The organism is Paracandidimonas lactea (assembly GCF_021653995.1).
GTDB classification, from domain to species: Bacteria; Pseudomonadota; Gammaproteobacteria; order Burkholderiales; family Burkholderiaceae_B; genus Allopusillimonas; species Allopusillimonas lactea.
Genome location: NZ_JAJJOZ010000004.1, coordinates 95,006 through 152,676, shown reverse-complemented (window position 1 = coordinate 152,676; position 57,671 = coordinate 95,006). Strand labels below are relative to the sequence as shown.

Annotated in this window: 45 protein-coding genes (1 of these 45 cut by a window edge); 26 read left to right on the top strand and 19 right to left on the bottom strand. The window is 61.7% G+C overall.

The genetic code is table 11. From position 1 onward, the window contains the following. Both LOL23_RS09580 and LOL23_RS09575 read left to right on the top strand, forming a co-directional pair. A protein-coding gene (locus tag LOL23_RS09580; RefSeq protein WP_237173519.1) for an ABC transporter ATP-binding protein crosses the window boundary here: on the top strand, positions 1-1,607 show its 3' portion. Its footprint begins 112 nt before the window's first position; only the last 1,607 of its 1,719 coding nucleotides appear in the window; its start codon lies off the left edge, out of view; the stop codon is at positions 1,605-1,607. Between the two features lie 37 nt (positions 1,608-1,644). After that, the gene (locus LOL23_RS09575; protein ID WP_160979762.1) at positions 1,645-2,106 is read left to right on the top strand and encodes a DUF1178 family protein; all 462 of its coding nucleotides are present in this window, start codon (positions 1,645-1,647) and stop codon (positions 2,104-2,106) included. Between the two features lie 100 nt (positions 2,107-2,206). Here the strand turns inward: LOL23_RS09575 and efp are convergent, their stop codons facing one another. From efp to LOL23_RS09540, 7 genes are all read right to left on the bottom strand, one after another. After that, on the bottom strand, positions 2,207-2,764 hold the full coding sequence (efp, locus tag LOL23_RS09570) for an elongation factor P (protein ID WP_160979763.1): 558 nt from the start codon (positions 2,762-2,764) through the stop codon (positions 2,207-2,209). Between the two features lie 138 nt (positions 2,765-2,902). Beyond that, positions 2,903-4,033, bottom strand: a complete 1,131-nt coding sequence (gene earP, locus LOL23_RS09565) for an elongation factor P maturation arginine rhamnosyltransferase EarP (protein WP_160979766.1) — start codon at positions 4,031-4,033, stop codon at positions 2,903-2,905. A 23-nt stretch (positions 4,034-4,056) separates the two neighbouring features. Further along, a complete protein-coding gene (locus LOL23_RS09560; RefSeq protein ID WP_160979768.1) occupies positions 4,057-5,259 on the bottom strand; it encodes a DUF2863 family protein in 1,203 nt (400 codons plus the stop codon). Positions 5,260-5,442: 183 nt separating this feature from the next. Next, complete coding sequence (gene acnB, locus LOL23_RS09555) at positions 5,443-8,028, bottom strand: bifunctional aconitate hydratase 2/2-methylisocitrate dehydratase (RefSeq protein WP_160979770.1); 2,586 nt, start codon at positions 8,026-8,028, stop codon at positions 5,443-5,445. Between the two features lie 229 nt (positions 8,029-8,257). Beyond that, positions 8,258-8,536, bottom strand: a complete 279-nt coding sequence (locus LOL23_RS09550) for a GNAT family N-acetyltransferase (RefSeq protein ID WP_160979772.1) — start codon at positions 8,534-8,536, stop codon at positions 8,258-8,260. Positions 8,537-8,594: 58 nt separating this feature from the next. Continuing rightward, positions 8,595-8,993, bottom strand: a complete 399-nt coding sequence (locus LOL23_RS09545) for a hypothetical protein (protein ID WP_160979774.1) — start codon at positions 8,991-8,993, stop codon at positions 8,595-8,597. Between the two features lie 57 nt (positions 8,994-9,050). Beyond that, positions 9,051-9,233: a 4-oxalocrotonate tautomerase gene (locus tag LOL23_RS09540; RefSeq protein WP_160979776.1), complete on the bottom strand. Its 183-nt coding sequence runs from the start codon at positions 9,231-9,233 to the stop codon at positions 9,051-9,053. Between the two features lie 308 nt (positions 9,234-9,541). On the opposite strand from LOL23_RS09540, the gene LOL23_RS09535 reads away from it, so the two are divergent. Then, complete coding sequence (locus tag LOL23_RS09535) at positions 9,542-10,531, top strand: Bug family tripartite tricarboxylate transporter substrate binding protein (RefSeq protein WP_160979778.1); 990 nt, start codon at positions 9,542-9,544, stop codon at positions 10,529-10,531. A 226-nt stretch (positions 10,532-10,757) separates the two neighbouring features. Here the strand turns inward: LOL23_RS09535 and LOL23_RS09530 are convergent, their stop codons facing one another. The 6 genes from LOL23_RS09530 to prpB all read right to left on the bottom strand — a co-directional run bounded on the left by LOL23_RS09530 (position 10,758) and on the right by prpB (position 20,351). Next, the gene (locus tag LOL23_RS09530; protein WP_160980021.1) at positions 10,758-12,212 is read right to left on the bottom strand and encodes a sulfatase family protein; all 1,455 of its coding nucleotides are present in this window, start codon (positions 12,210-12,212) and stop codon (positions 10,758-10,760) included. A gap of 262 nt (positions 12,213-12,474) precedes the next feature. Beyond that, positions 12,475-13,926 carry a bifunctional 2-methylcitrate dehydratase/aconitate hydratase gene (locus LOL23_RS09525; protein WP_160979780.1) on the bottom strand — a complete coding sequence of 484 codons (1,452 nt, stop codon included), beginning with the start codon at positions 13,924-13,926 and terminating at the stop codon, positions 12,475-12,477. Between the two features lie 164 nt (positions 13,927-14,090). Next, positions 14,091-15,281, bottom strand: coding sequence for a 2-methylaconitate cis-trans isomerase PrpF (gene prpF / locus LOL23_RS09520; protein ID WP_160979782.1), 1,191 nt, complete (start codon positions 15,279-15,281; stop codon positions 14,091-14,093). Between the two features lie 17 nt (positions 15,282-15,298). After that, on the bottom strand, positions 15,299-17,917 hold the full coding sequence (gene acnD, locus LOL23_RS09515) for a Fe/S-dependent 2-methylisocitrate dehydratase AcnD (protein ID WP_237173518.1): 2,619 nt from the start codon (positions 17,915-17,917) through the stop codon (positions 15,299-15,301). Positions 17,918-18,026: 109 nt separating this feature from the next. Further along, a complete protein-coding gene (prpC, locus tag LOL23_RS09510) occupies positions 18,027-19,259 on the bottom strand; it encodes a bifunctional 2-methylcitrate synthase/citrate synthase (RefSeq protein WP_160979786.1) in 1,233 nt (410 codons plus the stop codon). A 183-nt stretch (positions 19,260-19,442) separates the two neighbouring features. After that, positions 19,443-20,351, bottom strand: a complete 909-nt coding sequence (gene prpB / locus LOL23_RS09505) for a methylisocitrate lyase (RefSeq protein WP_237173517.1) — start codon at positions 20,349-20,351, stop codon at positions 19,443-19,445. Positions 20,352-20,765: 414 nt separating this feature from the next. Here prpB and prpR point away from each other — a divergent pair, with 414 nt between their 5' ends. Then, positions 20,766-22,847, top strand: a complete 2,082-nt coding sequence (gene prpR, locus LOL23_RS09500) for a propionate catabolism operon regulatory protein PrpR (RefSeq protein WP_160979790.1) — start codon at positions 20,766-20,768, stop codon at positions 22,845-22,847. 169 nt (positions 22,848-23,016) lie between these two features. Here prpR and LOL23_RS09495 read toward each other — a convergent pair whose 3' ends face one another. Next, positions 23,017-24,006, bottom strand: coding sequence for a malate dehydrogenase (locus LOL23_RS09495; protein ID WP_160979792.1), 990 nt, complete (start codon positions 24,004-24,006; stop codon positions 23,017-23,019). Between the two features lie 239 nt (positions 24,007-24,245). On the opposite strand from LOL23_RS09495, the gene LOL23_RS09490 reads away from it, so the two are divergent. The 7 genes from LOL23_RS09490 (at position 24,246) to gltA (ending at position 30,019) form a co-directional block, all read left to right on the top strand. Further along, positions 24,246-25,016 (top strand): GntR family transcriptional regulator, encoded by a 771-nt coding sequence (locus LOL23_RS09490; RefSeq protein WP_160979794.1) that lies wholly within the window; start codon positions 24,246-24,248, stop codon positions 25,014-25,016. Positions 25,017-25,117: 101 nt separating this feature from the next. After that, a complete protein-coding gene (sdhC, locus tag LOL23_RS09485) occupies positions 25,118-25,531 on the top strand; it encodes a succinate dehydrogenase, cytochrome b556 subunit (RefSeq protein WP_160979796.1) in 414 nt (137 codons plus the stop codon). Continuing rightward, the gene (sdhD, locus tag LOL23_RS09480) at positions 25,531-25,911 is read left to right on the top strand and encodes a succinate dehydrogenase, hydrophobic membrane anchor protein (RefSeq protein ID WP_160979798.1); all 381 of its coding nucleotides are present in this window, start codon (positions 25,531-25,533) and stop codon (positions 25,909-25,911) included. Before sdhC ends, sdhD begins: the two co-directional genes overlap by 1 nt. Before the next feature lie 3 nt (positions 25,912-25,914). After that, complete coding sequence (sdhA, locus tag LOL23_RS09475) at positions 25,915-27,690, top strand: succinate dehydrogenase flavoprotein subunit (protein WP_160979800.1); 1,776 nt, start codon at positions 25,915-25,917, stop codon at positions 27,688-27,690. Positions 27,691-27,703: 13 nt separating this feature from the next. Then, positions 27,704-28,420 carry a succinate dehydrogenase iron-sulfur subunit gene (locus LOL23_RS09470; RefSeq protein ID WP_160979802.1) on the top strand — a complete coding sequence of 239 codons (717 nt, stop codon included), beginning with the start codon at positions 27,704-27,706 and terminating at the stop codon, positions 28,418-28,420. Between the two features lie 15 nt (positions 28,421-28,435). Then, positions 28,436-28,696 (top strand): FAD assembly factor SdhE, encoded by a 261-nt coding sequence (locus tag LOL23_RS09465; RefSeq protein WP_160979804.1) that lies wholly within the window; start codon positions 28,436-28,438, stop codon positions 28,694-28,696. Positions 28,697-28,714: 18 nt separating this feature from the next. Next, positions 28,715-30,019, top strand: coding sequence for a citrate synthase (gene gltA, locus LOL23_RS09460; protein WP_160979806.1), 1,305 nt, complete (start codon positions 28,715-28,717; stop codon positions 30,017-30,019). A 175-nt stretch (positions 30,020-30,194) separates the two neighbouring features. On the opposite strand, the gene LOL23_RS09455 is transcribed toward gltA, so the two are convergent. Further along, positions 30,195-32,492: an NADP-dependent malic enzyme gene (locus tag LOL23_RS09455; protein ID WP_160979808.1), complete on the bottom strand. Its 2,298-nt coding sequence runs from the start codon at positions 32,490-32,492 to the stop codon at positions 30,195-30,197. A gap of 499 nt (positions 32,493-32,991) precedes the next feature. Between LOL23_RS09455 and LOL23_RS09450 the strand changes: the two genes are divergently transcribed. The 5 genes from LOL23_RS09450 (at position 32,992) to LOL23_RS09430 (ending at position 41,300) form a co-directional block, all read left to right on the top strand. Further along, positions 32,992-35,862: a 2-oxoglutarate dehydrogenase E1 component gene (locus tag LOL23_RS09450; protein ID WP_160979810.1), complete on the top strand. Its 2,871-nt coding sequence runs from the start codon at positions 32,992-32,994 to the stop codon at positions 35,860-35,862. A 36-nt stretch (positions 35,863-35,898) separates the two neighbouring features. Continuing rightward, on the top strand, positions 35,899-37,101 hold the full coding sequence (gene odhB, locus LOL23_RS09445) for a 2-oxoglutarate dehydrogenase complex dihydrolipoyllysine-residue succinyltransferase (protein ID WP_160979812.1): 1,203 nt from the start codon (positions 35,899-35,901) through the stop codon (positions 37,099-37,101). 180 nt (positions 37,102-37,281) lie between these two features. Further along, a complete protein-coding gene (lpdA, locus tag LOL23_RS09440) occupies positions 37,282-38,709 on the top strand; it encodes a dihydrolipoyl dehydrogenase (protein ID WP_160979814.1) in 1,428 nt (475 codons plus the stop codon). An 81-nt stretch (positions 38,710-38,790) separates the two neighbouring features. Beyond that, positions 38,791-39,882 carry a cell division protein ZapE gene (zapE, locus tag LOL23_RS09435; protein WP_160979815.1) on the top strand — a complete coding sequence of 364 codons (1,092 nt, stop codon included), beginning with the start codon at positions 38,791-38,793 and terminating at the stop codon, positions 39,880-39,882. A gap of 80 nt (positions 39,883-39,962) precedes the next feature. Continuing rightward, entirely contained in the window at positions 39,963-41,300 is a 1,338-nt protein-coding gene (locus tag LOL23_RS09430; RefSeq protein ID WP_160979817.1) for a tryptophan--tRNA ligase, read from the top strand. Positions 41,301-41,432: 132 nt separating this feature from the next. On the opposite strand, the gene LOL23_RS09425 is transcribed toward LOL23_RS09430, so the two are convergent. Beyond that, the gene (locus tag LOL23_RS09425) at positions 41,433-41,963 is read right to left on the bottom strand and encodes a hypothetical protein (protein ID WP_237173516.1); all 531 of its coding nucleotides are present in this window, start codon (positions 41,961-41,963) and stop codon (positions 41,433-41,435) included. Between the two features lie 3 nt (positions 41,964-41,966). Continuing rightward, on the bottom strand, positions 41,967-44,330 hold the full coding sequence (locus LOL23_RS09420; protein WP_160979819.1) for a Tex family protein: 2,364 nt from the start codon (positions 44,328-44,330) through the stop codon (positions 41,967-41,969). Positions 44,331-44,466: 136 nt separating this feature from the next. On the opposite strand from LOL23_RS09420, the gene yoaA reads away from it, so the two are divergent. After that, positions 44,467-46,644 (top strand): DNA repair helicase YoaA, encoded by a 2,178-nt coding sequence (yoaA, locus tag LOL23_RS09415; protein ID WP_237173515.1) that lies wholly within the window; start codon positions 44,467-44,469, stop codon positions 46,642-46,644. A 119-nt stretch (positions 46,645-46,763) separates the two neighbouring features. Here yoaA and LOL23_RS09410 read toward each other — a convergent pair whose 3' ends face one another. Next, complete coding sequence (locus tag LOL23_RS09410; protein ID WP_237173544.1) at positions 46,764-47,558, bottom strand: outer membrane protein assembly factor BamD; 795 nt, start codon at positions 47,556-47,558, stop codon at positions 46,764-46,766. 104 nt (positions 47,559-47,662) lie between these two features. Between LOL23_RS09410 and LOL23_RS09405 the strand changes: the two genes are divergently transcribed. The 9 genes from LOL23_RS09405 (at position 47,663) to LOL23_RS09365 (ending at position 56,103) form a co-directional block, all read left to right on the top strand. After that, complete coding sequence (locus LOL23_RS09405) at positions 47,663-48,625, top strand: RluA family pseudouridine synthase (protein WP_160979823.1); 963 nt, start codon at positions 47,663-47,665, stop codon at positions 48,623-48,625. After that, positions 48,613-49,404, top strand: a complete 792-nt coding sequence (gene pgeF, locus LOL23_RS09400; protein WP_160979824.1) for a peptidoglycan editing factor PgeF — start codon at positions 48,613-48,615, stop codon at positions 49,402-49,404. Before LOL23_RS09405 ends, pgeF begins: the two co-directional genes overlap by 13 nt. 110 nt (positions 49,405-49,514) lie before the next feature. After that, a complete protein-coding gene (locus tag LOL23_RS09395; protein ID WP_160979826.1) occupies positions 49,515-51,134 on the top strand; it encodes a PHA/PHB synthase family protein in 1,620 nt (539 codons plus the stop codon). Between the two features lie 153 nt (positions 51,135-51,287). Continuing rightward, positions 51,288-52,025 carry an acetoacetyl-CoA reductase gene (phbB, locus tag LOL23_RS09390; protein ID WP_160979828.1) on the top strand — a complete coding sequence of 246 codons (738 nt, stop codon included), beginning with the start codon at positions 51,288-51,290 and terminating at the stop codon, positions 52,023-52,025. A gap of 142 nt (positions 52,026-52,167) precedes the next feature. Further along, positions 52,168-52,731: a polyhydroxyalkanoate synthesis repressor PhaR gene (gene phaR / locus LOL23_RS09385; RefSeq protein WP_160979830.1), complete on the top strand. Its 564-nt coding sequence runs from the start codon at positions 52,168-52,170 to the stop codon at positions 52,729-52,731. A 175-nt stretch (positions 52,732-52,906) separates the two neighbouring features. After that, on the top strand, positions 52,907-53,443 hold the full coding sequence (locus LOL23_RS09380) for an iron transporter (RefSeq protein WP_160979832.1): 537 nt from the start codon (positions 52,907-52,909) through the stop codon (positions 53,441-53,443). 11 nt (positions 53,444-53,454) lie between these two features. Next, positions 53,455-53,808 (top strand): cupredoxin domain-containing protein, encoded by a 354-nt coding sequence (locus tag LOL23_RS09375; protein ID WP_439652085.1) that lies wholly within the window; start codon positions 53,455-53,457, stop codon positions 53,806-53,808. Positions 53,809-53,819: 11 nt separating this feature from the next. After that, positions 53,820-54,677 (top strand): FTR1 family iron permease, encoded by an 858-nt coding sequence (locus LOL23_RS09370; RefSeq protein WP_237173514.1) that lies wholly within the window; start codon positions 53,820-53,822, stop codon positions 54,675-54,677. 4 nt (positions 54,678-54,681) lie between these two features. Continuing rightward, positions 54,682-56,103, top strand: a complete 1,422-nt coding sequence (locus LOL23_RS09365; protein ID WP_160979838.1) for a 4Fe-4S binding protein — start codon at positions 54,682-54,684, stop codon at positions 56,101-56,103. Between the two features lie 65 nt (positions 56,104-56,168). Here the strand turns inward: LOL23_RS09365 and LOL23_RS09360 are convergent, their stop codons facing one another. Next, entirely contained in the window at positions 56,169-57,344 is a 1,176-nt protein-coding gene (locus LOL23_RS09360; protein ID WP_160979840.1) for a GNAT family N-acetyltransferase, read from the bottom strand. Between the last annotated feature and the right edge of the window lie 327 nt (positions 57,345-57,671).

The following is a 57,671-nucleotide window of genomic DNA, read 5'->3' as shown; positions in this document are numbered from 1 at the left end:
ACGAGGCCGTCAAGGCTCTCAGCCTGACCATCGCGCGCGGCGAAACCTTTGCCCTGGTAGGAGAATCGGGCTGTGGAAAAAGCATGACGGCGCTGGCCTTGCTGCGGCTGCTGCCCGAGGCGGGCCGCATTGTTGCCGGCCGGATCATGCTGGGCGGTACAGAGCTGAACGGCCTGCCCGAGCAGGGCATGCGCGCTGTTCGCGGCGGCGCGATCGGTATGATTTTCCAGGAGCCCGCCACCAGCCTGAACCCGGTGATGACGGTGGGCGAACAGTTGTACGAGACTTTGCGCGCACATACCCGTCATCGCGGCCAGGCGCTGAAGGAGCGTGCCGCGTGGTGGCTCCAGCGGGTTGGTATTCCCGATGCCGTCCGACGCCTGAATGATTACCCTTTCCAGTTTTCGGGCGGGCAGAAGCAGCGCATCATGATCGCCATTGCGCTGGCGGCTGAACCCAGGCTGCTGGTTGCCGACGAGCCTACCACCGCGCTGGACGTTACGGTGCAGGCGCAAATTCTGCAGCTGCTGGCCGACATCCAGCGGGAGATGGGCCTGGCCATTTTGCTGATCACTCACGACCTGGCCGTGGTCAAGCACGTTGCCGACCACGTGGCCCTGATGCGTCACGGTGAAATCGTTGAAACCGTGGATGCCGCCACCTTTTTCCGTGCGCCGCGTCATCCATACGCGCGCGAGCTGCTGGCGGCTATTCCCACGTTCGAGAAACGCGGCCAGCCGCTCTCAGCCAGTGCCAGCCAGCAAGCGGCCGTAACGCCGGATGCAAGCGCCCCCACTGTACCAACGGCTGGTGGCTTATTGTTGTCGGTACGCGGCCTTACTGTTGCTTATGCCCGGCGCGGGCCCTTCTGGCGCCACCGACCCGAGCCGGTGCGCATCGTCAAAGGCGTTGATTTTGATCTGGCGGCGGGTGAAACGCTGGCGCTGCTGGGTGAGTCAGGCTGCGGCAAGACAACCATTGCCAAGGCGATGCTGCGTTTGCTCGATAAACAGGCGCAGGTGGGCGGCGAAGTGTTCTTCAAGGGCGATAACGTGCTGACCGCGCGCCGACGTGGCATGAAGGTGCTGCGCAAGTCCATGCAGATTGTGTTCCAGGATCCTTATGCGTCGCTGGATCCGCGCATGATGGTCGGCGAGATCTTGGACGAAGGCCTCGCGGCCTTGCATCCCGAGCGCTCGCGTACGCAGCGCGGCAATCAAGTACGCCGGTTGCTGGACAAAGTCGGTTTGCCGCGCGATACCGTAGGCCGCTATCCGCACGAGTTCTCGGGCGGGCAGCGCCAGCGCATTGCCATTGCACGCGCGCTCGCAGTGCAGCCAGCGGTGCTGATCTGCGATGAGCCTACGTCGGCGCTGGACGTCTCAGTGCAGGCGCAGATACTGGATTTGCTGCAGAATCTGCAGGTCGAGCTGAAAATCGCCTATTTGTTCATCACGCACAACTTCGGGGTAGTGGAATACTTGGCAGATCGGATTGCCATCATGCACGCGGGTACAATAGTGGAACAGGGTGCTGCGCAGGATGTACTGAAACAGCCGGTGCACCCCGAAACCCGCCGCCTGCTGGCCGCCGTTCCGCGTCTGTAGGGCTTGAACGCGAAGCGTGCGCCCTCATATTACCCTTATGGCACTTAAAGTTTACGATCTCGAGTGCGAACACGGCCACGTATTCGAAGGCTGGTTCGGCTCGGAAGACAACTACGAATCGCAGCGCGCGCGCGGGCTGCTGGCTTGTCCCGTCTGCGGCAGCCAGCAAGTCAGTAAAAAGCTGTCCGCGCCACGGCTCAATGTCGGGCATGCCAGGTCGGGCGGTAGCGCCGCGCCCCAGGCCGCCGCAGAGCAGCCCCAGGCTGCGCACGTGGCGCAGATCCAGGCTGAAGTCATGCGGCGCATCCGCGAAATCGTGCGTGCAACCGAAAACGTGGGCGACCGCTTCGCCCAGGAAGCCCGTCGCATGCATGAAGGCGAAGCCGAAGAGCGCGCTATACGAGGCACTGCCACGCCGTCAGAGCGCGAAGCGTTGGCCGCCGACGGCATTGCAGTCATGCCTATTCCGGATTTCCTCGACGACGACCGGCTGCAATAGCCGGGTATATGAAATAAAAAAGCCGGGGCGCATGTGAAGCGCCCCGGTTTTTTTTGGATGCTGCGGCGGCGTACCCCGTTTGGTGGGGAGCCGTACGCCGTTACATGACACGGCTGCGGTATTCGCCCGTGCGCGTGTCGATTTCGATCTTGTCGCCGATGTTGCAGAACAACGGGACAGCGACTTCCATGCCGGTGTTGGTTTTGGCAGGCTTGAGTACCTTGCCCGAGGTGTCGCCCTTGACAGCCGGTTCGGTGTAGGTGATTTCGCGTACAACGATGGTGGGCAGTTCGACGGAGATGGCGCGGCCATCGTAAAACACGACTTCGACCTGCATGCCTTCTTCGAGGTAGCTCAGGGCGTCGCCCATGCTCTCGGCCTCGACTTCATACTGGTTGTACTCGGCGTCCATGAAGACATACATGGGATCGGCAAAGTAGGAATATGTGCATTCTTTCTTGTCGAGCACCACGACTTCGAACTTTTCGTCGGCCTTGTAGACGGACTCGCTGCCCGACCCCGACAGCAGGTTCTTGAACTTGAGCTTGACCACGGCCGAGTTGCGGCCCGATTTGTTGTATTCGGCCTTTTGCACGACGAGCGGGTCGCTGCCGACCATGACAACGTTGCCGACACGTAATTCTTGTGCGGTTTTCATGAAATATAAAACTCCGGTATGGATGCTCCGCCAAGAGGGGGGTGTGGGCCGGAGCAGACTTGCAAAGCGTGGTATTTTAACGCGTTCGACAGATTTTCGCTTATCGGACGGCTAGTTGCGGTTCAAAAATGATGTTCGTCAAGGGGAGCGCACGGTGGCTTGGCGTTGCGTGGAGACGAAATCCACCAGAGTGGTGGCCAGGTCGGTACGCCCGGCCAATGTGGTGCACCAGCCAGCCATGGCCGAGGACCACTGCGCCAACGGCGCCGGCGCCAGCAGCGGTGCGAGTGCGGCGTACAGACTGGTTTCATCGCTGGTGTTCCAGGCCCGCATGGCCTGTTTCACTGCATCGTTCAAGGGGGAGCAAGCCAGCCAGGCGTCCAGCTTGAGCAGGTGGGCCTCATCTTGTTGTCGGTAGATGTGCCAGAGCAGCGGGCGGCCAGCCCAGAGCCCGCGTACCAGTGAGTCCTCTCCGCGCACGCAGTTCAGGTCGCTGCTCCATAGAAGCCGGTCGAAACCGCGCTGATCGATGAAGGGGATGTCGCGTACCCGCACAGCGCCATGCGTACCCCGCGGCAAGCCTGGGCAAACGCCGGTTGGCACCAGCACAATACTTGGCACGGCGCGGCTTGCCAAGGCCTTCAGCAGCGCCCGTGCCGGCGCATCTGGGTAGCAGAACAGCATCACCTGCCGCGCACGGCCTTCCAGCAGCGCTTCTACATCAGTACTTGCGAGCCCCAGGGCGTTGAGCAGCGCGGCACGCTCGCTTGGCCGTGTCAGCCAGCGGTCGCGTTCCTGCAGCAGGCCGGGCTCGCGCGGCAAGCCGCCGGTTCCAGGCACGAAGCCGGGAAAAAAGAACGCTTTGCGGATGCCGCTGGGCTGCAGGGAGGGCAGGGCGTGGCAGCCGCGTACCCAGTCTTCGGCGCTGAGGTATTCGAGGTTGACCCAATCACTGCCGCGTTGGGCCATGGCGTGGATGAATTCGGCCGGTGGATCGCAGGCGAAGGCCTCGATCACGACGTCATGAGGCGGCGGTAGATCGGCGCTCGAATGCCAGTGCCGGATTTCCACACCCGCCGCGTGTTGGATGGGCGCGCCTGTATCCACCCCAGGTTGGATACGAGCGAAGCTGTGCAAGTTATCCACCCAGAGTCGCACAGCGCCGACCCGGGCCATGGCGGCAAGCTGGCGCGCGAGGCGCCAGCACACGCCGATATCGCCGTAGTTGTCGATGACCCGGCAGAAGATATCGAAGGTCAGGGCAGACATCCCTAAGGTGGAACCCCTGCGCGTCAGTGGAAGTGGATGGGCGTCATGTCTGCCTCTTCTGGCAGCTCGGGGTGCATCATTTCGCCCAGCGCATTCGGAAACAGTGGCGCACCGCAGTCGTCGCAGAATTCGATCGGATACAGGCCGGGCAGACGGCGCACGTCGCCCACGCCTTGCTCCTTGAGCAGCGCGGCAATTTCGTCGGGCACATCGATCTCACCCGATTCCATGCCGTCCGCCACCGCCTCTTCGCGGCTGAGCACCGGCCAGACACAGCCATAGATGACATCGTTATTTTGTCGCGTGGAGAAGCCGACCCGGTATTCCTCGATCGCGCTTTCGCCGCAACCCGCGATGACTGCGCGCAATTCAGCACCGGTAAGGTGCACGGCTGCCTGGAGCCAGGTAATGGCGGCCTTGAGCGCCAGCGGCCGGATGCGGCGGTCGGCTTCGCGGCTATTGATGTAATACGCATCAGGCTGCAGGAACTCGACCTGGCAACCCGTGAACAATGGGGAGATAACCGTGCTTGCCGCGTCGATCCAGGCATTGCGCACCAGGTCTCTGCCGGCCTGCCCGTCTTCGGCCTGAGGCGTCTGCCAGCGGAACAGTGCCTCGCCCTTGGGCACGGCAATGGCCCCGACGACGAAGCGAGCATCGGCCAGCAGGGTGTCGGGCTCGGTAGGCGAGTGAAGAGTACAGGTTTCGGCGGGTACGCCCAACGCCTGCTGCGCCAGCCGCTGCGTCCATTGCCGGGTTTCCTGGAAGGTTTGCGGCATTTGGTCGAAGCCCACCAGCGCGGGCAGCAGCGCGACTTTAGCAGCGGGCGCTGCGATGTACGCCTTGACGTGAGCAAGCAGCTGCGCGTTTTGATCGGCGGTCAGTGCTATGCCAGGCATCTTGTAGCGTGTCCAGGCCACCAGCGGAGCAGAAAACAGCAGGACGTCGTACTCGACGCCCTCGACCTGGATCTGCGTGGATTCGGATAGGGTCTCGGCCTGCTCGATCAGGATCTCGTAGGCGTTGGAGTCGGTGGCCGACAGGTGATCCAGCGCAGCTTCGATGTATTTATTCTTCTTGCCCAGCAGCAGCTTGTTCAGCTGGACGCCCAGGAGGTTTTCCCAATAGGCGTCTTCGAGGCGACTGCCCGAGCGGGCAAGCGCCGCGGCCAGGGCCAGCAGGCGTTGGGTATCGCGGGAAAAGCGAGAGGGCGAAGGTGCGGACATATGCAACGGCAAGCGTGAAAGTAATCAATAAGCTAGTGTACCCCCTGTACCCGGGAAAAAGCGCACGGGCGAGGCCGCAGCCTCGCCCGTGCGCGATTCTCCCGCACTGCGGCGAGCCCAGCAGGCGCGCCTTGACGGGGGAAGGGCCGGCACAGACCTCGCGGACCGGGCCGGATCACCGCGTCAGATGCCTACCGTGTCGGCAATCTCGCGGAACTCTTCGATCTGGTCGAAGTTCATGTAGCGATAGATCTGGCTGCTGTTCTCTGCCAGTACGCCCATGTCGGCCATGTATTCCTCGCGCGTGGGGATGCGGCCCAGGCGCGAGCACACTGCGGCCAGCTCCGCCGAACCCAGAAAGACGTTGGAATTCTTGCCCAGGCGGTTCGGGAAGTTGCGCGTGCTGGTGGACATGACTGTGGCGCCTTCTCGCACCTGGGCCTGGTTGCCCATGCACAGCGAGCAGCCCGGCATTTCCATGCGCGCGCCAGCGGTGCCCAACGTGTTGTAATGGCCTTCTTCGGTGAGTTGGTGCTGGTCCATCTTGGTGGGCGGCGCCACCCACAGCTTGGTAGGGATGTCGCGCTTGCCTTCGAGCAGCTTGGACGCCGCGCGGAAGTGGCCGATGTTGGTCATGCAGCTGCCGATGAAGACTTCATCGATCTTGGTGCCGGCGACGTCGGACAGCGTCTTGACGTCGTCGGGATCGTTCGGGCAGGCCACGATGGGCTCGGCGATGTCGGCCAGGTTGATTTCGATCACGGCGGCGTATTCGGCGTCGGCGTCGGGTTCGAGCAGTTGCGGGTCGGCCAGCCAGGCCTCCATGGCTTTGATGCGGCGGCCCAGCGAGCGCTCGTCCTCATAGCCGTTGGCGATCATCCACTTGAGCAGCGTGATGTTGCTGGTGATGTACTCGATGATGGGCGCTTTGTTCAGGCGCACCGTGCAGCCAGCGGCGGAGCGTTCGGCCGAGGCATCGGAAAGTTCGAAGGCCTGTTCGATCTTGAGGTCGGGCAGACCTTCGATTTCGAGGATACGGCCCGAGAAGATGTTCTTCTTGCCCTGCTTTTCGACTGTCAGCAAACCCTGTTTGATGGCATACAGCGGGATGGCATTGACCAGGTCGCGCAGCGTGACGCCAGGCTGAAGTTCACCCTTGAAGCGCACCAGCACCGATTCGGGCATGTCGAGTGGCATGACGCCAGTGGCGGCGGCAAAGGCGACCAGGCCTGAGCCGGCGGGGAAGCTGATGCCGATGGGGAAGCGGGTGTGCGAGTCGCCGCCGGTACCGACGGTATCGGGCAGCAGCATGCGATTGAGCCACGAGTGGATGATGCCGTCGCCGGGGCGCAGGGCGATGCCGCCGCGCGTGCTGATGAAGTTGGGCAGCTCGTGGTGCGTTTTGACGTCTACGGGCTTGGGATAGGCGGCGGTGTGGCAGAACGATTGCATGACCAGGTCGGCCGAGAAGCCCAGGCAGGCCAGGTCTTTCAGCTCGTCGCGCGTCATGGGGCCGGTGGTGTCCTGGCTGCCGACAGACGTCATGCGAGGTTCGCAGTAGGTGCCGGGGCGCACTCCCTTGCCTTCGGGCAGGCCGCATGCACGACCGACCATCTTCTGGGCCAGCGTATAACCCTTGCCGGTGTCTGCCGGGTCGTGTGGAAGGCGGAACAGCGTGGAGGGGGGCAGGCCCAGGGCCTCACGCGCCTTGGCGGTGAGGCCGCGGCCAATGATCAGCGGAATACGGCCGCCCGCGCGGGCTTCGTCGAGCAGCACGTCGGATTTGAGCGAAAACTCGGCGATTACCTTGCCGTCTTTCAGGGCTTTGCCTTCATAGGGCCGCAGCTCGATGACGTCGCCCATGTTCATCTGGGATACGTCGAGTTCGATGGGCAGGGCGCCAGCATCTTCCATGGTGTTGTAGAAGATGGGGGCGATCTTGCTGCCCAGGCACACACCGCCGAAGCGTTTATTGGGCACGTAGGGGATGTCTTCGCCCGTGTGCCAGAGCACCGAGTTGGTGGCGGACTTGCGCGAGGAGCCCGTGCCGACCACGTCACCGACGTAGGCGACCAGATTGCCCTTTGCTTTCAGGCTCTGCAGGAACTTGATGGGGCCGATCTTGCCGGGCTCATCGGGCTCGATGCCGGGGCGCGGGTTTTTGAGCATGGCCAGCGCGTGGAGCGGGATATCGGGCCGGCTCCAAGCGTCGGGTGCGGGGGAGAGGTCGTCTGTGTTGGTTTCGCCCGTGACCTTGAAGACGGTGAGCGTCAGGCTTTGCGGTACTTCGGGACGGCTGGTGAACCACTCGGCGTCCGCCCAGCTTTGCAGCACTTCTTGGGCGTACTTGTTGCCCTTTTCGGCCTTTTCGCGGATGTCGTGGAAAGCGTCGAAAATCAGCAGGGTTTTCTTCAGGCCTTCTGCGGCGACGGGTGCCAGCTGGGCATTATCGAGCAAGTCGATCAGGGGGCTGATGTTGTAGCCGCCCAGCATGGTGCCCAGTAGCTCAGTGGCGTGGCGGGCGTCGATGAGACCACAGGTTTCCTTGCCCAGTGCGATGGCGGCCAGATAAGAGGCCTTGACCTTGGCTGCGTCATCGACGCCGGCCGGCACGCGATGCGTGAACAACTCGAGCAGGAATGCATCTTCGCCAGCGGGCGGCGCCTTGAGCAGTTCGATGAGGTCGGCGGTTTGCTGCGCGGTAAGCGGCAGGGGAGGAATACCGGACGCGGCGCGCTCGGCTACGTGTTGGCGATAGGATTCCAGCATGATGTGCCTTTATCGGTAATGAGGATCGGCGCAGGCGCCGGATCCAGGAACCACGAGACTGTGGAAATGCGGTTGATTTATATCGTTATTGTAGAAGCAAAGCACGGGCGCAGGCAAACGTCTTATATCTTATATAAGACTTGCGCGGGCGAGTGTTGCATTCCAGCGAAGGGACGGCGCCGGTTTGGCTGCGTACCAGGGAAGGCATTGCGTGCGGGCGACCCCTTGGTCAGCCCGCCAGGAGATTTTGGTAGTCGGGGTGGCGGCGGATCCAGGCGGCAGCGTAGCTGCACAGCGGCCGAACCACCCAGCCTTGGGCGCGCGCGGTGTCAAGCGCGACCCGGGTGAGATCGCTGGCGATGCCGCGGCCACCCACGGGCGCTGGCACGCCAGTGTGTGTGATGGTCATCACCGCGTCCTGGAGATGGTAATCCAGCACGCACAGAATGCCGTCTTCGGTGTATTCGAAGCGATTGGCATCTGGGTTGTGTTTGATAGACCGGCTCATGGCCTGCTCCTTGTTGCGTTGCAAGGTGCCCGGAATCATGTGCCGGGCGCTGGTTGGGTTAGAGCGTGCCCGCGAGCAGCAAGAGTATCCACAGGGCCACCATGGCAATGATGCCGACGAAACAGCCGCCCCAGAGGCCGAGCAACGGCCATTTGATGCGGGTGGGGATTTTTTCGGGCTGGACGTGCGCCAGCAGACGATTGGCATTGCCGATGATCCAGAAGCGGCTTTTGGGGAAAGTGAGCCGCAGGAAATAGTCGAGCAGGATCGCCAGTCGGATAGGGAAGGGATAGCGATCCCAGGCCTGGTGGTTGAGGTAGGGATGCTGCATGGCCTGGTTGATGAGGCGCAGGCGGAACATCGCCAGGAAAATACCCGACACCAGACAGGTGAACACGCAGGCTACCAGAAGGGTGAAAGCAAAGGGCAGTGCGTAATGAACGAATGTAATCAGCATAGCCGTGTATTTTGCCACAAGCGTTGCCGCGGGCCATTGCGGCCCGCCCAATGATACTTAGTCGGAGGCCAGCTTGCCGCCGCTGGCCCAGTCTTCCCGCTTGACATGCTGAAAGATAACGTCGACCGCTTCCGGCTTGCAGCCCAGGGTGCGGCAAGCGGCTTCGGTGACCGCAGTGACGAATTCGCGTTTCTGCTCAAGCGTGCGGCCTTCGAAAAGCTGGACGTTGATGGTAGGCATCGTGGGAAATCCTCCTTGTGGGTTATAGGCAAAATGGCTTGTTCATGGGCAAGGCATCCCGTCGACTTCGATCGACAGCAGGCAAGCATACCGCACCATGCCGATTCGAGGCGTAGCGGGGCGCGTTCAGGCTATTCACTTGTTCGTTGCGCGGCTGTCGTTCCATAAAAATATTCATGATTCAATAGTTTTCCCGTTAACTATAGTCCTGTATAGTTCAAAATAAACCAGGATCAACAATCAACGATCAAGAAGAGACTAAAGACATCAAGTATCACGAACGATCGTTCAACAACGAGGAGACATGCATGAGGGTATTGAAACGTCGGATGCTGATGGCCGCGACGCTGGGCGCCCTGGCCACCTGTGGCATGGGGGTGGCGCAGGCACAGGAAGCGTGGCCTGCACGGGCAGTGCGGCTGGTTGTGCCGTATCCGGCTGGTGGTGGGACGGACTTCGCCGCCCGTCTGATTGCAGAGCGTTTGTCGGCCAGCCTGGGTCGAGAGGTGATTGTGGAAAACAAGACAGGCGCGTCGGGTTCGATTGGTGCGCAGGCAGTGGCGCAGAGCACGCCCGATGGGTACACCGTTCTGTTCGCTTCGCCGGCCGAGGTGCTGGTCAGCCGTATTGCGGGCCAGAAAACGTCTTACGATCCGGACAAGGATCTGGAGCCGGTCACTCTCGCGGGAGAGCTGCCGCTGGCGATTGTGGTCAACCCGGCCAGCGGCATCGATAGTGTCGAGGCGCTACTGGCGGCATCGAAGAAGCAAGGCGCCGCGCTATCGTATGGAACGCCCGGAACCGGCAGCAGTATGCAGTTTGCGGGAGAACAGCTTAATCTGGCCAGCGGCGGGAAAATACTCCATGTTCCATACCGCGGCGCGGCGCCCGCCGTCGCAGATCTCCTGGGCAACCAGATTCCGGCCGCTGTGGTGGGCCTCCAGCCTGTTTTGGCGGCGCACCGGGCGGGCAAGCTGAAGGTCATCGCCGTGACAGGTGAGAAGCGCACTGCTGTTCTGCCGGATGTGCCCGCCGTGGCGGAGTTGTCGGGGTTTGCGGGCTATCGCTTCACCAACTGGTTCGGGGTTTATGTGCCGCACGGTACGCCCAGGCCCGTGATCGACAAGCTGGCGGATGCCTTTCACGCGGCGCTGAGCACACCCGAACTGCGCAAGAAGCTGGAAGAGCAAGGGATTGAACCCATCGGGAACTCGACTGTGCAATTCCGGCAGTTTCTGGCCGCCGAGAAAGCACGCTATACGAAGGTTCAGAAAGAGAGTGGGATAACGGTCAACTAGATCTGCGCCGTACGCATTGCGGCGCCGCGGATGCCAGCTTGGCGTTCGCGGCACTGGTGCTTGGCGTTCGCATCGGTAGTCGCTGCAGGGCTCGTTAGCCGTCATCATATCTGACAGCACCATCGGCGACGGCGACCGCCAAGGCACCCGGGTGCGGTGCCCTGCCTATTCGCTGAAATATATTGACCGCACCGGGCGCATGCGCCCGGTGCGGGTTCACGGCACGTCAGTCGAAGACGATGGCGGCCCCGGGAGCGGGGCTGAAGCCAAGGTCGCCGCGTTCAATCACCGCTTCACGGCCGCCGTTCTGGGCGAGCAGTTCGGTCTGGCGTTCACGAATGCGTTGGTTGACCTCGTCCGGATCGCAGATCGCCAGCAGGCATTGATGGCATTCATGGAGAGTGCTCAGGTGGGCGGGATCCAGCGCTAGATCGTGGATCTCTTCGGGGTCGGCCTCCAAATCGAACAGCTGGGCTGGATAGTCGACGTAGTAAATATACTTGTAGCGGCCATGGCGAATCATGAATGCGCCTGTGGCCGAGCCCATGCCATGATACTCAGCGACGACGTTGCGGTCGGGCAGGGCGCCGTTGGCGATGTCGAACAGAGACACGCCCGGGTAGCCGCGCGTCAGCGCGGGATCGCGCACGCCAGTGGTCTGCAGAATGAACGGGAAAGCGTCGACGTGGCTGACGGGGGTATCGACCACCACGCCTTTGGGTATATCAGGCCCGGCGATGATCAGGGGTACGCCGGCCGCCTCTTCGAACAGCGTGGATTTGCCCCACATTCCGCGCGTCCCGAGGTTGTCGCCATGATCGCTGGTGTACATGATGTCGGTGTTGGCATCAAGCCCCGTTTCGCGCAGGGCATTCATTACCAGGCCGATATTGTGATCCAGGAATGAGCAAAGGCCGTAGTAGCCCGCCAGAGCCCGTTTGAGCTTTTCTTCGTCGAAATAATCGTCGTAATTGAAACTGCCCCGGTAATCGCGCTGATAGGGATGTTGCGGGCGCTCTTCCTTTCTATACAGCTTGGGCAGTGGTACTTTGCCGTAATACTGATAGTAGAACTCGGGCGGCGCAGTGAGCGGGAAGTGCGGGGCGACGAACGATACGAATAGTACCCACGGCTTGTCGCTGTGCTTGTGCGCTTCTTCGTGCAGCCAGACTTGGGCGCGCGCCGCGATCTCACGATCATAGAAGGTGTACTGGCTTTCGCCCGGGCCGGCCAGATTGGCCATTTTGTAGGCACCCTTGCGCACGGGCAGATCGGAGCGTACCAAGCCCATCAGATCGCCCTTGCCTTCGATGATATGCATGGGGATGATTTCTTCGGAAAAACCGTGGTCCACGCCCATGCCGACGAAGTGCAGCTTGCCGATAGAGACCACGCGGTGCCCACGCTCGCGTAGGATGTGGTGCCAGCTCGGCACCTTGCCGTCATAGGCGTCGGCGTTGTCGGCATAGCCAACCTGGTGGATGTACTTACCCGTCGCGAACGATGCGCGGGCGGGAATGCAGACCGGGCTGGTGCAATATGCAGCGCTGAAACGTGTTCCCGAAGCGGCCAGGGCGTCCAGATTGGGCGTTTTGACCAGGGTGTTGCCGTAGCTGCCCAGGACTTTGGGATTGTGCTCATCCGACATGAACACGATGAGATTTTTGCCTTGTTTCACGATGTCGTCCTCTTTCCGTGCAGGTGTATTTTCATTTATGAACTATATAGTACTATAGTACATAAGCGTTTCCGATTTTTCCAGAGGAATTTTCAGACTGCCTCCACGATTGTTGTGGATTTGTCGTTATCGGGAGCGAAAGGGGAGGGGTACGCAAGAGGGGCAACCAGTGCAACGGACCCGACGAACAAAAAAACCGGGCGCGGGGGATAACCCCCGCGCCCGGTTGGCGTGCTCGCGCCGATCCCGGCGTGGTGCGACGATATCAGATGACGAACATGTCTACATATTCGTGCACAGGCATTGCTTCGAGTTTCTTCTGATCCAGCGACACATCGAGAATGCGCTGCTGCTGCTTGGTCGGAAAATGACGCGCCAGGTTCGTACGGAATTTTTCCTCAAGCAGCGGGATGCCTTCGGCGCGGCGGCGCTTGTGGCCGATCGGGTATTCACGCACCAACTCGTCGAGCTTGCTGCCATCGTTGAACTCGACCGTCAGTGCGTTGGCGATGGAGCGTTTTTCGGGGTCGTGGTAGTCCGCGGTAAAGGCTGGGTCTTCCACGCATTCCATCTTGGCGCGCAGCGCGTCGATGCGCGGATCGGCAGCCACGGCGTCTTCGTAGTCGGACGCAGTCAGGCGCCCGAAAATAATGGGCACCGCCACCATGTACTGTACGCAGTGGTCGCGGTCGGCGGGGTTGTTGAGCGGGCCCTTTTTGTCGATGATGCGGATGCAGGCTTCGTGGGTGCGGATGGTGATCTTGCGGATGTCGGCGTCGGTCTTGCCCGATGCCTTGAGCGTTTCATGGATCTGCATGGCCAACTCCACCGCCGTTTGCGAGTGAAATTCGGCCGGGTAAGAGATCTTGAACAGCACATTCTCCATCACGTAGCTGCCGTAGGGGCGCTGGAATTTGAAGGACTGGCCGCGGAACAGGGCGTCATAGAAGCCCCAGGTCTTGGCGGTGAGCACGGATGGATAACCCATTTCGCCGGTACGCGCGATCAGGGCCAGGCGCACGGCGCGGCTGGTGGCGTCGCCCGCCGCCCAGCTCTTGCGGCTGCCGGTGTTGGGGGCGTGGCGGTAGGTGCGCAGGCTTTGGCCGTCCACCCATGCCAGCGACACGGCGTTGATAATTTCCTCGCGGTTCAGGCCGAGCATCTGCGACACGACTGCGGTGGACGCCACCTTGACCAAGACGACGTGATCCAGCCCCACTTTGTTGAACGCGTTCTCCAGCGCAATGCAGCCCTGGATTTCGTGCGCCTTGATCATGCCGGTGAGCACGTCGCGCATGGTGAGCGGCGCCTTGCCGGCCGCGACAGCTGTGCGCGACAGCCAATCGGCCATGGCCAGGATGCCGCCCAGATTATCCGAGGGATGACCCCATTCGGCGGCCAGCCAGGTGTCATTGAAATCGAGCCAGCGGATCATAACGCCGATATTGAACGCTGCCTGCACCGGGTCGAGCTGGAACTGCGTACCGGGCACCTTGGCGCCGTTGGGGACAATGGTGCCGGGCACGATGGGGCCGAGCAGCTTGGTGCAGGCAGGGTACGCCATGCCTTCGAAACCGCAGCCCAATGCGTCGATCATGGAGTGGCGGGCAGTTTCGTAGGCCAGGGTGCTGGTGATCTGGTAATCGAGCACGTAGTCGACGATATCGACCAGAACCTGATCGGGAGCGGGGCGGACGTTGGAAATAGGCGCAGACATAATAATTCCTGTGTTGCTGGATAGATAAAGACGAGGCATCGCCGCAGGCGTCTATGTCTGCGGCGATGCGAATATGGACATACTGCGAGCACTACAAATGCGCGGATACTGCGATTACTTCGGATGATTCAGGTAGTGCGCACCAGACGCAAGGCTTTGCTGTCCTAGAACGTGTCGCCGGGAACGCGGACCCAGCCTTCCATCAATATGCGCGCGCTGCGACTCATGATTGCTTTGCGCACCACCCACTGGCCATTTTCTTTTGCTGCCTGAGCGCCAACGCGCAAGGTGCCGGATGGATGACCGAAGCGCACCGCTTCGCGATCGCCGCCGCCGGCAGCCAGATTGACCAGCGTCCCGGGAACAGCTGCGGCGGTGCCGATGGCAACGGCGGCGGTGCCCATCATGGCGTGGTGCAGTTTGCCCATGGACAGTGCCCGCACCAATAAATCGATGTCGCCGGCGGCGATCTGTTTACCGCTGGAAGCGACATAATCAGCCGGTGGTGCGACAAATGCAACTTTGGGCGTGTGCTGGCGCTGCGCCGCCTCATCCAGGTGCTTGATCAGCCCCATGCGCAACGCGCCGTAGGCTCGCAGGGTTTCGAACCTGGCCAATGCGCCGGGATCGCCATTGATAGCCTCCTGCAGCTCCGTGCCGGTATAGCCGATGTCCGTCGCGTTCACAAATACAGTCGGAATGCCGGCGTTGATCAGCGTAGCCTTGATCTTGCCGATCCCGGGTACGTCGAGTTCATCCACGAGATTACCCGTGGGAAACATGGCACCGCCCCCGTCGCCATCATCGGCGGCAGGATCCATGAATTCAAGCTGAACTTCGGCTGCCGGGAACGTCACACCATCGAGTTCGAAATCACCTGTCTCCTGCACCTGTCCGTCTACAACGGGCACGTGCGCGACAATCGTCTTGCCGATGTTGGCCTGCCAGATGCGTACGGTAACCATACCGTCGCGCGGAATGCGTGCAGACTCGATGAAGCCATTGCTGATGGCATAAGGGCCCACCGCCGACGACAGGTTGCCACAGTTGCCGCTCCAGTCCACGAATGGTTTGTCGATGGATACCTGGCCGAAGAGATAGTCGACGTCGTGATCGGGCCGGCTGCTCTTGGCAATGATGACTGCCTTGCTGGTACTGGAGGTGGCCCCGCCCATGCCGTCGGTCTGCTTGCCGTAGGGATCAGGACTACCAATGACGCGCAGCAGCAGGGCGTCGCGCGCCTGGCCGGGTTTTTGCGCGGCCTCGGGCAGATCCTGCAGGCGGAAGAACACGCCTTTGCTGGTACCGCCGCGCAGATAGGTGGCGGGTATTTTGATTTGCGGTGGGTGTGCCATGGTTGCAGTGATGCCAATTAGCGTTGGGCGGCGGCCGATTTGCCGGCAGCCGCCGAGGATTCGAGAAAGTCTTGCGCAAAGCGCTGCAGCACGCCGCCGGCCTCGTAGATGGACACTTCCTCGGCCGTATCAAGGCGACAGGTGACGGGCACATCAATGCGCTCGCCGTTGCGGCGGTGGATGACCAGCGTCAGCTTGGCCCGTGGTGCGGGCGTGCCCTCGACATCATAGGTTTCTGTGCCGTCAATGCCCAGGGTCTTGCGGTTGGTGCCAGGCAGGAATTCCAGCGGCAGCACGCCCATGCCGACCAGATTGGTGCGGTGGATGCGTTCGAAACCCTCCGCGGCGATGGCTTCCACGCCAGCCAGGCGCACGCCCTTGGCGGCCCAGTCGCGCGAAGAGCCCTGGCCGTAGTCGGCCCCGGCCACAATGATCAGCGGCTGTTTGCGCTCCATATAAGTTTCGATGGCTTCCCACATGCGGGTCACCTTGCCCTCGGGCTCGACGCGGGCCAGCGAACCCTGCTTCACCTCGCCGTTCTCGCGCACCATCTCATTGAGCAGCTTGGGGTTCGCAAAGGTGGCGCGCTGCGCGGTGAGGTGGTCGCCCCGGTGTGTGGCGTAGGAGTTGAAGTCTTCCTCGGGCAGGCCCATCTTCGCCAGGTACTCGCCCGCCGCGCTGTTGGCGAGGATGGCATTGGACGGAGACAGGTGATCGGTGGTGATGTTGTCGCCCAGCACAGCCAGCGGCCGCATGCCTTTGAGCGTGCGCTCGCCCGCCAGTGCGCCTTCCCAGTAGGGCGGGCGGCGGATGTAGGTGCTCATCGGCCGCCATTCATAGAGCGGGCTGATTTGTTCATTGCTGCGCACGCCGGCGCCGAACATGGGTTCGTACACCTTGCGGAAGTAGTCGGGTTTGACGCTGGACGCGACGATGGCGTCGATTTCGGCGTCGGTGGGCCAGATATCTTTGAGCCTGACCGGCTTTCCTTCGCGGTCTGTGCCGAGCACGTCTTTCTCGATATCGAAGCGTATCGTGCCTGCGATGGCGTAAGCGACGACCAGCGGCGGCGAGGCCAGGAAGGCCTGCTTGGCATAGGGGTGAATGCGGCCATCGAAGTTGCGGTTGCCTGACAGAACCGCCGTGGCGTACAGGTCGCGCTCAATGACTTCTTTCTGGATCGCCGGATCGAGCGCGCCGCTCATGCCGTTGCACGTCGTACAGGCAAAGCCGACAATGCCAAAGCCCAATTGCTCCAGCTCGGGCAGCAAGCCCGCGTCTTCCAGATAAAGCTGTACCGCCTTGGAGCCGGGCGCGAGCGAGGTTTTCACCCAGGGCTTGCGTGTCAGGCCGCGTGCGTTGGCGTTGCGCGCCAGGAGCCCGGCGGCAATCACATTGCGAGGGTTGCTGGTGTTGGTGCAACTGGTGATGGCGGCAATGATCACCGCGCCGTCGGGCATCAGCCCTGGCTCGTTCTCGACCTTGCCGGCGATGCCACGCGCGGCCAGTTCAGAGGTTGGCACCCGGCGATGCGGGTTGGACGGGCCGGCAATGTTGCGCACAACGGTGGACAGGTCGAACTTCAGCACGCGCTCGTATTCGGCGCTGCGCAGGCTGTCGGCCCACAGGCCGGCCTGCTTGGCGTAGGTTTCCACCAGCCTGATCTGTTCATCGTCGCGGCCCGTCAGGCGCAGGTAGTCGATGGTCTGTTTGTCGATGTAGAACATCGCCGCCGTGGCGCCGTATTCGGGCGTCATGTTGGAAATGGTGGCGCGGTCGCCCAGCGTCAGGCTGGCGGCGCCCTCGCCGTAGAACTCCAGATAGGATGACACCACCTTTTGCTGCCGCAGGAATTCGGTCAGTGCCAGAACCAGGTCGGTGGCGGTGGTGCCCGCCGCCAGCCGGCCCGTCAGTTCGACCCCGATGATATCGGGCAGGCGCATCCACGACGCGCGGCCGAGCATCACGCTTTCCGCTTCCAGGCCGCCCACGCCGATGGCAATCACGCCCAGCGCATCCACATGCGGCGTGTGGCTGTCTGTGCCCACCAGCGTGTCAGGAAAGGCCACGCCGTCGCGGGCCTGGATGACCGGCGACATACGCTCCAGATTGATCTGGTGCATGATGCCATTGCCCGGCGGGATGACGTCGACGTTCTTGAACGCCTTTTTCGTCCAGTTGATGAAGTGGAAGCGGTCGTCGTTGCGGCGGTCTTCGATGGCGCGGTTCTTGGCAAAGGCATCTTTGTCGTAGCCCCCGTATTCCACTGCCAGCGAGTGGTCAACAATCAGTTGGGTGGGTACGACGGGGTTTACTTGCGAAGGGTCGCCGCCTTTGTCGGCAATTGCATCGCGCAAGCCAGCCAGGTCTACCAATGCTGTCTGGCCAAGAATGTCGTGGCACACCACGCGCGCCGGATACCACGGGAAATCCAGCTCTCGCTTGCGGTCGATAATCTGGCGCAGCGCATCCGTCAGTATGGCCGGATCGCAGCGGCGCACCAGGTTCTCGGCCAGCACGCGCGAGGTATAGGGCAGGGTGGCATAAGCGCCCGGCCGGATGGCATCGACCGCCTCGCGCGTGTCGAAGTAATCCAGCCCGGAGCCTGGCAGGGGTTTGCGGTATGCAGTGTTCATGGTGTGCGAAAAACAGAAATGGTCAGTGCGGGTGGCCGCCGGATGCGCGGGTGCCGGCGGCCTGCGCAAGGCGGCCGGCACGTGGCGCGCGGTGTGGAGTGCGCAGCGCTTATTTGCGCTGGCGCAGCGGCACGAACTTCTTGTCTTCGGGGCCGACGTAGTTTGCGGTGGGCCGGATGATTTTGTTGTCGACGCGCTGCTCGATGATATGCGCCGACCAGCCGGCCGTGCGTGCGATCACGAACAGCGGCGTGAACATGGCCGTGGGCACGCCCATCATGTGGTACGACACGGCGGAGAACCAGTCCAGGTTGGGGAACATTTTCTTGATGTCCCACATCACGGTTTCAAGGCGTTCCGCGATGTCGAACATCTTCATGCTGCTTTGTGTCTTGGAGAGCTTGCGGGCCACTTCCTTGATCACTTTGTTGCGCGGGTCGGAAACCGTGTAGACCGGATGGCCAAAGCCAATGACGACCTCTTTGTTTTCCACCCGGCGGCGAATGTCGGCCTCGGCTTCGTCGGGGGTTTCGTAGCGTTTCTGGACCTCGAAGGCGACCTCGTTGGCGCCGCCATGCTTAGGCCCGCGCAGTGCGCCGATGCCGCCAGCGATGGCGGAGTACATGTCGGAGCCTGTGCCTGCAATGACGCGGCTGGCGAAGGTGGACGCATTGAACTCGTGTTCGGCGTAGAGAATCAGCGACGTGTGCATGGCCCGCACCCACTCGTCACTGGGCTTTTCGCCGTGCAGCAGGTGCAGGAAGTGCCCGCCTATGCTGTCGTCGTCAGTCTGGACGTCAATGTAGCGGCCATTGTGGCTGAAGTGGTACCAGTACAGCAAGGCCGAACCCAGGCTGGCCATCAGGCGGTCGGCGATGTCGCGTGCATCGGGCAGGTTGTGATCGTCTTTCTCGGGCAGCACGCAGCCAAGCACGGACACCGCGGTGCGCATGACATCCATCGGGTGGCTGGCGGCAGGCAGCGCTTCAAGGGCTGACTGAAGCTGTGCCGGCAGGCCGCGCAGCTTGCGCAACTTGGCCTTGTAGGCTGCCAGCTCGCTCTTGGTGGGCAGCTTGCCGTGCACCAGCAGGTGAGCCACTTCTTCAAACTCGCAGGTGTCGGCGATGTCGAGAATGTCGTAGCCGCGGTAGTGCAGATCGTTGCCGCTGCGGCCTACCGTGCACAGCGCGGTATTGCCGGCGACCACGCCCGACAGTGCGACCGACTTCTTGGGCTTGGGCCCGGCCGCCGGAGCGGCGGCCGACTGGCTGGAGACTTGCTGTTCCGCAGCGGCCTGGGCCGCTTGCGTCGATTTTGCTGCTCTTGCTGCACGTGTTGCCATGTCTCAACTCCTGGGTTAACTAAGAATCCTGAAGCCCGCCCGGACGTCGTCTGGCGGGACGAAAAATGCGCTGGCCAAACATTTGAAGAATAGCCGAATAACGCGTGGGTGGGCGCGTCGGCGCTCCGGCGCGCGTACCTTGCCGTATCGGTAATGCCGGCGCTCATTCCGGCATGCGCCGACTTATTGGCCGCCCTTGTTCTGCTGGAACAGGGCATCCAGGCGTGATTCGAACGCGTGGTAGCCGATACGGTCGTACAGTTCGTCGCGCGTCTGCATCATGTCGAGCACGTTCTTTTGATGACCGTCGCGGCGGATGGCTTCGTATACGGTTTCGGCCGCCTTGTTCATGGCGCGGAAGGCAGATAACGGATAGAGAACGATATCCACGCCGACGCCCGCCAGTTCGTCGCGGGTAAACAGCGGCGTCTTGCCGAATTCGGTGATGTTGGCGAGGATGGGGACGTTCAATTCTTTCTTGAAACGCTCATAAGTGGCCAGGTCATACGAGGCTTCCGCAAAAATGCCGTCGGCGCCGGCTTCTACGCATGCGCGCGCACGGTCGAGTGCCTTGTCCACGCCTTCGACCGCGATGGCGTCTGTGCGGGCGATGATGAAGAAGCTGTCATCGGTGCGCGCATCGACGGCGGCCTTGATGCGATCCACCATCTCGCCGGCGGAAACGATTTCTTTGCCGGGTCGGTGGCCGCAGCGCTTGGCGCCGACCTGGTCTTCGATGTGGCAGGCGCCGGCCCCGAACTTGATCAGGCTTTTGATGGTGCGGGCGATGTTGAATGCCGAGGGGCCAAAGCCGGTATCGATGTCTACCATCAGTGGCAGGTCACAGACATCGGTGATGCGGCGAATGTCGGTAAGTACGTCATCCAGCGTGTTGATGCCAAGATCGGGCAGGCCCAGCGAGCCCGCGGCCACGCCGCCACCCGACAGGTAAATGGCGCGATAGCCGGCGCGTTTGGCCAGCAGCGCATGGTTGGCGTTGATGGCGCCGATCACCTGCAGGGGCTGTTCTTCACGGAGTGCCTGGCGAAATCGCGCGCCGGCTGTAGCGAGTGTCGAAGTGGATGTGGTCACGGTAAGGTCCTTGTCTTGCGGTGTGTTGTCGTGTGATGAGCGTCGTGTGTGCATACCGCGGCACTTTGCCCGCTGCGGAAGCCCGGCGCGCATCGCGTTCAATCAGTGGCGCATCAGCTGTTGGTAGCCTTTAGTAAGCAAAGGGCATGCCAGTTTGAATGACTGGCCGCCCAGCGGGGTGGTGGGGGCGCCGCACCCGGTGTAATGCATTGATTGGAAAGGATATGGTGCTTGCGTGCAAGCGGAATCGCTGTGCAAGGTGCTGATGGGCGAACGGTAGATGCATGCGGGCAATTTATTGTGTTTCATTTATGGAATAATAATGTTTCACTTCCGTTTCAAGGGCGTTTCAAGCTTCGTGGCGCTTCAGGCGCGCTGGTTTCCGTGCATTCAGGCATAAAAGGTAAGTTATATATGGCTGCTGTTTTCGCTCCCACCCCCGATGCGCGGCTACGCCTGGTTGCCGTAGGCATGCACGAAGTGCGGCTATTGTTTGAGGCGCTGGCGCCGCAATACAGTACGGTGGCCGAGATCGCGGTGCTCGACAAGGCATATGGCGAGGCAGTGGACGGCATCACGGCCATGCGCCAGGCCCGCCGCATCGACGCCATTGTGTCTGCGGGCTCCAACGGCACGTTCCTGCGCCAGCATCTGGATATCCCCGTGGTGCTAGTCAAGGCGGGCGGGCTCGATATGCTTCGCGGTTTGGCGCAGGCATCCCGGGATGCCCGGCGCATTGCGCTGGTGTCCTATGGCTCGGTACCCACCGAGCTGCGTCATTTCAACGAGCTATTCTCCCTGGCGCTCGAATTGCGTGCCTACACCACAGAAGACGAAGCCGAAGCCTGTGTGCGCGAATTGCTGGCGCTGGGGGTGGATGCAGTCGTCGGCCATGGCCTGGTTGTTGACCTCGCGCGCTCCTACGGCATGGAAGGCATTCTGTTGTATTCGCAGGGCGCCGTGCGTGAGGCGATTGAGGATGCGATTGAGGTGGCACGCATTTCGCGCCTGGAAGCCGCCCGGCGTGACAAGCTCAACAGCATCCTGGGCAGGCTGCGCGACGGTGTGATTGCGGTTGACCTGGAAGAGCGGGTTGAAACGGTCAACCCTGCCATGACGGTGCTGATCGGCCAGCCTGCCGAAGCGGTGGTGGGGCGGCGCCTGAGCAGCGTGAACACCGCCCTGAGCCTGCAAGAGACCCTGCGCACCGGCCAGCCCGATGTGGAGTGCGTGGCGCAGTTGGGCGGGAAGACAGTGGTGCTCAGCCGCCTGCCCGTGCTGGAGCAGGGCAGGCAAACGGGCGCGGTATTGGTCTGCCAGGACCCGGTGGCCATTCAGCGGCTAGATCGCAGCTTGCGCTCGCGCAGCCGCCCGCGCACCAATACGGCCCGCTACGGATTGGACCAGATTATTGGCGAGAGCCCGGCTACCGCGCGCGTGCGCGATCATGCCCGCGTCTGTGCGCGCCATGACGCGACTGTGCTCATCAGTGGCGAAAGTGGCACGGGCAAGGAGCTGCTGGCGCAAGGCATTCACAACGCCAGCGCGCGGCGTGCGCAGCCTTTTGTGGCGATCAACTGTGCCGCATTTCCGGATGCGCTGCTCGAGAGCGAGTTGTTCGGTTATGTCGACGGCGCTTTCACGGGGTCAAGCCGTGGCGGAAAAATTGGCCTTTTCGAGGCGGCGCATACCGGCACCATTTTTCTGGACGAAATCGGCGAAATGCCGCTGTCGCTGCAGACGCGTCTGCTGCGGGTGCTGCAGGAGCGCGAGATTCTGCGTATTGGCGCCACCGAACCCACTCCTGTGGATGTGCGGGTCATTGCCGCTACGCACCAGGACCTGGGCAGTCTGGCGCGCAATGGCCGCTTTCGCGGCGATCTGTACTACCGCTTGAACATCTTGCGCCTGGAACTGCCGCCCCTGCGGGCGCGCCAGGGCGATGTGCCGCTGCTGGCCGCGCATTTGCGCGACAAGATCGCAGCGCGCCTGCGCACGGCCGATCCGTCGCCCGGGACGGCGGCCGCCCGCGATGCCATGGTGCGCGCCATTGTCGAGGCGTCAAAAAACTATGCCTGGCCGGGCAATATCCGTGAGCTGGAAAACCTGATCGAGCGTGCGATGGTGTTTTACGAGCCGGTGGGTGGGGGCGGTGGCGATGCGGCCCGCGCTGCACTGCGCAATATCGCGCCTGAACTATTTGTGCCGGCAGGAGCAAGCGAGCAAGCAGCGGCAATGGTTATGGGCGACGCGGCCGTGTCCTTCGCGTTTGCCGCTGGTGGTGCGTCACAGCTAAACGCTGGGCGTGTTTTGCGGGATGAGGAGCCAGGCAGCGAGGGTGGCATGCACGCCGATCTGCGCAGCAGCCGAGACGCGGCAGAAAGGGTGCGCATCCTGGCGGCGCTCGACGCATGCGGCGGCAACCGTGAGCAGGCTGCGGTGGCGTTAGGCATCAGCCGCACCACACTGTGGCGCAAACTGCGGTCGTATACGTAGCGGCAGTAGAGGCGCCCTATGTATGTGACGCCCAGTTCGAGAAGGCTGGAAAATCGCGGGCCACCGAGACAGCGCCGCGGCATAAAAAAACGGGCAATGAGGGATGCCTCATTGCCCGTATCCTGCGCTTCGCACACCGTTTCTGGTGTGCGGACGCAAACGTGCTGCTTTACTTCAGCAGCTCTTGAACGCCTTCGCGTTCTTCAAGCAGCTCGTTCAGCGTGAAGTCCATGCGCTCGCGCGAGAAAGCGTCGATCTCCAGGCCTTCGACACGCTTGTATTCGCCATTTTCGGTGATGACGGGCACACCGTAGATGATGCCTTCGGGGATGCCGTAGGAGCCGTCGGAGGGAATGCCCATGGTGACCCATTTGCCGTTCGAGCCCAGCACCCAGTCGCGCACGTGATCAATTGCGGCATTGGCGGCCGATGCGGCCGACGACAAGCCGCGCGCCTGAATGATGGCCGCGCCGCGCTTGCCCACTGTGGGGATGAAGGTGTCGCGGTTCCATTGATCGTCGTTGATCAGCTTGGCCAGGCTTTGGCCGCCAACAGTGGCGAAGCGGATGTCGGGGTACATCGTGGGCGAATGGTTGCCCCAGACGATGAGTTTTTCGATGTCGGCCACGGGTTTACCGGACTTGGCTGCCAGTTGCGACAGGGCACGATTGTGGTCCAGGCGCAGCATGGCGGTGAAGTTCTTGGCGGGCAGGTCGGGCGCGGACTTCATGGCGATGTAGGCATTGGTGTTGGCGGGGTTGCCGACCACCAGCACCTTGACGTTGCGGCTGGCGACCTCGTTCAGGGCCTTGCCTTGCTCGGTGAAGATCTGTGCGTTGACGTGCAGGAGATCCTTGCGCTCCATGCCCGGGCCGCGGGGGCGTGCGCCGACCAGCAGGGCGACGTCGACATCCTTGAACGCTTCGCGCGGATCGCTGTGTGCCGACATGCCGGCCAGCAGCGGGAAAGCGCAATCGTCCAGTTCCATCATCACGCCCTTGAGCGCGGCCTGGGCCTTCTCGTTGGGGATTTCGAGCAGCTGGAGGATGACAGGCTGGTCTTTGCCGAGCATTTCGCCCGATGCGATACGGAACAGCAGTGCATAGCCGATCTGGCCGGCCGCGCCGGTGACGGCCACGCGCATGGCGGGTTTGGACATTGAGAATCTCCCGATATTGGATGAGGAATCGACGCTACATTTAGCGATGTAAGGACAGCCGCCAGTTTAATTCTTTTGGCGCGAAACGTCGGTGCATCGTTATGCGCAAACAGCCAAAAAGAGTAGCGAATAATTGTGCCGTGGTCAAACGTCTTATGTCTTATATAAGACAGAAGAGTGTTAGACAGAAATGCGTCAACATGCGAAAATTATAAAGTTTGCTCAGCCTGGATAGAAACATGTCCGATTCCCCCCAACCAGATCGTAGCCTTGCGCACGATCGCTCTGCCGGCAGCGCGGCCTTCAGCCCGCTCTACCAGCAGATCAAGGCCTTGCTGCTGCAAAGCCTTGACCGGGGTGAATGGAAGCCCGGCGAAGCCATCCCCAGCGAACTCGACCTTGCCGCACGCTTCCAGGTCAGCCAGGGCACTGTGCGTAAGGCAATCGACGAACTCGCGGCCGAAAACCTGTTGCTGCGCCGGCAGGGCAAGGGTACATTCGTGGCCACTCATCACGAGGCCCGTGTACGCTTCCGTTTCCTGCGCCTCACGCCCGACGACGGGCGCCAGAGTGTCTCGGGCAGCCGTATCCTCGACTGCCGCCGCATCAAGGCGCCGGCCGACATTGCCGCACTGCTCGACCTGCGCAACGGCGACCCGGTTGTAAATGTACGCCGCGTCTTGTCATTCGATGATGCGCCCACCATACTTGACGACATCTGGCTGCCCGGCGCCGTGTTCAAGGGGCTCACAGCCGATTCGCTCGAGCGCTACCGTAGCCCGCTTTACGCCTTGTTCGAAAGCGAGTTTGGCGTCAGCATGGTGCGTGCCGAAGAAAAAATCAAGGCCGTTTCCGCCACCGAAGAGCAGGCCGCGCTACTGCAGGTGGCGCCGGGCACCTCCCTGCTGCGTGTCGAACGCGTCTCCTTCACCTACGGCGACCGGCCCATGGAAGTGCGGCGCGGCCTTTATCTCACCGAACGGTTCCACTATCGAAACAGCTTGAATTAACTCGGCGCGCCGGGTGGTCATTTGATACCACCCCGCCAAATCGGTGAAAATACCGGTTGCCATTTGTCGTACCGATTACGTTTGTTTAACTCGAGGCCATTATGTCCGACTCTGCCACCAAGCCGCGTCCGCAGTACCGCAATCTAAGCGTGTCGCAGCTCATGTCCTATCGCCTGCCGCTGGCCGGCAAGTCTTCGATTCTCCACCGCGTCAGCGGCGCGCTGATCTTCCTCTGTATTCCTCTGGTGATCCTGCCGCTGTTGTCGGCCAGCCTCACGTCGCCCGAAAGCTTTGCCGGGATCAGCGCCTGGGTGTCCAGCCCGATCTGCAAGATCATCCTACTGGCCCTGATCTGGGGTTTCCTGCATCACTTCTGCGCAGGCATTCGCTACCTGGTGCTCGATCTGCACATCGGCAACGACAAGCATACCGCGCAGAAATCCGCAGGTATCGTGTTCGGCGTCAGCCTCGCCCTGACGCTGGTTTTCGGTCTTAAACTGTTTGGGGCCTGGTAATGGCAAAAGAACTCACTGGCACAAAGCGCCTTGTCGTGGGCGCACACTACGGCACGATCGATTTCCTCGTTCAGCGCGTCACCGCCATCATCATGGCGGTGTACACCGTCGTACTTGGGCTGGGCATTCTGTTCACCCCCGAGCTCAACTTCGAAAGCTGGCGCAAGTTGTTTTCCTTCACCTGGGGCGCATTGCCCGTCGGCCAACTGCTCGCAACGCTCGCCTTCCTGGCAGTGTGCTGGCATGCCTGGATCGGCGTGCGCGACATCTGGATGGACTACGTCCGCGGCGCAGGTCTGCGCCTGTTCCTGCAGGTGCTCACGGTCCTCTGGCTAGTGGCCTCGATCGTCTTTTTCGCAAAAATTATCTGGAGTCTATAAGCCGTGGCTGCTGTCAATACTTCCTTACCACGCCGCCAGTTTGATGTAGTGGTCGTGGGCGCCGGCGGAGCCGGCATGCGTTGCTCCCTTCAACTCGCGCAGGCAGGCCTGTCCGTGGCCGTGCTGTCCAAGGTGTTCCCTACGCGCTCGCACACGGTGGCCGCGCAGGGCGGCGTCAGTGCCTCGCTGGGCAACATGAGCGAAGACAACTGGTACTGGCACATGTACGACACCGTCAAGGGGTCTGATTGGCTGGGCGACCAGGACGCCATCGAATTCATGTGCCGCGAAGCGCCCCATGCCGTCTACGAGCTTGAGCACTTTGGCATGCCCTTCGACCGCAACGCCGACGGCACCATTTACCAGCGTCCCTTCGGCGGCCACACCGCCAACTTCGGCGAAAAGCCCGTCCAGCGCGCCTGTGCAGCGGCCGACCGCACCGGTCACGCCATGCTGCACACGCTGTACCAGCGCAACGTTGCCGCTCGCACCAAGTTCTTCGTTGAATGGATGGCGCTCGACCTGCTGCGCAACGAAGCCGGCGATGTGCTGGGTGTCACCGCCCTCGAAATGGAAACCGGCGACATCTACGTGCTTGAAGCCAAGCAGACCGTGCTGGCAACCGGCGGCGCCGGCCGTATCTGGGCCGCATCCACCAATGCCTTCATCAATACCGGCGACGGCCTGGGCATGGCGGCGCGTGCCGGCATCGCGCTCGAAGACATGGAGTTCTGGCAGTTCCACCCGACCGGCGTGGCCGGCGCGGGCGTGCTGATCACCGAAGGCGTGCGCGGCGAAGGCGGCATCCTGCTCAACAAAGACGGCGAACGCTTCATGGAGCGCTACGCGCCCACCCTGAAAGACCTCGCGCCGCGCGACTTCGTGTCGCGCTCGATGGACCAGGAAATCAAAGAAGGCCGCGGTTGCGGTGACGGCAGCTACGTCACGCTCAAGCTCGATCACCTGGGCGCCGAAACCATCATGAAGCGCCTGCCTTCGATCCGCGAGATCGCCATCAAGTTCGCCAACGTCGATCCGATCAAAGAACCGATTCCGGTCGTGCCCACCATCCACTACCAGATGGGCGGCATCCCCACCAATATCTACGGCCAGGTCATGAACTGGGTCAATGGCGAAAGCAAGCCGATCCAGGGCCTGTATGCCATCGGCGAATGCGCCGCCACCTCCGTGCACGGCGCCAACCGCCTGGGCACCAATTCGCTGCTTGACCTGATCGTGTTCGGCCGTTCCGCCGGCAATCACATCGTCGGCACGCACCCCGAGCGCCAGCACTCGCACCAGAGCATCCCCCAGTCGTCCATCGATCAGTCGCTGGCCCGCGTCGACCGCCTCGAAACCCGCACGTCGGGCGAGAACGTCTACGAGGTGCACAACGCCATGCGCAACAGCATGCAGGCGCACTGCGGTGTGTTCCGCACGCTCAAGCTGCTCAACGAAGGCGTGTCCGACATGGAAGAAATCGCCAAGCGCGTCGCGAACGTCTACTTCAAGGACAAGTCCAAGGTGTGGAACACCGCGCGTATGGAAGCGCTCGAGTTGGAAAACATGATCGAAGTGGCGCGCGCCACCACGAAGTCGGCGGCCAACCGTACTGAAAGCCGCGGCGCACATGCGCTCGACGACCACCCCGAGCGCGACGACGAGAACTGGCTGCGCCACACGCTATGGTTCTCCGAGGGCAGCCGCCTTGAATACAAGCCTGTGCAGATGAAGCCGATGACTGTCGAGAGCTTCCCGCCCAAGGCCCGGACCTTCTAAGCAGGATAGTGAAATGAGCGAAAAACGTATCGTCAAGTTTGAAATCTACCGCTACGATCCCGATAAGGACGAGCGCCCTTATATGCAGAAGCTCGAGGTCGAGCTGCAGCCCACCGACAAGATGCTGCTTGATGCGCTGGTGCGCATCAAGAGCGATGTCGACGACAGCCTGGCGCTGCGCCGCTCCTGCCGCGAAGGCGTGTGCGGCTCCGACGCCATGAACATCAACGGCAAGAACGGCCTGGCCTGCATCACCAACCTGCGCGACCTGAAGCAGCCTATCGTTCTGCGTCCGCTGCCCGGCCTGCCCGTGGTGCGCGACCTGATCGTCGACATGACGCACTTCTTCAACCAGTATCATTCGATCAAGCCGTTCCTGATCAATGATGCGCCGCCGCCCGAGCGCGAACGCCTGCAGTCGCCCGAAGCCCGCGAAGAACTCGATGGGCTGTACGAGTGCATTCTGTGCGCATGCTGCTCCACGGCCTGCCCGTCTTTCTGGTGGAACCCCGACAAGTTCGTGGGCCCCGCGGGCTTGCTGCAGGCTTACCGCTTCATCGTGGACTCGCGCGACGCCGCCACCGGTGAGCGCCTTGACAACCTCGAGGATCCGTACCGCCTGTTCCGCTGCCACACCATCATGAACTGCACCGATGTCTGTCCCAAGGGTCTGAACCCGTCCGCAGCCATCGGCAAGATCAAGGAAATGCTGGTCCGTCGCACCATCTAGCAGGCAGAATCACCCATGAAACAACTGTCCGAACTCGAACGCGCGCGGTTGCGCTGGCGAGCCCGCCGCGGCTTGCTGGAGAACGATCTGATCATTACGCGGTTTCTCGATCGTTACGAGGCATCGTTGACCGATGAAGACGTTTCCGCGTTGACGCTGCTGTTCGATATGGGGGACAACGAACTGCTCGACATCCTGCTTGGCCGTTCACAGCTGGAAGGCTGTTATGACATCCCTCCGCTGCACAGGATGATCAAGCAGATGCAAGAGTCGTAATTTATAAGGAAGCTACTAATGCAATTGTCAGACAAGAAGGCGACGCTGTCGTTCACCGACGGCAGCCCATCAATCGAGTTTCCGGTCTACCAGGGTACGGTAGGGCCAGACGTCATCGACATTCGCAAGCTCTACGGTCAGAGCGGGATGTTCACCTACGATCCCGGTTTTCTCTCGACAGCCTCGTGCGAATCGGGCATTACCTATATCGACGGCGACAAGGGCCAGCTTCTGTATCGTGGCTATCCGATCGAGCAATTGGCGCAAAAATGCGACTTTCTCGATATCTGCTACCTGATCCTGAACGGCGACCTGCCTGATGGCACGCAGAAGCAAGAGTTTGACTCCCTGGTCACGCACCACACCATGGTGCATGAGCAATTGCATTTCTTCCTGCGCGGGTTCCGCCGCGACGCGCACCCCATGGCCGTGCTCACCGGCCTGGTCGGCGCGCTGTCCGCCTTCTACCACGACTCCACCGACATCACCAATGCGCACCATCGTCACGTCTCGGCCATCCGCCTGATCGCCAAGATGCCTACGCTGGTCGCCATGGCGTACAAGTACTCGCAGGGCCAGCCTTTCATCTATCCGCAGAACGACCTGTCCTACACCGGCAACTTTCTGCGCATGATGTTCGCCACCCCGTGCGAAGAGTACAAGGTGAATGAAGTTGTCGAGCGCGCGCTTGATCGCATCTTCATTCTGCATGCCGACCACGAGCAGAACGCATCCACCTCCACAGTGCGTCTGTGCGGCTCCTCGGGCACCAACCCGTTTGCCGCCATTGCGGCTGGTGTGGCATGCCTGTGGGGCCCCGCCCACGGCGGCGCCAACGAAGCGTGCCTGCAGATGCTCGAAGAACTGCAGGCGAATGGCGGTGTGGCCAAGGTCGGCGAGTTCATGGAAAAGGTCAAGGACAAGAACTCGGGCGTGCGCCTGATGGGCTTTGGCCACCGCGTCTACAAGAACTACGATCCCCGGGCCAAGCTCATGCAGGAAACCTGCAAGGAAGTGCTGTCCGCACTGGGCCTGGAAAATGATCCGCTGTTCAAGCTGGCCATGGAGCTCGAACGCATCGCCCTCGAAGACGACTACTTTGTCCAGCGCAAGCTGTACCCCAATGTCGACTTCTACTCGGGCATCGTCCAGCGCGCCATCGGCATCCCCACCTCGCTGTTCACGGCCATCTTCGCGCTGGCCCGCACCGTGGGCTGGATTGCGCAATGGAACGAAATGTTGTCCGACCCCGACTACAAGATCGGCCGTCCGCGCCAGCTGTACGTTGGCGCGCAAGAGCGCGACATCAAAGGCTCGCGTTAAGCCATTGCCGGCCTGCCGGGCGCGAGCCTGGCGGTCTGCGTGGGGTGCATCCGCTCCCGCAAAAAACCCGAGCGCCTGGTGGCGCTCGGGTTTTTTGCAGGCTCGATGATGGCTGCGCAGCAGCCTTGGCAGAGGGGGGCTGCCACAGACAGCCGCCACCTCTGCGCTTATACGCTTACAGCGTGACCTGTCCAGCTTCCTGCTGCGCGTCCACGACTGCGAGCGTCGTCATATTGACGATGCGACGCACGGTGGAGGAAGTAGTCAGGATATGCACGGGACGCGCGGCGCCCAGCAGGATGGGGCCCATGGTGACGCCGTGGCTGCCCGTCATCTTCAACATGTTGTAGGTAATGTTGCCGGCATCCAGGTTTGGCGCGATCAGCAGATTGGCCGGCCCCTTGAGCGTAGAGTCAGGAAAGGCTTTCAGGCGGATCTGCTCCGATAGCGCGGAGTCGGCATGCATTTCGCCGTCGACTTCCAGCGTGGGCGCGCGCTCGGCCAGGATCTTGCGCGCTTCGGCCATCTTGCGCGACGATGCGCTTACGCGGCTGCCGAAGTTCGAGTGCGAGAGCAGGGCGATTTTCGGGACGATGCCGAAGCGCTGCATCTCTGCCGCAGCCTGGATGGTCATGTCGGCGATCTGTTCCGCAGTGGGGTCTTCGTTGACATGCGTGTCGCAGATGAACAGTGTTTGCGTGGGCAGCATCAGCACGTTCATGGCCGCATAGGTTTTCACACCCGGCTTCAGGCCTATCACCTCGTCCACATACTTGAGCTGGTTGTCGAAGCGGCTGCTGACCCCGCAGATCATGGCATCAGCATCTCCGCGCTGCAGCAGCATCACCCCGATCAGCGAGTTGTGCTTGCGGATCATGGCCTTGGCGATATCGGGTGTGACACCATCGCGGCCCTTGAGCTTATAGTACGCCGACCAGGTTTCATTGAAGCGTGCGTCGTCCTCGGGATCGACAATCTCGATATCCCGGCCCACAGCCAGTCTCAGGCCGAACTTCTTGATACGCATGTCAATGACAGTGGGGCGTCCGACCAGAATGGGGCGGGCAATGTTCTCGTCCACCACGGTCTGGGCCGCGCGCAGGACGCGTTCGTCTTCACCGTCGGCATAGATGACGCGTTTGGGGGCGCTTTTGGCCTGCTGGAACAGCGGGCGCATGAGTTGGCCCGTGTGATACACCAGCGTCATCAGCTTCTGGCGATAGGCTTCCAGGTCTTCGATGGGGCGGCGGGCGACGCCCGACGCCGCGGCGGCCTCGGCAATGGCGGGTGCGATCTTGACGATCAGGCGTGAGTCGAAGGGTTTTGGGATGATGTAATCGGGGCCGAAGCTCAAGTCCTGGCCCGCGTAGGCCATGGCCACTTCATCGTTTTGTTCGGCCTGGGCCAGCTCGGCGATGGCCTTGACGCAGGCGAGCTTCATCTCCTCATTGATGACGGTTGCACCGCAATCAAGCGCACCGCGGAAGATGAACGGAAAGCAAAGAACGTTGTTGACTTGATTGGGATAGTCGGAGCGGCCGGTAGCAATGATGCAATCAGGGCGGGCTGCTTTCGCGACTTCAGGCCGGATTTCGGGCTCTGGGTTGGCCAGCGCGAGAATCAGCGGGCTGGCAGCCATGGTCTTGACCATGTCGGCGGTGAGTACGCCGGGCGCCGAGCAGCCCAGGAATACGTCGGCGTCCACGCAGACATCGGCCAGGGTGCGCGCATCGGTCTTTTGCGCATAGCGGGCTTTGTTGGGCTCCATGTTTTCTTCGCGGCCCTCGCGGATCACGCCGCGCGAGTCGACCACGAAGATATTGCTGCGCTTGATGCCCAGCTTGACCATCAGGTCCAGGCAGGCGATGGCGGCCGCCCCGGCGCCCGAGCATACCAGCTTGACGTCGCCGATCTGCTTGTTGACCACCTTCAGGCCGTTGAGCACTGCGGCGGACGAAATGATGGCCGTGCCATGCTGATCGTCGTGGAACACGGGTATTTTCATGCGCTCGCGCAGCTTCTTCTCGATGTAGAAGCATTCGGGCGCCTTGATGTCCTCGAGGTTGACGCCGCCCAGCGTGGGCTCCAGCGCGGCGATGATGTCAACAAGCTTGTCCGGGTCGTTCTCGGCCAGCTCGATGTCGAAAACATCGATGCCGGCGAACTTCTTGAACAGGCAACCCTTGCCTTCCATGACCGGCTTGGCGGCCAGCGGGCCAATGTTGCCCAAGCCCAGCACGGCGGTGCCGTTGGTGATCACCCCCACAAGGTTGGAGCGGGAGGTGTACATCGAGGCCGCGTCTTCACCTTGGCTGTGTATGGTTGTGCAAGCGTATGCCACGCCGGGAGAATAGGCGAGGGACAGATCGTCCTGGTTGGCCAGCGGCTTGGTGGGGACGACTGAAACTTTACCGGGGGACGGATAGGCGTGGTAATCCAGCGCCCGCTTCTCCAGATCGGCTTTGGCATCCATATGGGAAAACTCCTCGAGTTGCTAAATGAATGAATATAGTGCTGTTCGGCATTTATTCTGCACCCAAAAATGCAGAAACATAAATATGCATCGAATATGCCGCATTGCTGCATAAAAAATCGCGGATTCGTGCGCGTATTTTGAGCCGGGAGAGATACTATACAGAAGGAGGCGGCAAGGAAAGCAATAGAAATAGTAATACGGCACATGGCGTATGAGCACATGATGCATAATGCATAAAGCCACGCCATGCTCGAGAAAACCGCGCTGTGTTTGATATAGCCAACACACAGTCGGCGCTTTACCAGAATAATCCTGGATTTCGAACCGCAGGCTTATCCCTTCACCGCTTCAAGGGTATACTAGCCGCACTACGGCTATTCAAGGCGTCGTACACGTTGCCTTCTGCCCCGCTATCCGCTATCCGGTCTGGCCGTGTCGCGGAAGGTTGTCCTGCATCGTAACGAGCGAGACGCTCGGTTAGGTGAAGCGTATATCTATGTCATCGGAAAAAGAACTCCTATCCAATTCATACCTGTTCGGCAGCAATGCCCCTTATGTCGAGGAGCTCTACGAAGCCTACCTCGATAATCCAGGTTCTATCGCCGAACAATGGCGCACATATTTCGACCAGCTCCAGCATCAGCCTGCCACCGACGGCAATGAGGCCACGCGCGACCAGGCCCATGCGCCGGTTGTCGAGTCCTTTGCCCAGCGCGCCAAGGCTAATGCCTTCCTGGCCAAGGTCAACAAAAGCGACCTGGCGATTGCCGGTAAGCAACTGTATGTGCAGTCCATTATCGCCGCCTACCGTTCGCTGGGCGTACGGTTTGCCGAGCTTGATCCGCTCAAGCGCCGCGACCGCCCGATCATCCCCGAACTCGATCCCGCGTTCTACGGCCTGACCGAAGCCGATCTTGACCAGGTATACGCTGCCACCAACACGTATTTCACCAAAGCCGATACCATGACCATGCGCGACATGCTCAAGGCTTTGCGTGACACCTATTGCCGCTCCATCGGCGCCGAGTTCATGCATATCTCCGATCCGACCGCCAAGCGCTGGATCCAGGAGCGCCTCGAGTCCACGCTGGGCGTGCCGGCTTTCGACGCCGACCGCAAGCGCCATATCCTGCAGCAGATCACCGAAGCCGAAGGTCTCGAGCGCTTCCTGCACACCAAGTACGTCGGCCAGAAGCGTTTCTCGCTCGAAGGCGGAGAAAGCTTCATTGCCTCGATGGACGAGGTTGTGCACAATGCCGGCGAAAACGGTATTCAGGAAATCGTGGTTGGCATGGCCCACCGCGGCCGCCTGAACATGCTGGTCAACATCATGGGCAAGATGCCCGGCGACTTGTTCGCCGAGTTCGAAGGCAAGCACGCCGAAGGCCTTACCGATGGCGACGTGAAATACCACAACGGTTTCTCCAGTGATCTGTCCACGCGCGGCGGCCCAGTACACCTGTCGCTGGCCTTCAACCCGTCCCACCTCGAAATCGTCAATCCCGTGGTCGAGGGCAGCGTGCGTGCCCGCCAAGATCGTCGCAATGACGAGGATGGCTCGCAGGTGCTGCCCGTGCTGGTGCACGGTGACGCAGCTTTCGCCGGACAGGGTGTGGTCATGGAAACGCTCAACCTGGCCCAGACGCGTGGCTACGGCACGGGCGGCACGCTGCACATCGTCATCAACAACCAGATTGGTTTCACCACGTCTGATCCGCGCGACACGCGTTCGACGCTGTATTGCACCGATGTGGTCAAGATGATTGAGGCGCCGGTCTTCCACGTCAATGGCGACGATCCCGAAGCGGTTGTGTTCGTGACCCAGCTGGCGCTGGAATACCGCATGAAATTCAAGCACGATGTCGTGGTCGATATCGTTTGCTTCCGCAAGCTGGGCCACAACGAGCAAGACACCCCCGCACTCACCCAGCCGCTGATGTACAAGAGCATTGGCAAGCATCCCGGTACCCGGAAGGTGTATGCCGACAAGCTCGTCGCCCAAGGCGTGCTGGCCGAAGACGAGCCCGAGCAGATGGTCAAGGCCTACCGCCAGCTCATGGAGGATGGCCAGCGCACCATTGAGCCCGTGCTTACCGACTACAAGAACAAGCACGCTACCGATTGGTCGCCCTTCCTGGGCGCCAAATGGACCGATGTTGCCGACACTGCGGTGCCGTTGGCGGAGCTTACCCGCATCGGCGAGCGCATCACCATGGTGCCGGAGAACTTCACGCCGCATATGCTGGTCAACAAGCTGCTGGCCGACCGCCGCAAAATGGCCCACGGTGAGATCAATGTTGACTGGGGCATGGGTGAGCATCTGGCATTCGCAACGCTGGTGTCCAGTGGCTACGCTATCCGCATCACGGGCCAGGACTCGGGCCGCGGCACGTTCACGCACCGGCACGCCGTGTTGCATGACCAGAAGCGCGAGCGCTGGGACGACGGCACGTATATCCCGCTGCAGAACGTGTCCGACAGCCAGGCCCCATTCACCGTGATCGATTCGGTGCTGTCCGAAGAGGCAGTGCTGGGTTTCGAGTATGGTTACGCGACGGCCGAACCCAATACGCTAACGATCTGGGAAGCTCAGTTCGGCGACTTCGTCAACGGCGCCCAGGTGGTGATCGACCAGTTCATTACCTCTGGCGAGGCCAAGTGGGGCCGCCAGTGCGGGCTGACCATGATGCTGCCGCACGGCTATGAAGGCCAAGGCCCCGAGCACTCCTCGGCCCGCATCGAGCGCTTCCTGCAACTGTGCGCCGACAACAATATTCAGGTGGTGCAGCCTACCAATGGTTCGCAGATCTTCCACCTGCTGCGCCGCCAGATGATCCGGCCCTTCCGCAAGCCGCTGGTCATTTTCACGCCCAAGTCGCTCCTGCGCAACAAGGCGGCCACGTCGCCGTTGTCCGACCTGGCCACCGGTCAGTTCCTGCCCGTCATCGGCGAGCAGGACGCCACGCTGGACGCCGAAGGCGTCAAGCGCGTGCTCGTCTGCTCTGGCAAGGTGTACTACGACCTGGTCCATGCCCGTGACGAAGCCGGCCGCAAGGACGTTGCCATTATTCGTGTTGAACAGCTGTATCCGTTCGCGCACAAGGCGTTCCAGGCCGAGCTGCAGAAGTACTCCAACGCGCGTGAAATCGTCTGGACGCAGGATGAACCCCAGAACCAGGGCCCCTGGTTCTACATCCAGCATCACCTGTACGAGAATATGGCAGACGGCCAGAAGCTTGGTTATGCGGGCCGCCCCGCGTCCGCGTCGCCCGCGGTCGGTTATCTCGCCAAGCACCAGGAGCAGCAGCGCAACCTGATCGAGCAGGCGTTTGCGCCCCGCTTCAAGGGCTTCATGCTGACCAAGTAATCACGCATCCAATACTTACACCACGGAATAATCATCATGGCAATTACTGACGTTCTCGTTCCCCAGCTTTCCGAGTCTGTCTCCGAGGCAAGCCTGCTCAATTGGAAGAAGCAGCCCGGTGAAGCGGTCGAAGCCGACGAGATCCTGATTGAAGTCGAAACCGACAAGGTCGTGCTGGAGGTTCCCGCGCCTGCGTCTGGCGTGCTCAAGGAGATCGTGAAGGGCGACGGCAGCACCGTCACCTCGGGCGATGTGCTTGCACGCATCGATACCGAAGGCAAAGCCACTGCCGCAGCGCCGGCCGCCGAAGCGGCAGCGCCTGCAGCCGCGCCGGCCGCTGCCGCTGCCGCGCCCGTCGCGTCGGCGATCACTTCGCCTGCCGCTGGCAAGATCCTGGCCGAGAAAGGTATCGATCCCTCGGCGGTCGAAGGCAGCGGCCGCGGTGGCCGCATCACCAAGGGCGACGCACTGGAAGCGGGTGCCGCTCCCGCCAAGAAAGCTGCTGCGCCCGTTGCGCCGCCCACACTGTCGCTGGATGGCCGTCCCGAACAGCGCGTGCCGATGAGCCGCCTGCGTGCCCGCGTTGCCGAGCGCCTGCTGCAATCGCAAGCTGAAAACGCCATCCTGACAACGTTCAACGAAGTCAACATGCAGGGCATTCTCGACCTGCGCAAGCAATACAAAGACCAGTTCGAAAAAGAGCACGGCGTCAAGCTGGGCTTTACTTCGTTCTTCGTCAAGGCCGCTGTTGCGGCACTCAAGAAGTATCCTGTCGTGAACGCCTCCGTCGATGGCAAAGACATCATCTACCACGGCTACTTCGATATCGGGATCGCTGTCGGCAGCCCACGCGGCCTGGTGGTGCCCATCCTGCGCAACGCCGATCAGCTCTCTATCGCTGACATCGAAAAGCAGATCGCCGACTTCGGCAACCGCGCCCGCGACGGCAAGCTTGGCCTTGAAGAGCTCACTGGCGGTACGTTCTCCATTTCCAATGGCGGCGTGTTTGGCTCCATGCTCTCCACGCCCATCATCAACCCGCCGCAATCGGCCATCCTGGGCATTCACGCCACCAAGGATCGCCCGGTTGTCGAGAACGGCCAGATCGTCATCCGCCCGATGAACTACCTGGCGCTGTCATACGACCACCGTATCATCGATGGCCGTGAAGCCGTACTGGCCCTGGTGGCCATGAAGGAAGCGCTCGAAGATCCCCAACGCCTGCTGCTGGATATCTGAGCACATGAGGCCTAGGGCTTGAACGGGCCCCGGGGTGCATGCAGTCTTGCGTGCGCCGGCCGGGGCCTTTTCGAGTGTACTGTCCGGACGCGGATGCGCCGGCGCCCCATGCGGGCGTGGGCGGTGCCGCGCCTCGCGGGCGCCACGCGTGCCCGCGCCAACCCATCTATCGAGAATCACATGGCAAAACAATTTGACGTAGTCGTTATCGGTGCCGGCCCCGGCGGTTATATTGCGGCTATCCGTGCCGCCCAGCTTGGCCAGAGCGTGGCATGCATCGATGCCTGGAGCACCAGCGACGGCAAGCCAGCCCCCGGCGGCACCTGCACCAATGTGGGATGCATCCCCTCCAAGGCGCTGCTGCAGTCGTCCGAGCATTTCGAGCAGGCCAATCACCATTTCGCCGAGCACGGCATCGAGATGAAAGGCGTGAGCCTCAAGCTGGACACGCTGATTGGCCGCAAGGATACCGTCGTCAAGCAGAACAACGACGGTATTCTGTACCTGTTCAAGAAGAACAAGGTCACCTTTTTCCACGGCACGGGTTCGTTCGCGGCACAGGTCGACGGCGGCTGGAGCATCAAGGTGTCGGGCAAGGCCGAAGAAGAACTGGTCGCCAAACATGTTGTCATCGCTACGGGCTCGTCGCCGCGTGCGCTGCCTGGACTGCCGTTCGATGAAAAGCAGATTCTGTCCAACGATGGCGCGCTGCGCATTCCCGCTGTCCCCAAGAAACTGGGCGTGATCGGGGCGGGTGTGATCGGCCTCGAGCTGGGCAGCGTCTGGCGCCGCCTGGGTGCCGAAGTCACCGTGCTCGAAGCGATGCCTGAGTTCCTGGCCGTGGTCGATCAGCAGGTTGCCAAGGAAGCCCTCAAGGCATTCACCAAGCAGGGCTTGAATATCCAGACCGGCGTGAAGATCGGTGAGGTCAAACAGACCGCCAAGACCGTTACCGTCAACTATACCGACGCTGCTGGCGCCGAGCAGAAGCTGGCCGTGGACAACCTGATCGTTTCGATCGGCCGAGTGCCCAATGTCGAGGGCCTGGGTGTCGATGCCGTAAGCCTGAAGCGCGATGAGCGCGGCTTTATCGTGGTTGACGACGAGTGCAGGACCAACCTGCCCAACGTCTGGGCGGTGGGTGACGTCGTGCGCGGCCCCATGCTGGCTCACAAGGCTGAAGAAGAAGGCGTTGCGGTGGCTGAGCGTATTGCGGGGCAACATGGCCACGTCAATTTCGGCACTATCCCTTCCGTGATCTATACCTCCCCCGAGATCGCCTGGGTAGGCAAGAACGAGCAGCAGCTCAAGAGCGAAGGCCGTGAGTATAAGGCCGGCAACTTCCCCTTCATGGCCAATGGCCGTGCTCGCGCGCTGGGTGACACCACCGGTTTCGTCAAGGTGATTGCCGATGCCAAGACGGATGAAGTACTGGGCGTGCACGTCATCGGGCCCATGGCTTCCGAATTGATCGCCGAAGCGGTTACCATTATGGAATTCCGCGGCGCGGCCGAAGACATCGCGCGCATTTGCCATGCGCACCCCACGCTGTCCGAAGCCATGAAAGAAGCGGCGCTGGCCGTCGACAAGCGCACGCTCAACTTCTGATCTGCGCGGTTCGTGCACAGCACGACCATGTAAAAGGGCGGGCGGTCGGCTCGCCCTTTTTACTTTGAAAAGCCCCTTTTTATGAATGTACGCGAGTATTACCATCAGGCGCTGAACGAGCGCGGCTACCGGCCCGATGCGGCGCAAGAGGCCGCTATTGAGCGCCTGCAGCGCTATTACGATGATTGGATCAATTTCAAGAAGGCGCGTTCATCGGCGCTGAAGAAGATTTTCCGCCGCCCGCCGGTACCGCGCGGGGTATATATGTGGGGCGGTGTTGGCCGGGGCAAGAGCTTCCTGATGGATGCGTTCTATCTCACGGTGCCAGTCAGGCGCAAGACGCGTGTGCATTTTCACGAATTCATGCGCGGCGTGCATCGCGAACTGGACGCCGTGCGTGGCCAGCAGGATCCACTGGACGAGGTGGCGCGCCGCATTGCCAAGCGCTACCGGCTGATCTGCTTCGACGAGTTCCATGTGTCGGACGTGGCCGACGCCATGATACTGTATCGGCTCTTGCTGTGCCTGTTCAAGCACGGTACGTCGTTCGTGATGACATCCAACTACGAGCCGTCCACGTTGTATCCCGATGGCCTGCACCGAGACCGCGTTTTGCCGGCGATCAAGCTCATCCAGCAGCGTATGGATGTGCTCAATGTCGACGTTGGCACCGACTACCGGCGTCGCGCGCTCGAGCAGGTGCGCATGTACCTGACTCCCATTACCGGTGATACCAACGCCGAACTGCGTGCTATCTTCGATCGGTTGCTGGATACTGCGCCGATGGAACCCGACCTGATCGTGGAAAACCGCAAGCTGCGGGCGGTAGCGCTTGGCGGCAGTATTGTATGGTTCGACTTTGCAACCTTGTGTGGTGGCCCGCGCTCACAGAACGATTACCTGGACCTGGCCAGCCGCTTCCAGACGGTGATACTGTCGGATGTCCCTCGCATGGCGCCGCGCGATGCGTCGCAGGCGCGGCGCTTCACCTGGCTGATCGACGTATTCTACGATCACAAGGTGAAGTTGGTGATGTCGGCCGAGTGCCCGGCTGAAGCGCTCTACACCAAAGGGCCCATGTCCAACGAGTTTCATCGCACTGTGTCGCGCATTCTCGAAATGCAATCGCGCGAATACCTCGAAGAAGCGCGACGCGAGGCCGTTACACTATAAGCTCACATGCGGCTCGCGCCGCTGCGGGCTACGCACGCCGCGCCCGCACCCGCACCCTGCACACCTTACAAGCCTAGCCTATGAATACCCGCGTCCTTACTGGCATCACCACTTCCGGCACGCCCCACCTGGGCAATTACGCTGGCGCTATCCGCCCTTCGATCGAGGCCAGCGCCCAACCCGGCGTCGATGCCTTTTATTTCATGGCCGACTTCCACGCGCTGATCAAATGCGACGATCCGCAGCGCATTGCACGATCTCGCCTCGAGATCGCCGCCACATGGTTGGCGGCTGGGCTGGATCCGGACAAGGTCACTTTCTATCGCCAGTCCGACATTCCCGAGATCCCTGAGTTGTGCTGGATGCTCAACTGCGTTACACCCAAGGGGTTGATGAATCGCGCACACGCCTACAAAGCGGCGGTTGACCAGAACACGGCGCGCGACATCGACCCCGACGACGGCGTGACTATGGGCCTGTTCTCTTACCCGGTGTTGATGGCCGCCGACATCCTGATGTTCAATGCCAACAGGGTGCCAGTGGGTCGCGATCAGATCCAGCACCTGGAAATGGCGCGCGATATCGCGCAGCGCTTCAACCATCTATATGGTCGGGGCGAGGACTTCTTCGTGCTGCCTGAGGTGCAGGTGGATGAAGAGGTGGCCACGCTGCCGGGGCTGGACGGGCGCAAAATGTCCAAGAGCTACGACAACACCATCCCGCTGTTCGAGGGTGGCGCCAAGGCGCTGCGAACGGCCGTCATGCGCATTGTCACGGATTCGCGCGCGCCTGGCGAACCCAAAGACGCCGAGAACTCTCATCTTTACACCATTTACCGCGCCTTTGCCACGCCAGCGCAGTCCGCGCAGTTCCGCCAACAGCTTGAAGACGGCATGGGTTGGGGCGACGCCAAGAATGCGCTGCTCGATCATCTGGAAGGCATACTGGCCCCTATGCGCGAACGCTATATGGCGCTCACCGCCCAGCCCGACCGCATCGAAGACATCCTGCAAGCTGGCGCCGCCAAGGCCCGCAAGCTGTCGCACCCGTTCATGGAGCAATTGCGCGAGGCAGTCGGGCTGCGTGCGGCATCCAAGCCTGCAGTCGCGGCAGCGCCCACAGTGGGGGCAAAAAAAGGCAAGCTTGCGCGCTTTGTCAGTTTTCGCGACGAAGACGGCAAATTCCGCTTTCGCCTGATAGCAGGCGACGGGCAGGAGCTGTTGCTGTCCGAAGCTTTCGATGAACCCAAGGCGGCCGGCGTGGCAATGGCCGCGCTCAAGCGCGAGCCGTTCGACGCGCTGGCCGCCGAGGTGCAGGGGGGTGTGGCAATTACCGTGCAGGGCAATGTTGTTGCCCACGTCGAGGCCACGGCGCTGCCTTTGGTGCGTGAGGCTATCGCGGCGCTGCAGCAGGATTGAATGTGCGCAAGGCTACCGGTAGGGGTGGCCCGAGCGCCCAGGCCGTCGCCCTCGGACGTGGCAAGCACCTCATCTCATATGCCTTGCGAGAGGAGCGCCCTGGCGTCAGTGCAGGCTCTGGATGCCTGCGCCCTACAGGCAGAGTCCCGCCGCCAGAGACAGCCGGGCGCACAGGTCGAGAATGTCGGCCGCCTGCTCGCGATAGACCAGGACTACCTGGAAATCGTTGGTGTAGCTTTCACCAAAGCTGATGAGTTGGTAGCGCGGGTGATGCGCCAGTAATTGCGCGTCAACCCAGCGATAAAAGTCGGCAACAGTTTCGAAATCGTTGTCTTCGTAGGGGTACTCAGGCAGTTGAGGCTGCTCGAAGGCATCGATGATCTGTTCATAAAGCTCATCGACCGTATCGGACACGGCGAAATAGTCTTCGAGCTCCAGAAACACGATATAGGCGGTTACGCCCTTTGGGTCGTACTGCGCCACATTGGCGGCGTTGTTGCCGTAATAGGTGCGCAGCGTGCCGGCTGGGTCGGCGTCCGCTTGCAGGCAGATGTCCACCACCCGCGAAACCTCATGCGGGTCCAGGTCGTCGCACGACAGCATGCGCACCAGCGCCTGCAACATCGATTGCCGTGTGGTGTCATCCAACGAGGTTGTGCTCATGCCTTACCTTTTGAGTTTGGCAAAGGCGGCCGCCATGGCACCTGTGCCTGCGCTTTGCTGTGCTTGCCCACCCTGTCGGCCATCGCCGCGCCGGCTTTGGGATGCAGGCCGGTCGCCACCACGGCGCGCGGGTGGGGCGTCGTCGTCCAGGCGCATGGTCAGGCCGATGCGCTTGCGCGCCGCATCGACCTCTTGAACCTTGACCTTGACCATCTGGCCCACACGCACGACATCGCGCGGATCTTTCACATAGGTGTTGGAGAGGGCCGAGATATGCACCAGGCCGTCCTGGTGCACCCCGATGTCGACGAATGCGCCGAAATTGGCAACGTTGGTGACCACGCCTTCCAGGATCATGCCTGTGTGCAAGTCCGCCAAAGTGTTGACACCTTCCTTGAACTGGGCCGTCTTGAACTCGGGGCGCGGGTCGCGGCCGGGTTTCTCGATCTCTTGGAAAATATCGCGCACGGTGGGCAGCCCGAAGCGTTCGTTGGTGAAATCGGCCGGTGACACCCCTTTGAGCGCGCCCTGGCGGCCCATGACCTGGCGGGCATCGGCCTGGATGCGGGCGAGAATACGCTCGACCACTGGATAGGCTTCGGGGTGGACGGATGAGGCATCGAGCGGATTGGCGCCATTGGGTATGCGCAGAAACCCCGCTGCCTGCTCGAATGCCTTGTCGCCGAAACGAGGCACGTTGAGCAGCGCTTTACGATCGGGGAAGGCGCCCTTGTCATCGCGCCACGCGACGATGTTGCGGGCCAGTGTGGCATTCAGCCCCGACACCCGGCTGAGCAGCGGCGCGGACGCCGTGTTGACGTCGACGCCCACCGCGTTCACGCAGTCTTCGATCACGGCATCGAGCGAACGCGCCAATTCGCGCTGGTTGACGTCGTGCTGGTACTGGCCTACGCCGATGGCCTTGGGCTCGATCTTGACGAGCTCTGCCAGCGGATCCTGCAGCCGGCGGGCAATGGATACGGCGCCACGCAGGCTGACGTCGAGGTCGGGGAACTCGGCCGCCGCCAGCTCGGACGCAGAATACACCGATGCGCCGGCCTCGGACACCATGACCTTGGTGACTTTCAGGTCGGGAAAGCGCTCGAACATGTCAGCAACCAGCTTTTCGGTTTCGCGTGATGCGGTGCCGTTGCCGATGGCGATCAGCGCGATCTTGTGGCGTAGTGTCAGCGCGGCCAAGGTGTTGATGCTGCCTTCGCGGTCGCGCCGGGGCTCGAAGGGATAAACAGTGGCGGTGTCGAGCAGCTTGCCGGTTGCGTCGATGGCGGCTACCTTGACGCCTGTGCGTATGCCGGGATCCAGGCCCAGTACGGCCTTGGGGCCTGCCGGTGCGGCGAGCAGCAGGTCTTTCAGGTTGGCGGCAAATACCCGTATGGCTTCTTCCTCCGCGTTGTCGCGCAGGCGGCCGATGAGCTCGGTTTCAAAAGCGGTAAGCAGCTTGACCCGCCATGTCCAGCGGCAGACCTCACCCAGCCAGCGGCCACGCGGGGCGGCGTCGAGGGCGAAATCGGCATCGACGCCCAGGAAGCGGGCGACGCGTTCGACGCAAGGGTGGGGCGTGCGCGCCTCGAGTTCGGCATCCAGGCCCAGGCGCAGGTCGAGCACGCCTTGCTGGCGGCCGCGCAGCAGTGCCAGCATGCGATGCGAGGGCAGCGAACGCAGGCGTTCGTTGAAATCGAACCAGTCGCGGAAGTTATCGCCCTCGGCTTCTTTGCCTTCCACCACTTTGGCGTACAGCATGCCGGTATTCCAGAGATGCTCGCGCAGATCTGCAAGCAGATCTGCGTTTTCGGCATACCGCTCGGCCAGGATGTCGCGCGCGCCGTCGAGCGCTGCCTTGGCATCTTTGACGCCAGCCTCTTCGTTGATATAGGCCTGGGCCAGCGCGGCGGGATCGCAGCCTGTATCGGCCAGAATGGCGTCGGCCAGCGGCTCCAGGCCCGCCTCACGCGCGATTTGCGCACGCGTGCGGCGTTTGGGCTTATAGGGGGCGTAAAGGTCTTCGAGGCGTTGCTTGGTGTCCGCGCCGAGGAGGTCTTTTTCGAGCTCGGGGGTGAGCTTGCCTTGCTGTGCGATCGACTCGAGGATGGCGCTGCGCCGGCTTTCAAGCTCGCGTACATAGGCCAGCCGTACTTCGAGGTTGCGCAACACGGTGTCATCAAGCCCGCCAGTCGCCTCTTTGCGATAGCGCGCAATAAAAGGCACGGTGGCGCCATCGTCGAGCAGTTCGACCGCAGCGGCGATCTGCGCCGCGCGCACGCCCAGTTCGGTAGCCAACATGGCGACGATGCGGGCAGGGTCGCTGGCATAGGCGGTGGAAACGGCAGAAGCTAGGGTTTCGGTCATGCTTGGTGCTCAAAAACGATCAATCACGCGGCGCATTGTGCCATATCGGCGCACGGGCGAAAATCGGCCATGCCCCGATGGCGCGGGTGCGGATACTGTGCGAAAATCCAGTCCTTGCGTCTGTGCGCCATTCACCATGTTATTCCAGGAAATCTCCGAAATCTTCGCCGCCGACGGGCCCATCGCCCAGGCGGTGCCCGGTTATCGCCCGCGCCAGGCGCAGCAAGAGCTCGCCCGCGCCATCGAAGAAACGCTGCAGGCGCGCGGTGCTCTGGTGGCCGAGGCAGGCACCGGTACGGGGAAAACCTGGGCCTATCTGGTGCCTGCCTTCATCAGCGGTGGCAAGGCGCTTATCTCAACCGGCACGCGCACGCTGCAAGACCAGCTCTTTCGCCGCGACATCCCGCGCCTGCGCGATGCGCTGGGCCTGCCGGTTACCGTCGCGTTGCTCAAGGGGCGCGGCAACTATGTGTGCCACTACCATCTCGGCCGCCTCTCCGGCGACGACCGCGCGCTCAAGTCGCGGGCCGAGGTCGGGCAGTTGCGCCGTATCCAGATGTTCGCGCTCGAGTCCCGCACGGGCGACCGCGGCGACCTGGCCGACGTCCCTGAAGACGCTGATATCTGGAACCGCGTCACCTCCACGCGCGAAAACTGCCTGGGGCAGGAATGCCCGCATGTCAAAGACTGCTTTGTCAACAAGGCCCGCCGCCAGGCCCAGGATGCCGACATCGTGGTCGTGAACCACGCGCTGTTCATGGCCGATCTCGCCCTGCGCGAAGAAGGCATCACCGATCTACTGCCCGAGGTCGATCTGGTCGTCTTCGACGAAGCCCACCAGTTGCCCGATATCGCCACACGCTTCCTCGGCAGCAGTGTGTCGTCGCATCACCTGCTTGATCTGTCCCGTGCGGTCGAGGCGGCGGGGCTCGCCCATGCACGCGAATCCACCAACTGGAGCGAAGCGGGCAAAGGCATCGAAAGCGCGGCCCGGGCGCTGCGCCTTGCAGCCGCACCGGTCGAGCGCCTGCCCGGCCACAAGGCCACTTTCGAAGCCATGCCCAATGCCGCCGAATTCGACCAGGCACTCGAAGACCTCATCGAAAGGCTGGACAAAACCGCACGGCTGCTGGGCGTGGTCGCGGAAAAGCACCCAGATCTTGCCGCTGTCCTCAACACCTGCCAAGACTTGCGCGCTCGCTTGTTCCGCTGGAGCCAACCCGACAGGCAAGGCCGCAACGCGCTCGCGCCTGACGCTCTGGCCCCGCAGCAGGCTGCTACAGAGGGCGAGGCGCATGCCGCCGATGAGTCAGGCGGGCATGCGCCCCATGGCGCTTCCGCAGCGCATGGCATGCGCGAAAACAAGCGTCGCGATCTCGCCGAGCCCGATGGCGCGCAAGATACAGGCACCACCGATGATCCCCGCTATGCGGATGCCACTGAACCGTCGGTACGGTGGGTAGAGCAGGGCACGCATTACATGCGCCTGCACAGTGCGCCGCTGTCGGTGGCGCGGCTGTTTTCACGCAGCCGCAAGCGCGGTCAGGCCTGGGTGCTTACCTCTGCAACGCTGTCCGTGCAGGGCGATTTTGGTCACTTCGTCCGCCAACTGGGGTTGTGGGATGCCGACACCATGCAATGGGAATCCCCCTTCGACTACCCCAGCCAAGGGGTGCTGTACGTACCCAAGACACTGCCCCTTCCCAACGATCGCCGCTTCAACGAATGCTTTGTCGATACGCTCGTGCCGCTGGTGCGCGCTACGTCGGGCGGTGTACTGGTGTTGTGCACAACCTTGCGCGCTGTCGATCAGATTGCTGATCTGCTGTCCGAACGCTTCGATGACGAAAGCATCGACCGCCTGTTGCTGCGGCAGGGAGAAAGCTCCCGCCGTGTGCTGCTCGAGCGTTTTCGCGGCGGCAGCAATGCGGTGCTGGTCGGTAGCGCCAGTTTCTGGGAAGGCATCGACGTACCGGGCGACGCACTCACATTGGTGGCCATCGACAAGCTCCCCTTCGCCCCGCCTGATGATCCCGTACTTGAGGCACGCCTGAACCAATGCCGCATCCGGGGTGGTAACCCTTTCATGGAATATCAGTTGCCCGAAGCCGCCATCGCGCTCAAGCAGGGCGCAGGCCGTCTGATCCGCTCTGAGCGCGATTGGGGGGTGCTGATGGTGGGCGATACACGTATGGTTGAAAAACCCTACGGGCGCCTTCTGTGGCGCGGTTTGCCGCCGTTTGCCCGCACGCGGGAAGCCGCGCAGGCGCTGGCGTTTTTGCGTAGCCGTCAGGCCAGCACCGAGCCTGCATAACCCGCCCTGCGGTCGCGATGGCAGACTGGGTGCGGCGAAATAAAGCAATGGCGGCGCCCGGTTTTGCAGGGCGTGCGCCGCGCGCGCCTTTTCGCTACGCCTTTTGCAGGGCGGCTGCCCTATAGCCAGTTAAACGGGTTAAGCATGCTGCCGCTGGGCTCGTCCAGCCCTTGCTTGTAATACTTGCTGTCTGGGTAATTGGTGTCCAGCACCCGCTTGCTGTCGTCGCGCAAGGCGGTCAGGCCCAGTTTGTCGTACGACAGCACCATGATGTACAGGGCTTTTTCGGCAATGGGCACGCCCTGGAAGTCGGTGATTACCGTTTTGGCACGATTGACCGCCGCAACATAGGCGCCGCGCTCATAGTAATACTGTGCCACGTGCACTTCGTTTTCGGCAATGGTGTTCACCAGCCACGCTACGCGCTTGCGTGCGTCGGCGGCATAACGGCTGTCGGGGTAGCGTTTGATCAGATCGTTGAAGGCGTCGTACGATTCACGCAGGCCCTTGGGATCGCGCTCGCTCGGGTCTTGCCGGGTAAATTTCGAGAACGCGGCGCTGGGCGGTGTGAAGGTAATCAGGCCCTTCAGGTACAGCATGTAGTCTGTGCCTGGATGATTGGGGTACTGACGCTCGAACCGATCGATGGCGGCCAGCGCTTGTTCGGGCTCTTCGTCTTTCCAGTTTACATAGGCCTGATCAATGAGGGCCTGCTGCGCGTAATTGCCGAAAGGGTAGCGGGCTTCAACAGCCTCCAGGCGCTTGCGTGCATCGGTCCAGTTGCCGGCCGTCATTTCGGCTTTGGCGTCTTGGTACAACCGGTCGGCGCTCCACCCTGCAGTTTTGTCTTGCTCAGGCTTGATGCTGCCGCACCCGGCGGCCAGCAGGACGGCCAGCAGCCCGAATACCGCCAGGCCCTGCCGTAGGCGGCCGCGTAAGCCGGCCGTGTTGAAATCGTTGAGAGTCACAAAAACATCCTTGATGTTAGCATTGCACGCTGATTATATGATTTGTCGCCATGCCTGACACGGATATCTCCAAAGACGCCCTCCCGGCCGGCGAGCCGGTCGAGTTTACATTGGGCGCGGGCGCGCGGCCCGATCGCCTTGACAAGGTGCTGGCGGGCTTGCTGCCCGATCACTCCCGCAGTCGTCTGCAGCAATGGATAGAAGCGGGCCACGTGCTGGTCAATGGCCGCTCGGCCTCGCGCAAGCAGATGGCGGGCCCCGGCGATGCCATTACCGTCTGGGCGCAGTCGCCGCCCGAGGCGCTGGCTTTCGTACCCGAAGACATATCCTTCACCGTGGTGGCCGACAGCCCCGACTGGATCGTGGTTGACAAGCCTGCAGGCTTGGTGACGCATCCGGGCGCCGGCAACTGGCACGGCACGTTGTTGAACGGCCTGCTGTTCCGCTATCCCGAACTTGCCAGCGTGGCGCGTGCCGGTATCGTGCATCGCCTCGACAAAGACACGTCAGGGCTGCTGGTTGTGGCGCGTCACGAAAAGGCGCAAACCAGTTTGGTCAGGCAATTGCAGGCCCGTACCGTAAGCCGTGAATACTTTGCCTTGGTGCACGGTCGCCTGACACAGGCTGGTACGGTTGATGCACCCATCGGGCGCGACCCGCGCGTACCTGTGCGCATGTCGGCCGAAAGGCCTATTGCGCCCAAGCCCGCCATCACGCATTATGCGCCGCTGCGCAACGGCCTGACACCCGAAGACAAACACGTGGCGCTGGTGCAGTGTGTACTCGAAACCGGCCGCACGCATCAGATCCGCGTGCATATGGCCAGCATCGGACATCCGTTGGTGGGTGATGTGCTCTACGGCGGCCGGCCGCTTGCCGGGGCCGGGCGCCAGATGCTGCACGCGCGCGCCCTGCGTTTCGACGACTACTCCGGCGGTGAGCGAGTGGCCTTCGAGGCGCCGCTGCCCGCCGATTATCAACAGGTATTGGATACGATCGCATGGGACAACTGAAACAATCCGGGGCGCCCCAGTTCGTATCGGGCCAGCCATGGCCGGGCGTCGATTATTTCTGCACCACGCGGCAGGGTGGCGTGAGCCGTGGGCCATGGACGTCCTTCAATCTCGGCCTGCATGCGGGCGACGAGCCGGCTAACGTCCAGGCCAACAGGCAGGTGCTGCGTGCCGCGCTGCCCGATGAGCCGCTCTGGCTGCGCCAGGTGCACGGTGCGCAGGTGTGCGATGCGGATACTTTCGGCGCAGGCTACCCCGCGCAACCGCCCGAGGCAGATGCGGCCGTGACGACTCGACCGGGGCGTGTACTGGCCATCATGACAGCCGATTGCTTGCCCGTGGTCATTGCCGATACAGGTGGAAACGCACTGGGCGTGGCGCATGCGGGCTGGCGTGGCCTGGCGGAGGGTGTGATCGAGCAGGTGATGGCGGCGCTGCGTGCCCGCGCACCCCATGCGCAGGGTTGGCGGGCATGGATAGGCCCGGCGATCAGCCAAGCCCGCTTTGAAGTAGGCGCCGAGGTTTACCGTGCCTTTGTTGATGGCGATGCGCAGGCCGCCATGTATTTTGCCGCGCGGCCGCTGGGGGGCGAGGCCAAGTGGCTGGCCGATCTGCCTGGCCTTGCACGGATGCGCCTGTACCGCGCTGGTGTCAGGGATATTGAGCTCAGCGGCATATGCGCAGCTGTAACATCGGAACATTACTATTCATATAGGCGTGATGCAACCACAGGGCGCATGGCCACCGTGGCTTGGTTGAGCGGCCCGCCACATCGCTAGCGACTTTACCTATTGACACACCGAGTGTTGCCGGACACCATGAATCCAAGAAGCACGCAACACAAGCATTACAGGCGGCAAAGGCAACACGAGCGGAAGGAGGGGCTCATATGAATAATCCATTGTTTTCTACTTCCTGGATCGCTCAGGCCACGATTCCGCCACAAAAGCTGGCGCAGATACAGCAAGGTTTCACCGACGCATTGATGCGCGTGGCTGTGCAGGCGCAGCAGGGTGCGCTTGCCGCGCCACAAGACAGACGTTTTCAGGCGCCGGCGTGGTCCGCAAACCCGGCGCATGCCTATGTGGCCCATGCTTATCTCATTGCGTCCGAAACCATCGAGCAAATGGTCGAAGCCGCCGAAGTCGACGAGGCTTTGCGCGAGCGTCTGCGTTTTTCGGCCATGCAGTGGGTGCAGGCCATGTCGCCTGCCAATTTCCTGGCCACCAACCCCGAAGCGCAGCAGGCCCTCATCGATAGCGGCGGCCAGTCATTGTGCCGAGGCATCGGCAATCTGCTGCACGATATGCGGCAGGGTAGGCTGACGCAATCCGATGAATCGCAATTCGAAGTAGGTGTCAGCCTGGCCACTACGCCGGGTGATGTCGTGCTAGAAACGCCGTTGTTCCAATTGATTCAGTACGCGCCGCTTACCACCCGCACGTATCGCAGGCCGTTGGTGTTGGTGCCGCCCTGCATCAACAAGTACTACATCCTTGACCTGCAGCCGCACAATTCGTTCGTGCGTTATGCCGTCGAGCAAGGCCATACCGTGTTTCTGGTGTCGTGGCGCAACCCCGGAACGGAGGACACAGACGGCGTCGACAGGTCTTCCTGGGGCGATTATCTCGACGCAGTACTGATGGCGCTGGATGCCGCAGGCACCATTTGCGCCGAAGAGCAGGTCAATGCATTGGGCTTCTGCGTCGGTGGCACGATTCTCGCCAGCGCGTTGGCGTTGGCCAAGGCCCGCGGCGAAGACCCCGTGGCCTCGCTTACCCTGCTTACCACGCTGCTCGATTTTACCGACGCGGGCGTGCTGCACGTTTTTGTCGATGAGCAGCATGCTGCGTTGCGCGATCAGCAGCTTGGCGCCGGCGGGTTGATGTCCGCGCGAGAGCTCGCCACCACATTCTCCTTCCTGCGCCCCGGCGAACTGGTCTGGAATTATGTGCGCGACAACTATCTGATGGGCGGCACACCGCCCGCTTTTGACCTGCTGTACTGGAACGCGGACGGCACCAATTTGCCTGGGCCGTTCTTCACCTGGTACTTCCGCAATACCTATCTTGAGAACAACCTCAAGGTTCCTGGCCGCGTCAAGGTGGGCGAGCAGGCGCTGGATTTGGGCTCACTCGACATGCCTGCCTATGTGTACGGTTCGCGCGAGGACCACATCGTGCCGTGGCAGTCAGCCTATGCCAGCAGCCATCTGCTGGGCGGTCCGGTGCGTTTCGTGCTTGGCGCGTCTGGGCATATCGCGGGTGTCATCAACCCGCCAGCCAAGGGGCGGCGTAACTTCTGGGCCAGCGATGCAGCGCCCGAGGGCGAACCGGCGGCTTGGCTGGATGGCGCCACGAATACGCCCGGCAGTTGGTGGCCGAATTGGGCCGCCTGGCTGGCAGAGCAGGGGGGCGGCGAGCGTCGCGCGCCGACACGCCGCGGCAATGCGCGATACAAGCCTGTCGAACCCGCGCCCGGGCGCTACGTGCGCACGCGCGCCCTGTAACGATAGATGCTATCAGGGGCGGCACCGGCAGCGCCGATGCCGTAGCGGACGGGACGCCCACAGCCCGGATTCCAAGACTGAATCGGCGCCTGCCGCGGGTTTACTCGGGGCATTGTTGGTACGCAACAACTACAGGTCTAAGGGAGAGTAAAAATGAACGGCAAACTGGCTTATGTAACGGGTGGCATGGGGGGCATAGGCACGTCAATCTGCCAACGCCTGGCGAAAAGTGGGTTCACGGTCATCGCAGGGTGCGGCCCCAGCCGCAACTACCGGCAATGGCTCGATGAACAGGCCGCGCAGGGCTTTACGTTCCACGCGTCGGTTGGCAACGTGGCGGACTGGGACTCCACCGTACAAACCTTCAAGGATGTGACGGACCGCCACGGCATGGTGGATGTGTTGGTCAACAACGCCGGCATTACGCGCGACGGCGTATTCCGCAAAATGAGCCTGGACGATTGGCGGGCGGTCATCGATACCAACCTGAACAGCCTCTTCAACGTTACCAAGCAGGTGATTGATGGCATGGTCGAGCGCCAATGGGGCCGTATCATCAATATCAGTTCGGTAAACGGGCAGAAAGGGCAGTTCGGCCAGACCAACTACTCTACCGCCAAGGCAGGCATCCATGGGTTTACCATGGCGCTGGCGCAAGAAGTCGCCAGCAAGGGCGTGACGGTCAATACCGTGTCCCCGGGTTATATTGGTACTGACATGGTGCGAGCTATACGCCCCGATGTGCTAGAAAAAATCATTGGCACGATCCCGGTTCGCCGTCTCGGCACGCCGGAGGAAATCGGTGCCATGGTCGCTTGGCTGGCGTCGGATGACGCGGGTTTCGCCACGGGGGCTGATTTCTCCCTCAACGGCGGCCTGCACATGAGTTGACGTGGCTCTGGTAAAAACTAGCTGCGGCCGGGCGGTGGCACGCGTATAGTTGCGCGTGAAAGCGCCCGGCCGCTCACAATGCGGCTATGTCGTCCCGGTAAATTCGCCATTCCATAAAAGACATTACAGCTTGGCAACAGTCATGACGCAAAACGAAGACACCACTACCCCGCGCCTCATCAAGAAGTATCCCAACCGACGCTTGTACGATACGCGTACCAGCACCTACATTACGCTGACGGATGTCAAGCAGCTCGTGCTTGATGCCGAGGCCTTCCAGGTGGTAGATGCCAAGTCGGGTGAAGACCTTACCCGAAGCATCCTCCTGCAAATCATTCTCGAAGAAGAAAGCGGCGGCAAGCCCATGTTTTCAGCCACGGCGCTGTCGCAGATCATCCGCTTCTACGGCCACGCCATGCAGGGGGTGATGGGGGCCTACCTCGAAAAAAACATCCAGGCCTTCATCGATATCCAGGAGCGCATGGCAGAGCAGTCAAAGAGCCTGTACGGCACCCAGTTCGGTCCGGAGGCGTGGACGCAGTTCATGAATGTGCAGGCGCCTATGCTGCAGAACATGATGAGCAACTACGTCGACCAAAGCAAAAACCTGTTCGTGCAGATGCAGGATCAGATGCAGGATCAGACGCGCAATATATTCTCGGTATTTCCCTTCGCCCAGCCGCGCAACGATAAAAAGAAAGAATGATCGCCTGGCGCGGCAATGCCGCGTTCGACATTCGCGCGCGGCCAGGTTAACCCCGGCGTTCTTAAGGGTTATTCAGACCACTGTAAGTTATCCTGCTTCATAATAATGAGAATCGATCTTGTTATTGGGCGCAAGCCACCAATGGGTGGCTGCCCGTTTTTCGGAGCAGGCATTCATGTACAAAAAGCTGACGATCGCGATAGCCGCGATGGGTTTCGCACTGTCCGCCGCGGCGGCTGAATATCCGATCGGCAAGCCCAGCGAGCACGCCGGGCTCGAAATCGCGGCAGTCTATCTGCAACCGGTCGAAATGGCGCCAGAGGGCATGATGCGGCCCGCGCGCGAATCCGATATCCACCTCGAAGCCGATATCCACGCCACGGCCGGCAATATCAACGGCCTACCCGAAGGCGCCTGGGCGCCGTATCTCAACATCCGTTATACGTTGCAAAAAAAAGGCAGCGACAAAGTCATTTCAGGCGACCTCATGCCCATGGTTGCCAACGACGGCCCGCATTACGGCGACAACGTCAAGTTGGATGGCCCGGGTAAATACACGCTTACCTTCACGGTGGCCTCGCCCGAGGCGGCCAAGATGAACCACTTCGGGCGTCACATCGACAAAGAAACCGGGGTTGCGCCGTGGTTCAAGCCGTTTGATGTCTCGTACGAGTTCGTATTCGCCGGCACAGGCAAGAAAGGGGGGTATTGATGCGCCCAGTGCTGCGTATTGCCGGGAGCGGCCTGCGGGCCGCATCGGTCGCATTGGCAGTATGCCTGGCCGTCGCGCCGGCCATCGCCGACGAACTGCCAACCTTCGAGTTGCGATTCAAGCCCGACGGCACATTCGAGCCAGCCCGGCTCGAAGTGCCAGCCGGCCGCTTCAAGATCAAGCTCATCAACGAAAGCCAGCAGCCGGTCGAGTTCGAAAGCCTGCCGCTGCGCAAAGAAAAGGTGCTGGGCCCAGGCGTAAGCTCCTTCGTGGTCCTGACCATCAAGCGCCCTGGCGAGTATCCCTTCTTTGACGATTTTCACCAAGACGTCAAAGGCATACTGGTCGTCGTGCCCAAGCCCTGAGCAGGCGCATCATGGAACAACAAATTGCATTCATAGTATGGCGTGAAAGCATCGAGGCTATGCTGGTCGTCGGTATCCTGTTCACGTGGCTGCGAGCCAGCCCCGAAGGCCGCAAGGGGTTGCCCTGGTTATGGGCCGGGGTGGCGGCAGGCCTGGGGCTGGCTGTTCTGCTTGCGCTCGTGCTGTTGGGCATCTCGTCGTGGCTATCCGATACCGGTCAGGAGTGGTTCCAGGCCATCATGGCATTGGCGGCCTGCGCACTCATCGTGCAAATGGTCTACTGGATGCGGCTGCATGGCCGAACGCTAAAGCGCGAACTTGAGCAGGGCGCCAGCCGTGATCTCGAAGCCGACAACTGGTGGGGGCTGCTGACGCTTGTGGCAATCGCGGTGGCGCGCGAAGGCAGCGAAACCGTCGTATTTCTATACGGCAGCATTGCCGCGGGCGCTGCGCAGGGCTCAGCCGTGCGTCTCGCGCTGGCCGGTGCGCTCGGTTTTGGCGCTGCGCTATTGTCATTCTGGCTGCTGCAGGCCGGCGGGCGCCTGATCACATGGCGGCGTTTCTTCAAGCTTACCGAGATCATGCTGCTCCTGCTGGCCGGCGCGCTGCTGGTTTCGGGCATGGATCATCTCATTTCGCTCGATGCCCTTCCCACGCTGGTTGATCCAGTCTGGGACACGTCCGCGCTGCTCGATACACAAGGCGGGCTGGGCAAGGTTCTGGCCGATTTCGCCGGTTATCGCGCCGTGCCATCTCTGACGCAAGTGCTGTTATGGGCGTTGTATTGGGTGGTGGCCATTGTGGTGCTCAAGCGTGTCGACGTTTCCGCAGGCCGCGCGCGCGTGGCGTCGGGGGGTGCCAGGGCCTGATGCCATGACATCCAGCGCATTGCGCGCCGGCACGGCGCGGTTCGGCGATTTTCTGCGCGACCACAAAACCTGGCTGCGGCGGCTGCAGTGGCTCATCGTGCTGTTCTACGTCACACTGTTGATCGTGCCGGCGGCCATGCCCTTGCCCGGCCGTACCGCGTCAGTCTTCAACAACCTCACTATCTTTGCGCAATTTGCGTTCTGGGGCGTATGGTGGCCGTTTGTACTGGTCTCGATGCCATTGATGGGGCGGGCCTGGTGCGGATGGTTCTGTCCCGAAGGCATGCTTAGCGAATGGGCAAGCGGGCACGGTCGGGGGCGCGCCATACCAAAATGGATGCGCTGGGGCGGCTGGCCCTTTGTGGCATTTTCACTTACCACCGTCTATGGCCAGCTTGTCAGCGTGTATCAGTACCCGCTGGCCGTGCTGGCCGTGCTGGGCGGTTCCACGGTGGCAGCCATGATCGTGGGCTGGCTATATGGCCGCAACAAGCGTGTCTGGTGCAAATATCTCTGCCCGGTCAACGGGGTGTTCCAATTGCTGGCCAAACTGGCGCCTTGGCACTATCGCGTCGATGAAGAGGCCTGGCGAAACCCACAGCGCCGCACCAAGTCAGTAAACTGTGCGCCGCTGATGCCTCTGCGCCATATGCAGGGTGCGTCCGACTGCCATATGTGCGGTCGTTGCAGTGATTATCGCGGTGCCATCCAACTGACGCCGCGTTCGCCGGCTGCCGAGATCGTTGATATTGCCGCCGGCGACCGCTGGCAGACGATGTTGATCGTATTTGGCCTGATGGGTTTGGCGGTCGGCGCGTTTCTATGGAGTGCAAGCCCGTGGTTCGTGGCACTCAAGCAAGTACAGGCCGCTTGGCTGGTCGAGCACGATATCTTCTGGCCGCTGGCCGATAACGCCCCGTGGTTCGTTCTTACCCATTATCCCGAGGTCAACGATAGCTTCAGCTGGTTAGATGGCGAGGTCATCCTGTTGTTCATATTCGGTTCGCTGGTGATTGTGGGCGGCACGCTCTGTGTCGGCTTATGGCTGGCGGGGTGCACCCTTCGCCGCGGGGGCGCCCAGCAGCGGCCGGCCGTGCGCGATGCGAAAGGCCGTATGGTAGCGCGCACAATCGGGGTCGACCGGCTTGCGCAAGCATTCATCCCAGCAGCGGGGGTGGGCGTATTCCTGGGCCTGTCCGCCACCACGATCACGCTGTTGCAGCACGAAGGGGTGGCAACGTCGTGGGCACTGGCGGTTCGACTGGCCTGTTTGGCTGCAGGCCTCATCTGGAGCCTGTATTTATTCTGGCGCATCAGTGCCCAGGCCAATGCTGGCCTGTGGCGTCGCCTGCTTGCCCTGACCTGTGCCATGGTGGGGCTGGTGCCATTTTGTACAGCCTGGGTGCTTTTTTTCGTGGTCTGGTAGCCTGGTGGCCCATTCCCGATGCCTTCGCCCCGGGCAGTTACAAGGGTAAATGCCTTGCTTTGTGGTCAGTGTTGGGGGTTTTCGCGTCGGTAGGGGCTATGCGCGGCCAGTTCGTCCTGCCAGGCATCCACTGCGGCGGTTTCGCGAGCCAGGTATGTTTCGATCGCTGCGGCGAAGCGCGGGTCGCGGATCCAATGCGCCGATCGCGTCCTCGCCGGCATCATGCCGCGCGACAGCTTGTGTTCCCCTTGCGCCCCACCCTCAAAGCGTTGCAGGCCGTGTTGGATGCAAAATTCAATACCCTGCAGATAACAGGTTTCGAAATGCAGCCCCGGTATGTAGTCCACACTGCCCCAATAGCGCCCGTACAAAGTGTTATCGTCGCGTAGATTCAGCGCGGTGGCGATGGGTTGCCCCTGGCGTTCGGCCAGAACCATCACCATCGCCTCAGGCATGGTGGCATGCAGGGCGCTGAAGAAGGCATGGTTCAAGTAAGGCAGGTGCCCATGCTCCAGATAGGTTTGTTGGTAGCACCTGAAGAAAAAAGCGAGCACATCGGTGGTGATGTCGGCCCCCTGCAGCCACCGAAAATCAACACCGGCCTGGATGGCTTTTTTTCTGTCTTGGCGCAGCTTCTTGCGTTTGGGCTGGTTTAGGCTGGCCAGAAACTCATCCAGGCTTTCGTAGCCCCGGTTGATCCAACAGAACTGTATGTCGTCGCGCATCATGAAGCCAGCATCTTCGAGTGCTCGTTGGTCTTCGGTGCTGGGAAACAGCACGTGCAGCGAAGATAAGCCGTTGTCGTCGGCGATCTGCGCGGCCGCGCGCGCCAGGGCGACACGGTCTTCATGGCAGGCGGCCAGCAGCCGCGGCCCCGGCACAGGCGTGAAAGGGACTGCGCACAGTAGCTTGGGGTAGTACTTCAGCCCGTGCGCGTCGAACGCATTGGCCCAAGCATAGTCGAATACATATTCGCCGCGCGAATGTGTTTTGAGGTACAGCGGCATGGCTCCCGCCAGCGTAGCGCCGCGATGCATCAGCAGAAAGCGCGGCGACCATCCGGTGCGGGCAACCGCGCAGCCATGCTCGTCCAGCAGGCGCAGAAAGGCGTGGCGCATGAATGGCTGCCCGCCGGCCAGCGCGTCCCATTGTGCGGCATCGATGTCGCACGGCCCATCTACCAGCGTAAATGAGACGGGGGTGAGAGAGGTGGGGCTGGTGGCGGGCTGCGGAGGGGTCATGCTGATAGCCATGCATAAGAGCGGGGTGTCAGGATATTGCAGGGAGGCTGGTAGGCCCCGAAGTTATGATAGCGTCAATCGGCGCACGCCGCGCCGTCGGCGCTTACCCGACCTTTGCCTGACCTTACCCGGCCATTGCCGGGTCTTTACCGGACCATTGCGGGTGACGGGCGCGCGTGACGAGCATGGCAGCGCGTTTGGAACGAACGTGTTTGGGACAAGTGTGTTTGGGACAAGCGTGTGTGGAACGAGCGTGTGTGGAACGAGCGTGTGTGGAACGAGCGTGTGTGGAACGAGCGTGTGTGGAACGAGCGTGTGTGGAACGAG

What these genes read in the sequence shown, in the direction of transcription:
- earP (WP_160979766.1), bottom strand. Translation starts at nt 4,033, where the DNA reads ATGTCTGCCCTGACCTTCGATATCTTCTGCCGGGTCATCGACAACTAC.
- phbB (WP_160979828.1), top strand. Translation starts at nt 51,288, where the DNA reads ATGAACGGCAAACTGGCTTATGTAACGGGTGGCATGGGGGGCATAGGC.
- LOL23_RS09465 (WP_160979804.1), top strand. Translation starts at nt 28,436, where the DNA reads ATGAAACAACTGTCCGAACTCGAACGCGCGCGGTTGCGCTGGCGAGCC.
- LOL23_RS09430 (WP_160979817.1), top strand. Translation starts at nt 39,963, where the DNA reads ATGAATACCCGCGTCCTTACTGGCATCACCACTTCCGGCACGCCCCAC.
- LOL23_RS09360 (WP_160979840.1), bottom strand. Translation starts at nt 57,344, where the DNA reads ATGACCCCTCCGCAGCCCGCCACCAGCCCCACCTCTCTCACCCCCGTC.
- LOL23_RS09495 (WP_160979792.1), bottom strand. Translation starts at nt 24,006, where the DNA reads ATGTCCAAACCCGCCATGCGCGTGGCCGTCACCGGCGCGGCCGGCCAG.
- LOL23_RS09425 (WP_237173516.1), bottom strand. Translation starts at nt 41,963, where the DNA reads ATGAGCACAACCTCGTTGGATGACACCACACGGCAATCGATGTTGCAG.
- prpC (WP_160979786.1), bottom strand. Translation starts at nt 19,259, where the DNA reads ATGGCAACACGTGCAGCAAGAGCAGCAAAATCGACGCAAGCGGCCCAG.
- LOL23_RS09545 (WP_160979774.1), bottom strand. Translation starts at nt 8,993, where the DNA reads ATGCTGATTACATTCGTTCATTACGCACTGCCCTTTGCTTTCACCCTT.
- LOL23_RS09560 (WP_160979768.1), bottom strand. Translation starts at nt 5,259, where the DNA reads ATGTCCGCACCTTCGCCCTCTCGCTTTTCCCGCGATACCCAACGCCTG.
- lpdA (WP_160979814.1), top strand. Translation starts at nt 37,282, where the DNA reads ATGGCAAAACAATTTGACGTAGTCGTTATCGGTGCCGGCCCCGGCGGT.
- LOL23_RS09550 (WP_160979772.1), bottom strand. Translation starts at nt 8,536, where the DNA reads ATGAGCCGGTCTATCAAACACAACCCAGATGCCAATCGCTTCGAATAC.
- acnD (WP_237173518.1), bottom strand. Translation starts at nt 17,917, where the DNA reads ATGAACACTGCATACCGCAAACCCCTGCCAGGCTCCGGGCTGGATTAC.
- sdhD (WP_160979798.1), top strand. Translation starts at nt 25,531, where the DNA reads ATGGCAAAAGAACTCACTGGCACAAAGCGCCTTGTCGTGGGCGCACAC.
- acnB (WP_160979770.1), bottom strand. Translation starts at nt 8,028, where the DNA reads ATGCTGGAATCCTATCGCCAACACGTAGCCGAGCGCGCCGCGTCCGGT.
- odhB (WP_160979812.1), top strand. Translation starts at nt 35,899, where the DNA reads ATGGCAATTACTGACGTTCTCGTTCCCCAGCTTTCCGAGTCTGTCTCC.
- efp (WP_160979763.1), bottom strand. Translation starts at nt 2,764, where the DNA reads ATGAAAACCGCACAAGAATTACGTGTCGGCAACGTTGTCATGGTCGGC.
- zapE (WP_160979815.1), top strand. Translation starts at nt 38,791, where the DNA reads ATGAATGTACGCGAGTATTACCATCAGGCGCTGAACGAGCGCGGCTAC.
- LOL23_RS09535 (WP_160979778.1), top strand. Translation starts at nt 9,542, where the DNA reads ATGAGGGTATTGAAACGTCGGATGCTGATGGCCGCGACGCTGGGCGCC.
- sdhC (WP_160979796.1), top strand. Translation starts at nt 25,118, where the DNA reads ATGTCCGACTCTGCCACCAAGCCGCGTCCGCAGTACCGCAATCTAAGC.
- LOL23_RS09395 (WP_160979826.1), top strand. Translation starts at nt 49,515, where the DNA reads ATGAATAATCCATTGTTTTCTACTTCCTGGATCGCTCAGGCCACGATT.
- LOL23_RS09455 (WP_160979808.1), bottom strand. Translation starts at nt 32,492, where the DNA reads ATGGATGCCAAAGCCGATCTGGAGAAGCGGGCGCTGGATTACCACGCC.
- prpR (WP_160979790.1), top strand. Translation starts at nt 20,766, where the DNA reads ATGGCTGCTGTTTTCGCTCCCACCCCCGATGCGCGGCTACGCCTGGTT.
- LOL23_RS09540 (WP_160979776.1), bottom strand. Translation starts at nt 9,233, where the DNA reads ATGCCTACCATCAACGTCCAGCTTTTCGAAGGCCGCACGCTTGAGCAG.
- LOL23_RS09380 (WP_160979832.1), top strand. Translation starts at nt 52,907, where the DNA reads ATGTACAAAAAGCTGACGATCGCGATAGCCGCGATGGGTTTCGCACTG.
- phaR (WP_160979830.1), top strand. Translation starts at nt 52,168, where the DNA reads ATGACGCAAAACGAAGACACCACTACCCCGCGCCTCATCAAGAAGTAT.
- LOL23_RS09525 (WP_160979780.1), bottom strand. Translation starts at nt 13,926, where the DNA reads ATGTCTGCGCCTATTTCCAACGTCCGCCCCGCTCCCGATCAGGTTCTG.
- LOL23_RS09420 (WP_160979819.1), bottom strand. Translation starts at nt 44,330, where the DNA reads ATGACCGAAACCCTAGCTTCTGCCGTTTCCACCGCCTATGCCAGCGAC.
- LOL23_RS09575 (WP_160979762.1), top strand. Translation starts at nt 1,645, where the DNA reads ATGGCACTTAAAGTTTACGATCTCGAGTGCGAACACGGCCACGTATTC.
- LOL23_RS09450 (WP_160979810.1), top strand. Translation starts at nt 32,992, where the DNA reads ATGTCATCGGAAAAAGAACTCCTATCCAATTCATACCTGTTCGGCAGC.
- LOL23_RS09365 (WP_160979838.1), top strand. Translation starts at nt 54,682, where the DNA reads ATGACATCCAGCGCATTGCGCGCCGGCACGGCGCGGTTCGGCGATTTT.
- LOL23_RS09370 (WP_237173514.1), top strand. Translation starts at nt 53,820, where the DNA reads ATGGAACAACAAATTGCATTCATAGTATGGCGTGAAAGCATCGAGGCT.
- gltA (WP_160979806.1), top strand. Translation starts at nt 28,715, where the DNA reads ATGCAATTGTCAGACAAGAAGGCGACGCTGTCGTTCACCGACGGCAGC.
- pgeF (WP_160979824.1), top strand. Translation starts at nt 48,613, where the DNA reads ATGGGACAACTGAAACAATCCGGGGCGCCCCAGTTCGTATCGGGCCAG.
- LOL23_RS09405 (WP_160979823.1), top strand. Translation starts at nt 47,663, where the DNA reads ATGCCTGACACGGATATCTCCAAAGACGCCCTCCCGGCCGGCGAGCCG.
- prpF (WP_160979782.1), bottom strand. Translation starts at nt 15,281, where the DNA reads ATGGCACACCCACCGCAAATCAAAATACCCGCCACCTATCTGCGCGGC.
- LOL23_RS09490 (WP_160979794.1), top strand. Translation starts at nt 24,246, where the DNA reads ATGTCCGATTCCCCCCAACCAGATCGTAGCCTTGCGCACGATCGCTCT.
- LOL23_RS09470 (WP_160979802.1), top strand. Translation starts at nt 27,704, where the DNA reads ATGAGCGAAAAACGTATCGTCAAGTTTGAAATCTACCGCTACGATCCC.
- yoaA (WP_237173515.1), top strand. Translation starts at nt 44,467, where the DNA reads ATGTTATTCCAGGAAATCTCCGAAATCTTCGCCGCCGACGGGCCCATC.